Source organism: Maribacter sp. R86514, from assembly GCF_044597005.1.
In the GTDB taxonomy this organism is placed as follows: domain Bacteria; phylum Bacteroidota; class Bacteroidia; order Flavobacteriales; family Flavobacteriaceae; genus Maribacter.
The window spans coordinates 122,843-180,513 of the sequence record NZ_CP138999.1 but is presented as its reverse complement, the minus strand read 5'-3'; the positions used below and the strand labels follow the sequence as shown (position 1 = coordinate 180,513).

Sequence of the window (57,671 nt, the reverse complement as noted above, 5' to 3'; positions counted from 1 at the left end):
TGCTTCTGGTCCTAATGGTAAGTGAACCGCCATTTGATCCCCATCAAAATCCGCATTAAATGCAGTACATGCCAATGGGTGAAGACGAATTGCTTTACCTTCTATTAATTTAGGTTGGAATGCTTGAATACCCAAACGGTGTAATGTAGGAGCCCTGTTTAATAAAACTGGGTGACCTTTCAATACATTCTCTAAAATATCCCAAACTACAGGCTCTTTTTTGTCTATAATTTTCTTAGCGGACTTTACTGTTTTTACAATACCTCTTTCTATCAGTTTTCTGATTACAAAAGGCTTGTATAATTCAGCAGCCATATCTTTTGGAAGACCACATTCATATAAGTTCAATTCAGGTCCAACAACAATTACCGAACGTGCAGAATAATCAACACGCTTTCCAAGTAAGTTTTGACGGAAACGACCTTGCTTACCTTTTAATGAATCTGAAAGTGACTTTAACGGTCTGTTAGATTCTGTTTTTACAGCAGATGCCTTTCTTGTATTATCAAATAAAGAATCGACAGCTTCCTGAAGCATACGTTTCTCATTTCTAAGAATAACTTCTGGTGCTTTTATTTCAACTAATCTTTTTAAACGGTTGTTACGGATAATAACCCTTCTGTAAAGATCATTTAAATCTGAAGTTGCAAAACGACCACCATCTAATGGCACTAATGGACGTAATTCTGGTGGTATAACCGGAATTACTTTCATGATCATCCATTCTGGCTCGTTTTCTCTATTTTCTTGAGATTCTCTTAAAGCTTCAACAACTTGCAAACGTTTTAAAGCTTCCGTTTTACGTTGCTTAGAAGTTTCTGTGTTTGCCTTATGTCTTAGCTCAAAAGAAAGCTCTTTAAGATTAATTCTACCTAACAAATCAATTAGACACTCTGCTCCCATTTTAGCAATAAACTTGTTTGGGTCAGAATCTTCTAAGTATTGATTTTCTTGAGGAATAGTATCAATAATATTTAAATACTCTTCTTCTGTCAAGAAATCCATTTTTTGGATTTCCTCACCCTCAGGACCTTTAGCTATACCTGGCTGAATTACTACGTAACGTTCGTAGTAAATTATCATATCCAATTTCTTGGACGGCAAACCTAATAAGTATCCTATTTTATTTGGTAAAGAACGGAAATACCAGATATGAGCAACCGGTACTACCAAGTTAATATGACCTACACGATCTCTACGAACTTTTTTCTCTGTAACCTCTACACCACAACGGTCACATACGATCCCACGGTAACGAATACGCTTGTATTTACCACAAGCACATTCATAATCCTTCACAGGACCAAAAATACGCTCACAGAATAAACCATCACGTTCTGGTTTGTGAGTTCTATAGTTAATTGTTTCAGGCTTTAAAACTTCACCTCTAGACTCTGCCAAAATAGATTCTGGCGAAGCTAATCCTATTGAAATTTTATCGAACCTTTTTACTGGGTTATTATCTTTTATTCTAGCCATAATAGCGTGCTGATAATGTTTTAATTTGTTTTACTTAATAGTTCTTCAATATAAAATATTGAACTATTCCTCAAGTCTAATATCCAAACCTAATCCTTTAAGTTCGTGCATTAAAACGTTGAAAGATTCTGGTAAACCAGGTTCTGGCATTGTCTCTCCTTTAACGATAGACTCATAGGTTTTAGCTCTTCCGATAACATCATCAGATTTAACCGTTAAAATCTCACGTAAAGTTGCAGATGCACCATATGCCTCAAGTGCCCAAACTTCCATTTCTCCAAAACGTTGACCACCAAATTGAGCTTTACCACCCAATGGTTGTTGTGTAATTAAAGAGTATGGTCCTATTGAACGAGCATGCATCTTATCATCTACCATGTGTCCAAGTTTCAACATATAAATCACACCTACCGTTGCAGGTTGATCAAAACGTTGTCCAGTTCCACCATCATATAAGTATGTATGACCAAATCTTGGAATACCTGCTTCGTCAGTATAAGCATTAATTTGATCTAAAGTAGCACCATCAAAAATTGGAGTCGCGTACTTTCTACCAAGTTTAAGCCCAGCCCAACCTAATACAGTTTCATAAATCTGTCCAATGTTCATACGAGAAGGTACACCCAGTGGATTAAGAACGATATCAACAGGAGTTCCATCTTCCAAGAACGGCATATCTTCATGACGCACTATTCTAGATACAATACCTTTATTACCGTGTCTACCTGCCATCTTATCACCAACTTTAAGCTTACGCTTTTTAGCAATATAGACTTTAGCCAACTTCATAATACCGGCCGGCAATTCATCACCAACAGATATTGTAAACTTATCTCTTCTCAAGTTACCTTGTAAATCGTTAAGCTTGATTTTATAGTTATGAAGTAAATCAGCTACTAATGAATTTGTATCGCTATCCGTTGTCCAGCTTCCACCAACTAAGTGAGCGAAATCATCAACAGAGTTCAACATTTTCATCGTATACTTCTTACCCTTAGGCAATACTTCTTCACCTAAATCATTTAGAACACCTTGAGAAGTTTTACCATTAACAATAGTAAATAATTTCTCAACAAGAATATCTTTCAATTCTTGGAATTTTACTTCATATTCTAATTCCAGTTTAGATAACTCTTCTTTATCTTCAGAACGCTTTCTCTTATCTTTTACAGATCTAGAGAATAATTTCTTATCGATTACCACACCTCTTAATGAAGGTGAAGCTTTTAACGAAGCATCTTTTACATCACCAGCCTTGTCACCAAAAATAGCACGTAATAATTTTTCTTCTGGAGTTGGATCCGACTCTCCTTTAGGAGTAATCTTACCAATTAAAATATCACCAGGCTTAACCTCTGCTCCAATTCTAATCATACCATTTTCATCAAGGTCTTTTGTAGCCTCTTCTGAAACGTTAGGTATGTCATGCGTTAGCTCTTCTGCTCCTAATTTAGTATCTCTAACATCTAAAGAATACTCATCAACGTGAATAGACGTGAAAATATCATCACGAACAACTTTTTCAGAAATTACAATTGCATCCTCAAAGTTATATCCTTTCCATGGCATAAACGCCACTGTTAAGTTTCTACCTAATGCTAATTCACCTTTTTCAGTTGCATAACCTTCACAAAGAACTTGACCTTTTTTAACTCTATCACCAACTTGTACAATTGGTTTTAGGTTAATGTTTGTTCCTTGGTTGGTCTTTCTAAACTTCACCAAGAAATAAGTCTTACTATCTTCTTCGAAACTGATTAATCTTTCTTCATCAGTTCTATCATACTTGATAGTAACTTTCTGTGCATCTACGTATTCAATTACACCATCACCTTCAGCATTGATCAATACTCTTGAATCTGAAGCTACTTGACGCTCCAAACCTGTACCAACAATTGGTGATTGTGGTTTTAATAATGGAACTGCCTGACGCATCATGTTAGATCCCATCAAAGCCCTGTTCGCATCATCATGTTCCAAGAAAGGAATTAAAGATGCAGAAATAGATGCAATTTGATTAGGAGCAACATCGGTATATTGAATTTCTGATGGATCTACAACAGGGAAATCACCTTCTTCTCTTGCAATAACCTTTTCAGCATCGATTGTACCGTCTTCTTTCATAGGAATATTCGCTTGCGCGATTTTCATTCCCTCTTCCTCCTCAGCACTTAAATATGCGAAATTCTTATAGTCTACTACAGAATCTGTAACTTTTCTATATGGTGTCTCTAAGAAGCCCATCGGATTTACTTTCGCAAATACAGATAAAGAAGATATCAAACCAATGTTCGGACCTTCTGGAGTTTCAATAGGACATAAACGACCGTAGTGTGTATAGTGAACATCACGTACTTCGAAACCTGCGCGCTCTCTAGATAAACCACCTGGACCTAATGCAGATAATCTTCTTTTGTGCGTAATCTCTGCTAACGGATTTGTTTGATCCATAAACTGAGATAACTGGTTTGTACCAAAGAAAGAATTAATAACTGAAGACAATGTCTTAGCATTAATTAAATCTATAGGTGTAAATACCTCATTATCACGAACGTTCATACGTTCACGGATTGTTCTTGCCATACGCGCAAGACCAACACCGAATTGAGAAGACAATTGCTCACCTACTGTTCTAACACGACGGTTAGACAAGTGATCAATATCATCAATCTCTGCTTTTGAGTTAATTAACTCAATTAAATATTTAATAATAGTTATGATATCTTCCTTAGTCAAGACTTGCTTGTCCATTCCAATATCCAACTGTAATTTTTTGTTCATTCTATAACGACCAACTTCACCTAAGTTGTAACGTTGATCAGAGAAGAATAATTTATCTATAATACCACGTGCTGTTTCCTCATCTGGCGGCTCAGCATTACGTAATTGACGATAGATATGCTCAACTGCTTCTTTTTCAGAGTTCGTTGGATCTTTCTGTAGTGTATTATGAATTATAGCATAATCAGATTGCGCATTATTCTCTTTATGTAAAAGAATAGTTTTTACATCTGCATCAATAATTTCAGCAATATGCTCTTTTTCAAGGATGGTATCTCTATCAAGTACAATCTCATTACGCTCGATCGATACAACCTCACCAGTATCCTCATCAACAAAATCCTCGTGCCAAGTGTTCAAAACTCTTGCCGCTAATTTACGACCAAGTACTTTTTTAAGTCCGGCATTAGAAACCTTAACTTCTTCCGATAGGTCGAAAATCTCTAATATATCCTTATCACGCTCAAAACCAATAGCCCTGAACAATGTAGTAACCGGTAATTTTTTCTTTCTATCGATATAAGCATACATAACGCCATTAATATCGGTAGCGAATTCTATCCAAGAACCTTTAAAAGGAATTACCCTAGCAGAATATAATTTTGTTCCATTTGCATGGAAAGACTGCCCAAAGAATACACCAGGAGAACGGTGTAACTGAGAAACAACAACCCTTTCTGCACCATTGATAACAAAGGTACCACTTGGAGTCATGTAAGGAATCGTACCTAAATAAACATCTTGTACAATTGTTTCGAAATCCTCATGCTCAGGATCCGTACAATATAATTTAAGTCGTGCTTTTAAAGGAACGCTGTAAGTAAGACCACGCTCGATACATTCTTGAATAGAATATCTTGGTGGATCTATGAAATAATCTAAAAATTCCAATACGAACTGATTTCTTGTATCAGTAATTGGAAAATTTTCCATGAAGGTGTTATAAAGACCTTCGTTACCTCTTTCATCTGATTTAGTCTCTAGTTGAAAAAAGTCTTGGAAAGATTTAATCTGAATATCTAAGAAATCCGGGTAATCCGGTGTGTTTCTTGCGGAAGCGAAGCTTATTCTTTCAGTATTATTTGTGAACATCTACGGACAGTGTTTTGATCGTGAGTACTAAATGAGTAGTATACCTCTTAATATACCTAATTCTATAAAATGGCTTAGGTCTAAACGCAAAAAGCGCAAAGACCTAAACCAAAAGTAATATGGTTGTTGCTATTATTTAAGCTCAACTTCTGCTCCAGCTTCTTCCAATGATTTTTTGATACCTTCAGCCTCATCTTTAGTAACTGCTTCTTTAACAGCTTTTGGCGCGCTATCAACGATATCTTTCGCATCTTTCAAACCTAAACCAGTTAATTCCTTAACCAATTTAACTACTGCTAATTTAGAAGCACCTGCTGCTTTCAATATTACATCGAATTCAGTTTTCTCATCTGCTGCTTCACCAGCTTCACCACCACCACCGGCAGCTACTGCTACTGCTGCTGCTGCAGGCTCAATACCATACTCATCTTTTAATATATCAGCTAACTCGTTTACTTCTTTAACTGTTAAGTTAACTAATTGTTCTGCGAAATCTTTTAAATCTGCCATTTTCTATCGTTTAATAAAATTTTTAAAATATACTTAGTTTATTGTGCGTACTTATCTTTCAGATAATGTTTTAAGGATACCAGCGATTTTTCCACCACCAGATTTAAGTCCAGAAATAACATTCTTAGCTGGAGATTGTAATAATCCAATGATTTCTCCAATCATTTCTTCCTTAGACTTAATGCTAACTAAAGCATCCAAGTTTTCATCACCTATGTAAATTGCTTCTTCTACAAAAGCTCCTTTCAACAAAGGCTTATCAGATTTCTTTCTGAAATTCTTTATTAATTTTGCTGGAGCATTGGCAACCTCTGAAAACATAAGAGAAGTATTCCCTTTTAATGTTTCAGGTAATTCGCCAAATTCTTTATCAGAAGCTTCCATTGCCTTTGCAAGCAATGTATTTTTAACTACAGCTAGTCTAATATCAGCTTTAAAACAAGCTCTTCTTAAATCAGAAGTCGTACCTGCATCTAAACCTGAGATATCAGCTACATATATAGTGCTGCTATCTGCCAACTGCGTAGTCAAATCTTTTATAACCGTTGCTTTTTCTTCTCTTGTCATACTATTAATTTTTAACTACCAGCTGTTAAACTGACTTTGGATCTAATTGCAAACTAGGACTCATTGTGCTAGACATGAAAATTGATTTCATATAAACACCCTTTGCCGCAGTTGGCTTCATCTTATTCAAAGTATCCAACAACTCTTTAGCATTATCTGCCAATTTATCGGCAGTAAAAGAAGCCTTACCTATCGCAGCATGTACGATACCGGTTTTATCAACTTTAAAATCTATTTTACCTGCTTTAACCTCAGATACAGCTTTCGCTACATCCATAGTAACAGTTCCGGTTTTTGGATTAGGCATTAAACCTCTTGGCCCTAATACACGACCTAAAGGTCCTAATTTACCCATAACACTTGGCATAGTGATGATAACATCAACATCTGTCCAACCGCCTTTAATTTTCTCCAAATACTCATCTAAACCAACATAGTCAGCACCTGCTTCTTGAGCCTCTGCCTCTTTGTCTGGTGTTACCAAAGCCAAAACCTTAACATCTTTACCAGTTCCATGAGGTAATGTTACCACACCACGAACCATTTGATTTGCTTTTCTTGGATCTACACCCAAACGAACAGCTAAATCTACAGATGCATCGAATTTTGTATTGGTTATCTCTTTAATTAAAGCTGAAGCTTCCATCACAGAGTATAATTTATCTTTCTCTATTTTGGAGTGCGCTTCCCTTTGCTTCTTAGTTAACTTTGCCATTTAATTACTTTTAAGATTTTAAAAAGGTTTTTTTCCTGCTACCTTCATACCCATAGAACGCGCAGTACCAGCTATCATACTCATAGCGGATTCTACCGTAAATGCATTAAGGTCAACCATTTTATCTTCGGCTATTGCCTTGATTTGGTCCCAGGTAACACTACCTAATTTTACTCTGTTAGGTTCGCCAGATCCTTTTTTAATCTTAGCCGCTTCCAATAGCTGAATTGCCGCCGGTGGAGTTTTTACAACGAAGTCGAAAGACTTATCCTTGTAAACGGTGATAACAACTGGTAATACCTTACCTGGTTTATCCTGCGTACGAGCATTAAACTGCTTACAGAATTCCATTATGTTAACACCAGCAGCTCCTAAGGCAGGTCCAACCGGTGGCGATGGATTCGCTGCACCTCCCTTAACTTGTAGTTTAACTACTTTACCTATTTCTTTTGCCATTGTTTAAAATTAAATTGAAAGTGTGTTTACGGAAGCAACACTACTTTAATTATATGTATGTAACACTTATTCTAATACTTATACTTTCTCTACTTGCATGTAACTCAACTCTAATGGCGTTTTTCTTCCGAAAATCTTCACCATAACCTCAAGCTTACGTTTTTCCTCATTTATTTTCTCAACAGTACCATTGAAGCCATTGAAAGGACCATCAATTACTTTTACAGTTTCACCAAATACAAATGGAATTGCAACGCTATCCGTATTTACAGCTAGCTCATCTACTTTACCAAGCATTCTGTTCACTTCATTCTTTCTCAAAGGAACAGGATCCCCTCCTTTAGTTTCACCCAAAAAACCTATCACATTTGTAATAGACCTAATAATATGAACCATTTCACCACCAAGGTTCGCCTTAATCATAATGTAACCAGGAAAATAAACCCTTTCTTTGTTTATTTTCTTACCATTTCTGATTTGAACAACCTTTTCGGTAGGAACAAGAACATCTTCTAAATAGTCAGAGAAACCATGACGTTCTACTTCGCTCTCAATGTATCCTTTGATTTTATTCTCTTGACCACTAACAGCTCTTACAACGTACCATTTTTTATCCAATACTTCTGACATAATCCTATTAGTTTAATACGAAGTTGAAATAAGATTTAATCACTTTACTAAAGACCGTATCCACTCCCCAAGTCGCCAAAGCAAAAAGGATAGAAAACACAGCTACAACAACCATCAAGTTAGATGATTCTGCACGTGATGGAAGAGTAACATTATTCCTCAACTCTTCAACGGATTCTTTTATATATGTGAACATTTAAATGCTTTTTTTACAATTTCAACAAATAGGATACCTATATTCCAAATTCTATTGTGGCACGGGAGGAGAGACTCGAACTCCCGACACCTGGTTTTGGAGACCAGTGCTCTACCAACTGAGCTACACCCGTATGAATAGCGATAATTAAATCACGTATTCTATTATTTGCATGTAAAGGTGTCCCGCTTGAGCAGGACACCCTTATACACAATACTTATTTTAGATTAAAATTAATCTATAATCTTAGTTACTTGACCAGCACCTACTGTTCTACCACCTTCACGGATAGCGAAACGAAGACCTACGCTCAATGCGATTGGCTGAATCAATTCAACTGTAATTGTTAAGTTATCACCAGGCATAACCATTTCAACTCCTGAAGGAAGTGCAATATTACCTGTTACATCCGTTGTTCTTACGTAGAACTGTGGACGATAGTTATTATGGAATGGCGTATGACGACCACCTTCTTCTTTTTTCAATACGTAAACCTCAGCTTCAAATTTAGCATGTGGCTTAACAGAACCTGGCTTACAGATTACCATACCACGGCTAATTTGAGACTTTTCAATACCTCTTAACAAGATACCTACGTTATCACCAGCCTCACCTCTATCTAATATCTTACGAAACATTTCAACCCCAGTAATAGTAGAGTTCAATTTCTCAGCACCCATACCAATAATCTCAACAGGATCACCAGTGTTAGCAATACCAGTTTCTATACGACCAGTTGCAACAGTACCACGACCAGTAATAGTAAATACATCTTCAACAGGCATTAAGAAATCCTTATCAACATCTCTTTTAGGAAGCTCGATCCAATCATCAACAGCAGCCATCAATTCCATCACAGTATCAACCCACTTTTGCTCACCGTTCAATGCACCTAATGCAGAACCAGCGATTACAGGTCCATTATCACCATCATACTCGTAAAAAGAAAGCAATTCTCTTACCTCCATTTCAACAAGCTCAATCAACTCCTCATCATCAACCATATCCACTTTGTTCATGAATACAACGATTCTTGGAATACCAACCTGACGACCTAATAAGATATGCTCACGTGTTTGTGGCATAGGACCATCTGTAGCAGCAACAACTAATATAGCACCATCCATTTGAGCAGCACCAGTAACCATGTTCTTTACGTAATCCGCGTGACCAGGACAGTCAACGTGTGCATAGTGACGGTTAGCTGTAGAATACTCTACGTGTGAAGTGTTAATTGTAATACCTCTTTCTTTTTCCTCAGGAGCGTTATCGATAGAATCGAAACTTCTCAATTCAGAAAGACCTGCATTTGCCAAAACAGTAGTAATAGCAGCAGTCAATGTAGTTTTACCGTGATCCACGTGTCCAATAGTACCTATATTTAAGTGCGGTTTGGAACGATCGAAAGTTTCCTTTGCCATGTTTAATGTATTTTATTCTTAGTTTATATTAGTGTACAAATTTATACCTTAATTGAGCCAATGACGAGAATTGAACTCGTGACCTCTTCCTTACCAAGGAAACGCTCTACCCCTGAGCTACACCGGCGTAAAGTGTTGAACCCACCTAAAAGATAGATTCCTGCCTTCGCAGGGATGACATTACTGTCAAATTTATAGAGCGGGAGACCGGGTTCGAACCGGCGACATTCAGCTTGGAAGGCTGACGCTCTACCAACTGAGCTACTCCCGCTTATAATATTACAATATTTCAATAAAATTCCTTAGAAAATAGTTTAGTGGGGAGAGCAGGATTCGAACCTGCGAAGACGTAGTCAGCAGATTTACAGTCTGCCCTCGTCTGGCCGCTTGAGTATCTCCCCTCAAACTAATATTTTAAAGAACTTAAGAGCCGATGGAGGGACTCGAACCCACGACCTGCTGATTACAAATCAGCTGCTCTAGCCAGCTGAGCTACATCGGCTTATTTCACGACTTTTTCTGTCATAAAAAAGCCCGCTATTTCTAACGGACTGCAAATGTATAGTATTTTTTGTTTATTCAAAACAAATTTTGAAAAATTTTTATCAAGCATGTAATCTTATTTTTTCTTTTTGCTTTATCAGCCTACGTTCCAGCGAACTACAAGCAGAGTCTACAGCCTCTTCAAATGATTTACATTGTTTTTTTACCACAAATTTATCTTTAGGAACAGAAATTTTAATCTCTACTATTTTATTCTCTTTGGCACTTGTGTTCTCCACTTTCATATAAACATCTGAGCTAATCACCTTAGAATAAAAGGTTTCCACTTTGTCAAGTCTATTTTGAAGGAAATCAATCAACTTATCGTCTGCATTAAAATTTACCGATTGCGTATTTACTTTCATAGTCAGAAAATTTATGGCTTTAAGAATTTAGCCTGATTTAACAATAATTATTTGTTACCCCTAGGATGAGCTTTTGCATGGACTTTTTTCAACTCTGCAATGCTATTATGTGTGTAAACCTGAGTTGAAGCCAAACTAGAATGACCCAACAACTCTTTAACAGCATTTAAATCTGCGCCTTTATTTAAAAGATGCGTGGCAAAGGTATGCCTTAGAATATGCGGACTCGTCTTCACCTTTGAGGAAACCTCTCTAAAGTACTTTTTTATTAATCTATAAACAAGTGTTTCATACAATTTATTGCCTGACTTCGTTAAGAACATAATTTCTTCGTCAACCACATCACTCAACCTTTCACGCCCTTTTAAATAATCTATAAATTTCTCTTTAGTCTCTAAAAGCATGGGTATAATTCTCTCTTTGTTGCGTTTACCCAAGACCTTAATTGTCATTGCTTCAAAATTAACATCTGACACTTTTAGAGCAATAACCTCTGCCCTACGCATGCCTGTCACATACAATACATGTATTAACAACTCATCTCTTTTACCCTCAAAATCTTCTTTATACTCTATTTGCGATAACACCTTCTCCATCTCTAATTCAGAAAAAGGAATCTCAACTTTCTTAGCAGTCTTTAATGCCTTATGCTTATTCAAAGGATTAACATCTGTCACTTCTATTTTTTGAAGAAACTTAAAATAAGCTTTCAGCGATGCTATTTTCCTATTGATCGATCTGTTATTGTTTTTACTTTCAGACAGTTCAACTATCCAAAACCGAACAACATTATATTCTATAATATCAATATCATGGATATCATAACTTGATAAGCAAAAATCACTAAATTCAAGTAAATCATTCTCATACGCCTTAATCGTATGATTAGAATAATTTTTCTCCAAAGAGAGATAAGAAATAAATTCACTTAAAAACATTACCTAAAGGTATTAAAGTTTTGAGTTTGGTAAAATTTGAGCAAAAAAAATCCCGCAATTTGCGGGATTTTATATTTTCTACGACAAAGTCTAAACTTCTTCTTGATCTCTTAGACCTTGAATATATTCTGCTTTTTGTATCTGTGCTCTACGAACTACTGACGGCTTATTGAACTGTTGACGCTTACGTAACTGTCTCATTGTACCTGTCTTATCGAACTTACGCTTGAAACGCTTTAAAGCTCTATCGATGTTTTCTCCTTCTTTTACTGGTATTATTAACATGGGCTAAACCTCCTCTCTTTTGTGATTAAGGCTGCAAATATAGTAACTATATTTAAATCAACAACCTTTAAACTAATATTTAAAAATTTAATTTAACCAACTATACCGTAGCTGGTTTGTATTCTTTCTTATCAATAATGATCTTAGAAATAATTTCTCGCAATATTTCTGATGTACCACCGCCTATTGGTCCTAGCCTACTATCTCTAAAGTTACGTGCCATTGGGTAATCTTCAATATATCCGTAACCTCCTAAAAACTGCAAACATTCATAAGCTACTTCATCAGAGACTTTTGTAGATTTTAATTTAGATATCGTCGCCTCTTTAACAACATACTGTCCTTTATCTAAACGATATGCTACGGAATAATTATATTCTTTACACATATCTATATCTGCATGCAAATCAACTATACGATGCCTAAGTGCCTGAAATTTATCTATAGACCTACCAAAGGCTTCCCTTTCCGACATATATTTTAAAGCGTAGTCTAAAACATGTTCTGCTCTTGCATGGGCATTAACACCCATTATCAATCTTTCTAAAGAGAAATGCTCCATTATATATGAAAAGCCCATGTTTTCTTCACCCATTAGGTTTTCTACGGGAATCTTAACATTGTCGAAAGCCAATTCTGCAGTGTCCGAAGCTCGCCAACCTAATTTATTCAATTTGTTAGCTGTAACCCCTTCACTATTTCTATCAACAGCAAAAATGCTAATTCCCTTATTACCCAGCTCAGGACTTGTTTTTGCCGCCACGATCATATAATCGGCATATACCCCGTTTGTGATGAATGTTTTGGAACCATTTAATATGTAATGATCACCTTGCTTTACAGCACTGGTTCTCATCGCAGCAACATCGCTACCACCAAAAGGCTCTGAAATACAAAGACAGCCAATTTTATCACCATTTACACTTGGTCGTAAATACTTTTCCTTTAAAAAAGAATCTGCTTCTTTATTCAAATGGGTCATTGCCAAATAGGCATGTGCCCAAATTGCCGCCGCAAACCCTCCAGAATTGATTTTTTGCAACTCTTCCAACAAAATAATAGTATAGAAAAGGTCAAGACCAAGACCACCATCTTCTTCGGGCGTTGCAAGGCCAAAATAACCCATATCGCCAAATTTCTTCCAAATGAACCTTTCTATAGTTCCTGTTTCTTCCCATTTATCTATGTGAGGGACTACTTCTTTCTGTAAAAAATCTTTTAGGCTGTTCCTAAATAATTCATGTTCTTCTGTGAAGTACATACTTTGCATAGCGTTTTTTTTATAATGACAAATATAAAGCAATTCTATTAATACGCTCTGACGGAAATTCCTCAATTTTTACTAATTCGTTCAAAGAATTGATACTTCCGTTGAGATTACGATAATTTACAATGCTCTTAGCGACGTGTTTTTGCAGATATATCAATTTAGACAATTCTTCAGCAGTCGCAGTATTTACATTTATTTTTAAAATATTAGGCTTCGTAACTACCTTAAACTTCTTTAAAGTTCTTTCAATGACATCTGGTTTTAGACCATACACATCTTGTAGTTGATCTTCTACTAAAAATCCGCCGAGACGATCTCTGAATTTTATTATTCTCGCTGACAACTTCTCCCCTATTCCACTAATCATTCTTAAATCTTCTGCCGTTGCAGTATTCAAATCTTTCCAAACTACTACTTCCTTTACTTCGCTATCTTGGGTAAATGTGTTTGATTTAGATGCAGATTTCTTTTTTCTATTCTGAGTCCATTCAGGAAATTTAAAATATGGAGAGAAAGTACTGAGCAATGAATCTGAAACTTTTGTTACGTTTTGAAATTCCTTAGCCGAGTTCACAAATCTTTTCTCACTTCTAAATTCATGTAACCTATCTATTTCAGCAACCGACATACCCAGTATATATCCTTTAAAATCAGTAATAAAGTTAGGATTAAAAGGATACATTCGAACAGTATCCTTGGTTGACGCTAAAATTTTTAGTGAATCTATTTCTGCCTGTACGGCACTGTCAACTTTTAAAGGCAAAGTTTGACCTATTGCCTTTGTCTTATACAGATAATAACCTACTTGCACAGTTATCAAAAACAACAATAAAAAGAAAATCCCACTTCGTTCTTGTTTGTTGAACTTGAAGTGGGATTTAAAGATATTCATGACAATTCTTAATCTTCTATAGCGTCATACTTTAATTTGATCGCATCTAAATATCTGTTCAATTGCTTTTTCACAACCGGGAACAAGAAGAACAGACCTACCATATTTGGGAATACCATAGCAAATATCATTGCATCTGAAAAAGCCCAAATTGATTTCATACTTGCCGCAGCTCCTATTACTATAAAGGTACAGAACAATAATTTATAAACCATATCAGCTGTTTTCCCTCTACCGAATAAATATTTCCAAGACTGTAGTCCGTAATAAGACCACGATATCATAGTAGAAACCGCAAATAACACTACCGCTATAGTCAAGAATATATTAGAATAAGGAATATATTCTGCAAACGCAACAGCAGTAATACCGGCACCCTCATAAGGCATACCATCTATTAATACAGCCCCAGAGCCATCGCCACCATAATTGAATGCACCACCAAAATTAAAGATGATAATCACTATTGCCGTCATTGTACAAATTACAACAGTATCGATAAAAGGTTCTAACAAAGCTACTAAACCTTCGGAAGCTGAATATTTGGTTCTCACCGCAGAGTGCGCAATAGATGCTGAACCAGCACCCGCCTCATTTGAAAATGCCGCTCTTTTGAAACCAACCAACAATACACCTATTAAACTACCCACACCAATTGCTGTTGGGTTAAAGGCTTCTTGAACTATTAATGAAATAGCGTCATCCACTAAAGAAAAATTACTTAAAATAATATATAAACAAGCAACAATATACATTACTGCCATAAAAGGCACTACTTTTTCAGTTACTTGGGCTATACGTTTAATACCACCTATAATTATAACCCCAACAAGTATAGCCAAAACAAGACCCACAATAGCACCTGCCGCTGTACTTTGCCAATTAAACAATTCTTTAATTACAATTGTAGCCTGGTTTGACTGAGCTGCATTACCACCACCAAAAGAGCCGCCGATACAAAAAATCGCAAAAATGGCCGCAGCCACTTTACCTATGGTCTCAAAACCTCTTTCTTTTAAACCTTTACTTATATAGTACATTGGCCCTCCATAAACAGTACCATCTTCACCAACATCCCTATATTGAACACCAAGTGTACATTCCACGAATTTTGAAGACATACCTAAAAGTCCACATACGATCATCCAAAAGGTAGCTCCAGGTCCGCCCAAAGCAATAGCTAAAGCTACACCTGCGATATTACCGTTACCAACAGTACCGGAAACTGCAGTTGCCAATGCCTGAAAATGGCTAACTTCTCCTTCAGAACTTTCATCTCTAATAGTATCAATGATATCACCATCTATAGCCAAATCATTTTCCATACTAACTAGATGGTCTTCAATATCTACATTGGTCAAATCTTGACCTTGAGCAATACCATCTTCACCATAAAGATTTTGCGCTCCATGTTTTTCAATATCCTCATACTTACCACGAACAGTATTAATGGCTTTACCAAAAAATCTAATGTTAGGAAATCCAAAATATATCGTAAAAAATAATGCACTACCTACCAATAGCACTAATACAAATGGAATGTCTGGATCATGCCAAACATTAAAGAAAATTACCGCTGAAAAGAAGTCGGAAATAGGTTGAAAAGCTTGATCAATTTGTTGATCCAATCCTTGTTCTTGAGAAAATATTAAAAAGGGAAATAAAAAGGTAAACAGGTTTAGAAGTTTATACTTCATAAGTTTAGAATTTATTTTTGAGTTAGTTTGTCTAGCAATATCCTAAAAATAATGGATGCAATCAAATATATATGGTAGAAAGATGATTATTCTATATTAAACATTTCGTTCAATTTCTTAATTTGTTCTGGTCTGCCCAATACTATAACCTTACTTTTAGGCTGTAATTCCATATCCGCTTCTGGATTTATAGTATACTCACCATCAGGTGAAATATAACCAATAATAGTACATCCTGTTTTTCTTCGTAAATCTAAATCCCGTAAAGAATTACATTCTATCTGATCCGCAAAATCCTCTATAGCAACCTCTTCTAAATTAGTAGTATGTTCACCTTCCATAGAGAGCTTGTCCATAAATGTAATAAGATCTGGCATTACCACTAGAGATGCCATATGGTCTCCACCTATTTTATCTGGCATAATTACCTTATTAGCTCCTGCCAAGAATAATTTCTTTTGTGAATTAACCAAAGAGGCCCTACTGATAATAAAAAGATTCTTTTTCATTTGCCTTGCGGACAATACTACAAAAAGATTGGCTGCATCATCTGGCAAAGTAGCTATTAAATACTGAGCTCTTTCTATACCCGCCTCTAACAATATGTCATCATCGTTGGCATCGCCTTCAATAAATAAAACATCATCTTCATAACGTTCTATCACCTCTTTATCTTTCTCTATAACCACAAAAGGTCTTTTGTATGCTTTTAGCCTTTCAGCAGCTTGCATACCATTTCTACCAAAACCACATACGATAACATGCTGATTTAAATTTGCTATAGCATTTTTCATTTTTTTCTTTTTAAGCAGTTCTACAGAATTTCTAGAGAGGAGGTAATCGGTAACTATCGAAATAGCAAAACCAACTATAAATACACTTGTAATTATAAGAATAATAGTAAAAATTTTTCCTTCGGGACCCATTGGCCTAACCTCTGAAAAACCAACAGTGGTTACCGTTATTATGGTCATATAAAATGCATCGACCCAAGAATAGTCTGCCACAAAACGATACCCTAAAACCCCAAAAGCCAAAACCATCAGCATTAAAGTCAATGCTAAATATATTTTAGACTTAAATAATTTCATCATATGCTAAAGATCAAAAACTGAATTTCGTTTTGTATAAATCAAATCTTTTATTCTAAGCCAAAAAGCCAAGAACAGATAAAGTGCAAACCCAAAGCCTACGGTAACAAAGGTGAGATAAATGAATGATGTCCTTACCACTCTAGCCCTTATACCTAATCTTTCCGCTATTCTACCGCATACCTCATACCCCCTTTTTTGAAAATAATGTAGTAATTTATAAAATACGTTCATGGGCTATAAAATTAGACTTTTATATTCATTAATGAAGCCCCTACCGCACAATCTAAACATTTGTCTTTTACACAATAGTTAGTATATAACTGAAGGTATGCCTGAGAATCCTTAGCGCTTTCAAGCCTTTCGCCTACCTTACCAAAGTTAGTTATAATACTGTTTTCTTCCTTTTTAATTTCTGACATCATTTTTAGAAACCTTTCATTATCTAAACCACCTTTATACCTACTAAAAGCAAACTTTAAAGGAATTATAGTATTTATAAGCAGTAGATTCAAAAACGAAGTTGAAATTCTTTTTTTACTTTTTTTCGAAACCTTGCCAAAATTAAAATGGGTTTCCCAATATTCAGATGTTCCTGTATTTAAGATTTCAGAAACGTTAGATTGTTCATTTTCAATCAACAAATGAAATAGGTTATTGTTTTTGGAATATAGGGCGCTCAATTGAGCTAGTCTAATAGTTGGGAAATTTGATGGTCTTAAACGAAAAAACTCTGGAGACTTAAAAACAGGACTTAAACCGAACTTATGTTTTAAGAATTCATACTCCTTTTTTAGTTCCGCCAAATAGGTGTCATTGCTATTTTTTACATCCAGTAAATTTGCTTGACCAAAAAACAAGCTTTCCATTTGTATGGGTTTGCCATACAACTTACGGATAATTGAAAAATCAATTGACTTTCCAATCTCAATAAACGATTCTCTATTGATTTTAGAGCCAAAGGTTTTTAAAAGCATTAAAAACAACACCTGCTCCCAGTCATTGTTTGTTTCCTTTAATAGTTGATTAATAAAAATTGATTTCTGTTCTAATCGCTCCACGAATAAACGATCAAGCCAATTGTTCTTTAAAAATTCATCAACATTATTAAACTCGTTTTCACAATTAATGAATTTATAATTTTTACTATTAAAAAGTCCTTGATAGGTATGCAGTAACTTTAAGGGTATAATTTCTTTTAAAGATAAAGTGGATATTTCTGTTCCATCTTTTCTAAAAACAGCTACATCATCATCCCATACCACATGTAAAATAACATTATTGTAGTTATCATCTTCTTGATGATTATGTGCATACCAATCTGATGATTTTATATGAATTTCAACATTACCTGCCCATAATTGCCCGTTTAATTCTATTTGAGCATTAAAAAAATCTGGGCCACTTAAATGATTATGCAGACCTGCAGATACTACATGTACTACTTCGCCAGACGTAGTCACAAGTTCTTTTAAGGGGTACTTTTTGTACTTCCAAATAAAATGAAGCAAGTCTTCCTTCATTCTATAAAAATAAAAAACCCGCCGTTAAGCGGGTCATTTTTTTAAAGAAATAAAATTAAGCTGTTTCGCCTTCCCAATTCATGAACCCTCCTTGAAGGTTAAATGTCTTGTCAAAACCTAAGTTATTCATAATTGCACATGCTTGACCACTTCTTGCGCCAGACCTACAATACACATAATAATTTTTAGTTTTATCTAACTTCTCTATTTCGGCTACAAACTCTGGTCCTTTGTAAATATCAATGTTTATTGCATTAGGTATAATCCCATCCTCTATTTCTTCTTCTGTTCTAACATCTAGTATTACTGCATTAGAATCTTTCTCTAATTGCTCTTCCCAATCTTGTTGTGATAAATCTGCCATAGTATATATTATAAGTAGTAAAAATAATCGATTTTTATTTATTAGAATACTACACACGAATTTAACAAATTTTTAATCTACGCATAAACAGGAACACTAAAAATAATCATACATTTGTATATACAATTATTGTATCGACATGAATGTAGAAGAAATCATTAAAACCAACCAACAGATGCCGTTAGAAAAACGGACGCTTATTCATATAGCATTGGTTGCCAATAAAATTGACGAAGAAATAGCATCGGTACTTAAACCTTTTGATGTATCTATTCAACAATTTAATGTTTTAAGAATTCTTAGAGGTCAAAATGGTAAACCAGCCAATCTTTCTACCATTAACGAAAGAATGGTTACAAAAATGAGCAACACCACTCGCCTTGTCGATAAATTAATCTTAAAAGGTTTAGTCAATAGAACCATCTGCCTAAAAAACAGGCGTAAGGTAGAAATCGTAATCACAGAAGGTGGCTTACATATGCTAAGTAATATTGATGGAATACTTTTTGAAGCAGAGAAGAAAATGCTTAAAAACTTTGACGATACAGAATTACAAGAACTCAATGAACTATTAAATAAATTTTAAGAACTAAAATGAAAACAATATTAGATAAATTAAACTGGCGCTATGCCACTAAAAAATTCGATAACTCTAAGAAAGTAAGCTCAAAAAACTTAAACACCTTATTAGAAGGCGGTAGGCTAACAGCTTCATCATACGGTCTACAGCCCTACCATATATTTGTTATCGAGAATGCAGACGTAAGAAAAGAGCTAAGAAAAGTCTCTTATGATCAACCACAAATAACAGATGCCTCACACCTCATCGTTTTAGCGAACAAACCTACCTTTGACCACGCTATGATTGATGATTATATTGAAAATATTATGGCAGTAAGAGGTCTAGACAAAGATGATCTTAAAGATTTTTCGGAAACAATGAAATCAACATTATTAGATTTACCAGACGCACAAAAAAACACATGGACTTCTAACCAGGCTTATATCGTCTTAGGAAATTTAATGACCATTGCAGCAGAAATGGAAATCGATGCTTGCCCAATGGAAGGTTTTGAAAATGCAAAGTATAACGAAATTTTAGGTCTTACCGAAAAAGGTTTGAATGCTGCCGTAGTTTTAGCTGTCGGCTATAGATCTGCTGAAGATGAGACTCAAAATCATACCAAAGTGAGATATTCTCAAGAACAAATTGTTACACACATATAAATTACACAATCATTTTAAAATTAGAAACATGAAAAAATCATTATTAAGTTTAGTATTCGTTGCCGTTTTTGGATTTACCGCTACAGCATCTACCCCTATTGAGTCAGAAAAAAAAGAGGTAAAAGTTAGCGAAAGTACAGTGACCTGGAAAGGTTATAAGGTTACCGGTTCTCATGAAGGAACCATCAACCTAAAATCTGGTCATTTAGAAATGAAAGGTAAAAAATTAGTTGGAGGTGAATTTACCATTGATATGACCTCTATTTCTTGTTCCGATTTACAAGCTGGTCAAGGTAAAGAAAAATTGGAAGGGCACTTACAGTCTGAAGATTTCTTTGGTGTAGAAAACAATCCTACTTCTAAATTAGTGTTCACTAGTGTAAAAGCTATGAACGATAATTCATATACCGTAACCGGAGACTTAACCATTAAAGGTATTACAAAACCAGTAACTCTTGTAGTTTCTATGTTTGAGAACAAAGCCACAGCTACCGTAAAAATAGACAGAACAAAATACGATATCAAATATGGTTCAGGAAGCTTTTTCGATAACTTAGGTGATAAAGCTATCTATGATGATTTTGATTTAGTGGTAGATTTAGCACTATAAGGTTTTTTCAAAAGAATCAAATTACAACAATTTAAAATCCCTTTGAGATATATTCAAAGGGATTTTTATTTTTGATGATCTAAAGTTTGAAAGTTTAAATTTCCTTTTTATATTTGATGCTCAATGAAAAAATTAATCGCAAATACTTGGTGGTGGAACAACTTACGAAAAACATCGTGAGCAAAGCATCATTGTAGTAAAACTATATAAAGGCTTGTCTTCACGACAAGCCTTCTTTATTTTATAAAAGTACCTATGACCTATCAATTTAAGACATATCACAAAAAAATTCTTGCCGACACCATGACGCCGGTAAGCGTTTATCTAAAAATAAGAGACCGTTTTCCAAATAGTATTTTATTAGAAAGCAGCGATTATCATGCTAACAATAATAGTTTCTCTTATATATGTTGCAACCCAATCGCTTCTATTAAAGTGGAGAATGAAATCATTGTCAAACAATTTCCTGATGGGGCTACTGAAGAAATTCAGATTACAGCAGATACTAATGTTGTAGAGATTATAGATACTTTCAGTAAAACTTTCAAAGCAGATAACAACGACTATAAATTCATTAATAACGGCTTGTTCGGTTATATGGCTTACGATGCCGTTCGGTATTTTGAAGATGTAGATATATCGGTTAAAGATGACTCTGTTCATATACCAGATATTTACTATGCCGTGTATCAAAATATCATTGCTATAAATCATTATAAGAATGAAGCCTACTTATTTGCGCACTGTTATAACACAGAGAATAATATTCCAGAATTGGAACAGCTTTTAAGTATTAGAAACTTTGCCACGTATAATTTTAAAATAGAAGGTGATAGAGAATCTAACCTAGAAGATGCAGAATATAGAGAGCATGTAGAACTAGCTAAAAAACACTGTCAACGTGGCGATGTTTTTCAGCTGGTTTTAAGCCGTCGTTTTTCCCAAGGTTTTAAAGGTGATGAGTTTAATGTGTATAGAGCTTTACGTTCTGTAAATCCGTCTCCATATTTGTTCTATTTTGATTATGGTGATTTTAAAATATTTGGCAGTTCACCAGAAGCTCAGCTGATCGTTAGTGAGGGCAAAGCTGAAATTCACCCCATTGCAGGTACTTTTAAAAGAACCGGAAACGATGAACAAGATGCTGAACTTGCCAAAGAACTAAAGACCGATGATAAAGAAAACAGTGAGCATGTCATGTTAGTAGATCTTGCCCGTAACGACCTTAGTAGAAACGGTAGTGTTGTAAAGGTAGAAAACTATAGAGAAGTGCAATTCTTCTCTCATGTAATTCACTTAGTCTCAAAGGTTACAGGAATGAAGAAAAGTGACATTCCTACCATGAAAGTGGTAGCTGACACTTTTCCTGCCGGTACATTAAGTGGCGCTCCAAAACACATGGCCATGCAACTTATAGAAAAATATGAAAAAACCAGTCGTGGGTATTATGGTGGCGCTATAGGTTTTATGGATTTTTATGGAAATTTCAACCATGCCATCATGATTAGAACTTTTTTAAGTAAAAATCATAAACTACATTATCAGGCTGGTGCCGGATTGGTCGCTGCATCAAACCCAGAAAGCGAACTACAAGAAACATATAACAAACTAGGCGCTTTGACCAAGGCATTAGAAATAGCTGAAGACATATAAAAGCCTCCCCAACCCCTCCAAAGGAGGGGCTTTAAAATGATATTATGAGTAAAAATATAAAAATTGAAGAGCAACAAAATTCCTCCCCATTGAGGAGGTTAGGTGGGGCTACTGTTTTAGTTATAGATAATTACGATAGTTTCACTTATAACCTAGTGCATTATTTAGAGGAATTAGGTTGCGAGGTTATTGTAAAACGCAATGACCAACTTACCCTAGAAGAGGTTGATGTTTTTGATAAAATTGTACTTTCTCCAGGTCCTGGTATTCCTGATGAAGCTGGATTATTAAAACAAATCATCAAAAAATATGCACCTACCAAAAGTATTTTTGGAGTTTGTTTAGGGCAACAGGCAATTGCCGAAGTATTTGGTGGTTCCCTAATAAATTTGGATGAAGTGTATCACGGTATTGCAACTAAAATAAAAATCACAAAAGATGACACTATTTTTGAAGGGCTTCCAAAAGAAATCGAAGTTGGCCGATACCATTCTTGGGTGGTAAATACTGATTTACCAGAAGTTTTAGAAACAACTTCGGTTGATGAAAACGGACAAATTATGTCGCTTCGTCATAAAACCTATGATGTGCGTGCTGTACAATTTCATCCCGAATCGGTGCTTACGCTACAGGGTAAAAAAATGTTAGAAAATTGGTTACGTTCCTAGCTAATCAAGCGAGAACTAAATAAAAAGATAAAGACTAACACGAATAAAAAAAAATAAGGAGACCTTTATCCCTCCCCTTTGGGGAGGTTAGGTGGGGCCTATGAAAGAGACACTTAATAAACTTATTAATCACGAAATACTTTCTAAAGAAGATGCGAAACGCATATTGGTAAATATTGCTAAAGGTGATTACAACACAAGTCAGATTGCTGCTTTTTTAACAGTATATATGATGCGTAGTATTACTATTGAAGAACTTGAAGGATTTAGAGATGCATTGCTAGATTTATGTTTAGCGGTAGATTTATCTGCTTACAACCCTATTGACCTTTGTGGTACTGGAGGTGATGGTAAAGACACATTTAATATCTCTACACTTTCTTCTTTTGTTACTGCTGGCGCTGGCATCAAAGTTACTAAACATGGTAATTACGGTGTATCTTCTAAATGCGGTAGTAGTAATGTAATGGAATTTTTAGGGATAAAATTCAGCAATGACGCTGGCTTTCTTGAAAAATGTATTGATGAAGCTGGTATTTGTGTATTACACGCTCCCCTATTTCATCCTGCTATGAAAAATGTGGCTCCTATTCGTAAAGATCTAGCAGTGAAAACATTCTTTAATATGTTAGGCCCAATGGTAAACCCTGCATTTCCAAAAAACCAAATGGTGGGTGTTTTTAACCTTGAGCTAGCTCGTATGTATGGCTATCTTTATCAGAAAACAGATAAGAATTTTACAGTACTCCATGCTTTAGACGGTTATGACGAAATATCATTGACAGGTAGCACCAAGACCATTTCAAATACTACCGAGGCGATGCTAAAACCATCTGATTTTGGTGTGGCAGAAATTAAACAATCGGAAATTGTTGGTGGTGATGGCATAGAATCATCCGCTCAAATTTTCATGAACGTTTTACAAGGCAAAGGTACTGAGCCGCAAAACAATGTGGTATGTGCCAATGCAGGTATTGCCATTGCTACGGTAGAAAACCTAACTCCTCTTGAGGGTTTTGAAAAAGCTAAAGAATCTTTATTGGGAGGACACGGACTAGCGGCTTTGAAGAAAATACAAGAACTAAGCAGAAATTAAGCATATTACTTCATACCTTGGAATGACGAGGTAATAAAGAACATATATTTCATGAATATTCTAGATAAAATAGTAGCCGATAAACGCAAAGAGGTTGAATTGAAAAAATCGATCATTCCGGTGTCTCAATATGAAGCATCTGTACTTTTTAATCGAAAAACCAACTCTTTAGCACAAGCACTTAAAAATAGTGATACGGGTATTATTGCCGAATTTAAACGCAGATCGCCATCTAAAGAAAGTATTAACCAGAACGCAAATGTTGGGCAGGTAGCAATGGGTTATGAAAAAGCAGCAGTTTGTGGAATGAGTGTTCTAACAGATATTAAATATTTTGGTGGGTCAATTGAAGACCTTGTCTTAGCACGTGCATCGGCTCAACTTCCATTATTGCGGAAAGAGTTTATTATTAGCGAATATCAAATAATTGAAGCTAAATCATATGGCGCAGATGTTATTTTACTTATCGCAGCAATTCTAACAAAACAAGAAATAAAAACATATTCTGAACTAGCTAAAAGCTTAGGCTTAGATGTTTTATTAGAGGTACATAATGAAGAAGAACTTCATAAATCTATAATGCCAAGCTTAGATATGTTAGGAGTTAACAACAGAAACCTAAAAACTTTCGAGGTTAGTTTAGATACTAGCAAATCTTTATCGAAATTGATACCAGATGATTTTGTAAAAGTCTCTGAAAGCGGAATAAGTTCTGTCGATGCCATCAAAGAATTAAAACCCTATGGTTATGAAGGTTTTTTAATTGGCGAGAATTTTATGAAGACAGAGAACCCAGGCAAAAGCGCCATTGAATTCATCAAAAACTTGAAAAACTAATGAAACTGAAAATTTGTGGAATGAAACTGAATACGACTGAAGTTGCTCAATTGCGACCAGACTATTTGGGCTTTATTTTCTGGGAACCTTCTTCTAGATTTTTTGAAGGTAAAATCCCCGAACTTCCACATACGATTAGTAAAGTGGGAGTTTTTGTTGATGCTGAGTTAGATTATATCATTAATACAGTTCAGAAACATCAGTTACAAGGACTGCAATTGCACGGTCATGAAACTCCAGATTATTGTACTAAAATTGCAGCTGAATTAAAGAAATTGAATCATAAAGTCGACATTATAAAAGTATTCTCTATTAAAGAGGAATTCGACTTTGATGTTTTGACGCCATATGAAAATGTGTGCGACTATTTTCTTTTTGACACCAAAGGAAAGTTACCAGGTGGTAATGGTTACACATTTAATTGGTCTGTCTTAAAAGATTACCCTTCTACCAAACCTTTCTTTTTAAGTGGTGGAATTGGGCTGAACAATCTTGATAAGATTAATGAATTTATAAAAAGCCCCGAGTCTATGTATTGCTATGCCATTGATGTAAATAGCAGATTTGAAATAGAACCGGGTTTAAAAAATATTGAAGAATTACAAAAGTTTAAAGAAGCGCTATGAATTATAATGCTGACGAAAAAGGATACTACGGTGAATTTGGCGGTGCCTTTATACCCGAAATGTTGTACCCAAACGTTGAAGAACTACGACAAAATTATTTAAAACTGATGTATGAAGATTCTTTTCAGAAAGAATTCAATCAGCTTTTAAAAGACTATGTTGGTAGACCTTCTCCCCTATATTTTGCTAAACGTCTTTCTGAAAAGCACGGCTGTAAAATATATTTAAAAAGAGAGGATTTAAACCACACTGGTGCGCACAAAGTAAATAATACCATTGGTCAGATTCTAATGGCTCAAAAGCTAGGTAAGACCAGAATTATCGCTGAAACTGGTGCTGGGCAACATGGTGTTGCCACTGCTACCGTTTGTGCTTTAATGGGCATGGAATGTATTGTATATATGGGCGAAATTGACATTGCCCGTCAAGCACCTAACGTGGCTCGTATGAAAATGTTAGGCGCAGAAGTAAGACCTGCAAAATCCGGAAGTAGAACCCTAAAAGATGCCACGAACGAAGCTATTAGAGATTGGATCAACAATCCGGTAGATACCCATTATATTATTGGGTCAGCTATTGGCCCGCATCCATACCCAGATATGGTGACACGTTTTCAATCTGTAATTTCAGAGGAAATAAAATGGCAATTAAAAGAAAAAGAAGGGCGTGAAAATCCTGATTATGTAGTGGCATGTATTGGTGGTGGTAGTAACGCCGCCGGCACGTACTACCATTTTTTACATGAACCTGAGGTTGGTATTATTGCCGTTGAAGCTGCCGGTAAAGGAGTAAATTCTGGCGAAAGTGCCGCAACTTCCGCACTTGGTAAAGTAGGTATTATTCATGGTTGTAAAACCATGTTGATGCAAACAACAGATGGTCAAATTACGGAGCCCTACTCTATTTCCGCAGGATTAGATTATCCTGGTGTTGGTCCAATGCATTCGCATCTTTACAAATCTTCTCGCGCAGAATTTTATTCGGCAACAGATGATGAAGCTATGGCTGCCGGATTGGAACTTTCACAATTAGAAGGTATTATTCCTGCTATTGAAACGGGACATGCGTTTGCAATTTTTGAACATAAAAAATTCAAAAAAGATGATGTTGTCGTTATTAGCCTTTCTGGTCGTGGAGATAAAGATTTGAATACATATATAGATTATTTTAAGCTAGCATAATACTATTATGAACAATAGAATTACAACAAAATTACAAGAAGACAAAAAGCTTCTTTCCATATATTTTACGGCTGGTTACCCTGCACTCAACGATACCGTTAAAATCATTGAAGATTTAGAAAAGAACGGGGTTGATATGATTGAAATAGGATTACCATTTAGTGATCCTTTAGCAGACGGACCAACAATTCAAGAAAGCTCTACTGCTGCATTGAAAAACGGAATGACTACCGAAATACTTTTCAATCAATTGAAAGATATTCGTAAAACGGTTTCAATTCCGTTAATTATCATGGGTTATTTCAACCCGATGTTACAATATGGTGTGGAGGCATTCTGTAAAAAATGTCAGGAAATTGGAATAGACGGACTTATTTTACCTGATCTTCCGTTAGATGTCTATCAAGAAGATTATGAAGAAACGTTTAAAAAATACGGACTTTTAAATGTTTTTCTAATTACACCACAAACTAGTAACGAACGTATTGATCAGATCGACAAGGCTTCAGACGGCTTTATCTATATGGTAAGTTCAGCTAGTGTAACAGGTTCTAAATCTGGCTTTGGTCAAGAACAAGAAAGTTATTTTCAGCGCATTGCCAATATGAATTTAAAGAACCCTCAAATAGTAGGTTTCGGCATTAAAGACGAAGAAACTTTTAAGCAGGCAACTAAAACTGCGAAAGGTGCTATTATCGGTTCTGCTTTTATTAAGCATTTGACTGCTAATGGAACCGAAAATACTGCTGAGTTCACCAATTTAATACGCTAATTTGAAGGAGTTTTTAAATAATTGGAAATTAATTATTCTACTCTGCCTTACCTTGGGTTTAGCACCATTTTTTCCTGAACCCCATATTTGGGGTAAACTGAAATGGATTTTTGGTGGAGCAAAAGGAATGGTCTTTATGGATTGGTTTGATGTAGTTTTACACGGCTTTTTTTTTATACTTTTAATTCGTTTAATTATCATGAAGATAATCAACTCAAAAACTTCGGATTAAATTGACAATTTTTTAGTCATTTAAATAATTGTTAGCTCATTCTATATTTAGAAAATAAAAAAGGTTGTCTTAATTGGGCAACCTTTTTTATTTTCTACCCTACTTCTAAAAACAGCCTTAACAAGTTTATTCTTTTTTTATATAGAAAACCTTAACACATGCTACCTTATAATTAGAGTACAGTTCCCTTCAATTTGCTTACATTTAAAAAATATATCTACGAGAACTAACATGAAAAAAATACTTGCCCTTCTATTAACTATAACTCTTTATTCCGGCTACTCACAAGACTCCATTTTAATAAAATCTAAAGTAGCAAATGCTATTACAGAATTACGAGAATTTGTAGCCATACCTAATGATGCTTTAAACGCAGATGATATAGATACTAACCTTTTTTGGCTTAGAAAGAAATTTACACAACGAGGTTTTAACAGTACTATTTTAGAGACAGAAGGTCTACCGCTTTTTTTTGCAGCTTTACCAATGGATGACAATAAACCTACCATCTTGTTTTATATGCATTTAGATGGGCAATCTGTTGATGCTACTAAATGGGACCAACCAGACCCTTACAAAGTAGTTTTAAAATCTAAATCTGATGATGGTTGGAAAAAAGAATCATTTTCAGAATTAGATGATGATATTAATTATGATTGGCGACTTTTTGGTAGATCTACTTCTGATGATAAAGGACCTATTATTATGTTCTTAAATGCTATTGATGCGCTTAAAAAAGATGGTATCGACATACCGTATAACGTAAAAGTCATTTTAGATAGTGAAGAAGAAAAAAGTAGTGCCCCATTACCGCAAGCTGTGCGCACCTATAAAGACTTACTTAAAGCAGATTATTTAGTTATCAATGATGGTCCGGTTCATGTTTCTGGCAAACCAACTGTAGTTTACGGTTGCAGAGGAATTACAACATTATCCATTACCACGCACGGACCTATTAAACCTCAGCATAGTGGCCATTACGGAAATTACGCTCCAAACCCCGGTTTTCAATTAGCGCAACTTCTAGCCACTATGAAAGATGTTGATGGTAAGGTTTTAATAAAAGGTTATTATGACGGAATCACCTTAGATGAAACTACATTAGAAGTTTTAAAGAGTGTGCCAGATAATATTGAAGAAATCAATAAAAACTTAGCAATTTTAACTCCTGAAAAAGTAGGTAGTTTTTATCAAGAATCTCTACAATATCCTTCTTTAAACATAAGAGGTTTGGGCTCTGGATGGATCGGTGATCAGGCAAGAACAATTTTACCTGCTACAGCAACAGCAGAATTAGATTTAAGATTAGTACCAGAATCTGATGGCAACAGACTTAAAAAATTAGTGACAGAGCATATTAAAAATCAAGGCTTTCATGTTATGAGTACAGAACCAACTATGGAAGACCGACTTAAATATGATAAAATTGTTACCATAAAAGAAGGTACGGTTACAGATGCGTTTCGTACAGATTTGAATAATCCGTTTGGGAATAGTATTGTAAAAACTATGGAAACAAAATTTGGAGAAAAGCCTGTTCAAATAAGAATAATGGGTGGTACTGTTCCTATTTCCCCTTTTATAAACGAACTGAAGATTCCGGCGTTTATTGTACCAATGGTTAACGCAGATAACAATCAACACAGCCCCAATGAGAATTTAAAAATAGGTCAGATTGCTTATGGTATCGAAACATTTTATGCCCTCTTGAGCACTAAAATGTAATATTCTGCCACAATATAAACTTTTCACGGTCTTTTTATAAATGCCGATTCTTTTGCCTACCAACAGCAAAATTATCGGCATAATATTTGAAACTAAGTTTTTATGATATTTAAATTAAACATTTTCCTTCTTTCTATCTTTATACTAACAAGTAGCTTTTCATTAAGTGATTCTAAAGCTATCGAAGAACACAAATATTCAGTAGAACGATTTCCAACCATGGTAGAATCATTACAAAATGGAGATCATTTTACCATTCAAATTAAATCTATTGGCTGTTTTCATAACGAACGCCAGACGATTACAATCATAAATAATGAAGGTATTTTAACTGCACACTTTAATAATAAAAGAAAACTTTTGTCTCCATCAGACATAAAAGAACTTATTAATTTTGAGCTTCAATTAAGAGATTTACAATTAGGCGGCTGCACAACCGTAGACACTTATGTTCTTACTAACAACTACGAATCTTTTAAATATAGCGACAGTACATGCCGATGGTCTGGTTACAAAAAACTTATGGCCATGTTTTAAACATAAAACATAGCCATCCATAATCAGAAGATTACCTATTTACTTTCAAAATAACCTGCCTTACAGCTTGTTTATTTTAAATAATACAATCTTTAAGCAAACCTCTTAAATATTTAATGTCTTATAGAGCTATATTCTTTAAAGATCTCAAATTCAATAAGCTACCACCACACTAAGTATCTTCAGAAAATTTCATCAATTATCACAAAAACATCACAGAAGTTATCACAACATGTTGATATTCTTGTGATTACCCTGTTATACCATTTTCATTCATTTGTCTGTAACCAAAAAAAACAGAACATATGAAAAATTTCAACTTTTTATCCATTTTAATGCTATTGCTAATTATGGCAAGTTGTTCAGATGACGACAATGCCGTTGCCGATGTTATTATACCCGCATCTGGTGATATTGCCGGTGGTCCCTTTACATTTTGTGTAGATGGAATACCAGATATGGTTAACGGTATTGCCCTAAATAGCGAAAGCTCTGCAGGCAGTTTAAGCACTTGGGTTATTACCGATGACCAAAATAACATTCTTGGCCTTCCCCCTACTTTAGATGCGGTCTACGGTGTTGACTTTGACGCTGCTGGAGCAGGCACTTGCTTCATTTGGTATCTGCGCTATGAAGAAGGATTGGCAGGACTGGAAATGGGCTTGAACACCAATAATTTTGAAGGCTCGTTTGATTTATCCAATTTTATAGAAGTTCAAAGAAACGAAACCATTGCAGGTGTTCTTTCTGGCGGACCATATGAATTTACCGTTGACGGCAATGCAGATTTCGTTACTGATATTACATTAAATTCCGAAGATGCACTAGGTACGAATAGCACTTTTGTAATTACCGATGACGAACTTAACATTCTTGGATTACCGCCTACTCTAGATGCAGTCAAAGAAGTTGATTTTGATATGGCCGGAGCTGGAGTTTGCCTCATCTGGCACCTTCGTTTTGAAGATGGTCTTGTAGGTGCAGAAGCAGGTATGAACGCAGGCGAACTTGAAGGATGTTTTAATTTATCGAACTCTATTCAAGTTACAAGATTAGATGCAGCAAATGCCGGTACTATCTCTGGCGGACCATTTAATTTTTGTGTTGATGGGGAAGTAGATAATGTATACGGTATCACTTTAGATAGTTCTAACGCCAAAGGAAGCAATAGTAGTTGGGTAATTACAGATGAGCAAGGTAAAATATTAGGATTGCCACCAACATTAGATGCAGTTGAGGGAGTTAATTTTGATGGAGCAGGCGCAGGCACTTGTCTAATTTGGTATTTACGTTATGAAGGTGAATTAAACGGCCTAGCGGTAGACATGAATGCAAACGACCTACAGGGTAATTTTAATCTATCAAACTCGATAGAAGTTGTGCGTAGCAAAACAGAAGCCGGTCAATTAATAGGCGGTCCATACAAATTCTATGTGGATGGTGAAGCTGATTTTGTCACCGATATTATGTTAGATGGTTCTGAAGTTTCGGGCACTAATAGTACATGGGTAATTACTGATGAAGATTTAAATATTCTTGGACTACCACCAACTTTAGATGCTGTAAAGGGGGTGAATTTTGATGCTGCAGGTGCTGGTACTTGTCTTATATGGTATTTAAGATATGAAGATGGTTTAGAAGGTGCTACCATGGGTAGTAATGCGGCAGACTTAACAGGGTGCTTTGATCTTTCTAACGCCATTGAAGTAGAAAGAATACAGGGGGTAAGTGCGGGTACACTAGAAGGTGGTCCATTTAGCTTTTGTGTTGATGGTGAAGTAGACAATGTTTACGGTATATCTCTAGATAATTCTAATGCTACAGGTTCACAGAGTACTTGGGTAATTACTGATGACCAAGGGAAAATCTTAGGATTACCGCCTACTATTGCAGCTGTTGAAGGAGTTAATTTTGATGGAGCAGGTGCCGGAACTTGTCTTATATGGTACGCTAGTTACGAAGGTGAAATTACAGGACTAGAGGTTGACATGAATGCAAACAATGTTTCTGGAAATTTTGCTTTATCCAACCCATTAACAGTGGTAAGAACAGCACCACACGCCGGAACGATTACTGGAGGTCCTTTTGAGTTTATAGTCGATGAAACTTCTGATTTTGTAACCGGTATCGCTATAAACAATGAAAATGCTTCTGGCGCCAATAGCTCTTGGATCATTACCGATGAAACTGGTAAAATACTTGGTCTTCCGCCAACTATTGCAGATCTTAAGTCTGTAGACTTTAATGCTGCTGGCGTAGGAACATGTTTTATTTATTACATTAAATATGAAGACGGACTAACAGGTATGGAACCTGGCTGGACATTTGATGAATTCAATGGTTGCTTTGATATTTCTAATTCCATAGAAGTTGTACGTAAAGTTCATTAAAAATAAATACATGTAATGAAAAAGGCTCTGTAATTATAATTACAGAGCCTTTTTACCTTTGTGATATTAATTATTATGCCGAGTTTCTACTGGCATTAATATTTCCGTAAAGGGATCTTGTAACAATTTTCTCGTACAGCTCCTTAAACTCTGTACCCTCGCCTATTCTCTGTAGCGCATATTGCTGTATGACCAATAATGGCAGAACAATATTCTCACGTATTTTAATGGACTCTCTAGATATTGCTTCTTTCTTCATTAGTATCTCCATACCTGAAAGTTTTAAAAGCATTGATTTTGATAATTCATATTCCGCATGAAGAATTTCCCAAAATGCGCCATACTCCTTATTCTCTTTCATATAACTGGTCAATTCAAAATAACATTTTGTAAGACTCATCATACTATTCATCATCAAAGCTTGAAAGAACGGTACGTCTTTATATAATCTTTTAGCTTCTTCTAATCTACCATCATCTTCCAAAGTTTTTAAAGCGGTACCTATACCGTAATACCCAGGAACATTTTGTTTTAACTGGCTCCATGAACCTACAAAAGAAATAGCTCTTAAATCTGATAGTTCTAATTTAGCTTTGTTCCCTCTTTTTCCAGGTCTACTTCCAATATTTGCCTTTGTGTAGTATTTAAGGGTGCTCATATTTTCTAAATATGGCATGAACTTGTCATGATGTTTTAAGTCATCATATTTCTTGAAGCTCAGTTCAGATAATTCTTCGATCAAATCTCTATCGGCATCAGAAATAACAATTTCTTTTTCTAAAATAGTATTAGAAAGACCAGCGGTCAATAACTGCTCACTGTTGTAAATGAACTGTTCTTTTGTACCATAGGTACTGGTAATGGTTTGCCCTTGAATAGTAAGTTGAATTTCGTTGTTCGCTACCTTATTTGTTTGTGCTGCATAAAAACGATGTGTTTTACCGCCACCTCTTGCCGGTGGTCCTCCTCTACCATCAAAGAAGACTGCTGCTATACCGTGCTGATCACACACTTCTGAAAGTTCTTCTTTTGTCTTTAATATAGACCAGTTTGCCTTTAAATAACCACCATCTTTAGTACCATCAGAAAAACCAAGCATTATGGTTTGCTTTTTATTTCTATTTTCTAAATGTGCTTTATATTCAGGTAAACCGAATAAAAATCTCATGGTATCTTGTGCAGTGTCCATGCCATTCATAGTTTCAAACAATGGCACAATGTCAAAAGTAATTTTCTTATCCGCCCAACCACACCATCTAAACAATGCATAAACAAAAAGTATAGAGAACTTATCTTCAGAATTACTAATGATGTACCTATTACATCCTTCTTCACCGTTCTTCTCTTGTATTGTTTGTAACTGTAGTATGTTCTTAATAGTATCTTTTACAATATCTTCCTTGTAATCATCTGGAACTAACTGTAAATTCTCATGTACTAAAATATCTATTAATCTCTCTTCAGATAATTCACTAAGCTCTTCTTTTATTAATCCGTTCTTTTTCAAAACCTCAACCATAACCTTGGTATGCATACTATGGTCTTGACGAATATCTATTGTTGCAAAGTGTACTTTGAAGATTTTTACTTTATCAATAAAGTTCTCTAAATCTTTTAAATAAAGGCTTTGATATTTTTCAATAAGAATTAATCTAATTTCTTCTAAAGGGATAATTAAATCTTCATAACCAATGTCCTTAGAACTATCAAACATTGCGGTATACAAATTAGACCTCAATTTCTGAATGGGTTCTTGGACATCTTTAAATGTAAGTTTATGAACTAAGCCTTTTAAATCATTGTAATAACACTTCATTAAGGTTAAACGAAGCTCGTTCATGACATCTCTTGTAATATCCGCTGTTACAAATGGGTTACCATCCCTATCACCACCTGGCCAGAAACCTAATTTTACTATATCATGATTTTCAAATTTTTGAGAACCTGTGCTACCTTTTATATACGCGTACATATCACCAATAGCATCATAATACACATGTCTTAGTGTATAAATAATATTTTTTGCCTCGTCTAAAGGGGTAGGTTTTTTAGCATTAATCAAAGAAGTTAATCCTAATTGCTGCAAGCCAACATCTATCTCATCAATTTTATCTTCTAAAATTAATGTTCTAAGGTTCGTAATAATATCTAAAACCGCTGGAGTATAAAATTGAGTTGGGTGTGCCGTAAGAACAATACGCGCACTGAAAGTGCTCAACTTATCCCAAATGGTATCCCATGAATTATTTTTTTCGACTAATTGAAAATAATCTTTCAATGATAACGAGCTAGAATGCTTCTGCAGTTTTGGGAAAGCAGCATCTTCTACACTATCATAAAGTACCACCTGACGTTCTACATATTGTATAATGCGGAACATGAAATCTATCTGTTCTTTTTCAGATTTAATATCTACAAAATTTTCGAAAAAATTCTCTAATATTTCCTTCGGGTTAAGACCATCACTCAATCCCTTTTCAGATTGACTGAGTAATAACGGTATTAACATACCCACATTCTCAATATTCTCGTAAGGTAGGTTTAAGAATAGACTATTATAAACATTAAATTTATTTTGGACAGACTTCTTAAATTCTGCCAACCTTTCTTGTTGTTGCATATATCAAAAACTTTACGCCGTACCATTACGGCAAACTTTCTAAAATTCGAACATAAATATCGCTATTCCAAGAGAATTTAGAGAATCATTTTTGTGAAATATCATATTCCTAGCAGTATACCACAAAATTGTGTGTATTGACAACAAATAATTCAAAATACTGTATAAGCTATCTACCTTTACAGTGTTAATAAGAAATAAAAATTTTCATTTTCATATAGTGTTCTCGTAAAAGAGTCTTGTTTTAAAAACAGGACTCTTTTTAGTTTTAAGAAGTTTTAAAACTACACACCTCTTAGAAGTAATTCTTATATTGAAGTATCCTAAAATCCAATGTATTGAACTTAGGGTTTTCTTTTTTCATCGTCTTATAGCTTTCAAGACTACCTACTGCCCTATTTGCAGCTCCAGAAGGAGCAATTAAAGAAACTGTTCTAATTGTTGTTTTTGTGGTAGGATGTTTAAACTCATGTATTCGTGGCACGTTGTTAGAAATTAAATGCAATACTACATTATGCTCCTTTAAAAGTTTTCTAAAAAAATACTCTGGTCCATTTTTACTGTTGCCTCCTGTAAATAATAAGGTGGTTACTTTAGTATATTTTTCTAGATACCCTAATACATTTCTTAATTGAATATTCTCCATACCAATATCAGAGGCATCTATTTTTTCCCTTTCTGCAGAAGCAACAATATCGCAAACTCCTATTTTTCTTTTCCTTAAAAATGTTTTGCGTTGTTCTTTGGCTTCTAATGTAGTTTCAAACTTTAGATTTAAATTGAATATTTTATCTAAAATAGGCCACAGCTGACCATCGCGACTTCCATAACAAAAATTGACATCACCCGCTTTTAAATCTCCAGTGGTAAAACGGGGCGGCGGTAATGTTCCTACAATTAACTTTTCAGTAAATTCATCTATAAAAGGTTCATATGGGTGAGTATGTTGAAATTTCTTTTGCATTAGTGTTTTATTCTCATGAGCCTATTTTACAGATAAATCTTCTCTAATTTACTAACTTAAACAGAAATCAAAGAAAACGAGATATGGGAAAAGGAGATAAGAAATCTAGAAAAGGAAAAATATCGAATAATTCTTATGGTACTAGAAGACCACGTAAAATTAAAAAGAGACCTACAATTGAAGAAAAAATAAAAATCAATAAAAAGAAGTAGCCCTAATCGTCTATTCTAAAGGTTAAGTCTACTTGATTCTCTTCATCTAAAGATATCTCGTACGTATAAAAACCTATTGGCAAAGTGTCTGTTGACATCTCTACAGGCACATAATTTAAGCTAGTAGAATCTGTAAGAATTGATATTGCCGTAAACGCATACGCCCTTTCAAATTCCATATATTCTGAAAATTCACCTGCTTCAATATTCTCATAAACAGTGTCATTTTCAACTATACGCACTTCGCTAAAAAAAAGTTCTGTACTGTTTTGAACGCGAATATTGACTAAGTTAACCTCATCATCTCTATCTGTACAAGAGAACAATACAACAACACAAATAACAGCAAGCAAAACAACCCTTTTCATAGACGTATTTTATATATACTTACAGAACGAAAAAGAGAAGATTATATTTTATCTAATAAAGACAGGTTGGTTTTCCTTTAAAGTATGTTCTTGACTAAATTGATAATCATCTAAATTGAACCCTTTAATATCTTCTAATGTTTTGGCATCGGCATCTATAATATATCTAACCATTGCCCCTCTAGCTTTTTTTGCGAAGAAACTTATGATCTTTAACTTATCATTCTTCCAATCTTTAAAAACCGGAGTAATAATTTCTGCTTTTATTTTTTTAGGTTTTAAAGCACTGTAATACTCATTACTTGCTAGGTTCACCAACAACTCATCTTCTACCATCTCATTGTTTAAATGATCAGTAAGTCTTTCTCCCCAGTATTCGTACAAGTTTTTCTTTCTCCCCATTTTTAAAGAAGTACCCATTTCTAGACGATATGGTTGCATTAAATCCAATGGTTTCAAAATACCGTACTGTCCTGATAAAATTCTAAGGGTTTGTTGCAACTTCTCAATTTTTTCTTCGGATAACGTGTACGCATCTAAACCTTGGTATACATCTCCGCTAAAGGCATAAACCGCAGGCCTTGCGTTATCTGGTGTAAACGGTACCGTAAAATCTTGATTGCGTTGCCAGTTTAATTGCGCTAAATTATCTGAAATAGACATTAGTTCAGAAAGCGCTTTTGGTTTCTTTTTCTTTAAAACCTTATTCAGCTTTTCAGCATCTTCTATAAATTCTGGAGAAGTATATTTAGTTGTTGGCAACTCACTTTCGTAATTCAATGACTTAGCCGGAGAAATAACAATTTTCATAGTGCAATTTTAATACTCCAAAAATAAACAGGATAAACAGGAAGACCTAAAAAAGACAAAAAAGAGTTTAAATAGTGGTATTGAAGAATCTTATTCTGTACTATTTTTACTGTAACCCCTCCATTTTTCTATAGCACTGGTCATATCTTCTGGTACTTCAGAATCAAAGCTCATATGCTCTCCCGTGACGGGATGTATAAAGCCTAATGTCTTGGCATGCAATGCTTGTCTTGGCAGTAATTTAAAAGTATTCTCTACAAATTGCTTGTACTTTGTAAAGGTTGTTCCTTTTAAAATCTTCTCTCCACCGTAACGTTCATCATTAAACAAGGTATGCCCTATGTATTTCATATGCACACGAATTTGATGTGTTCTGCCGGTCTCTAATTTACAAGATACCAAGGTGACGTAACCTAATCTCTCCAATACCTTAAAATGGGTTACCGCTTCCTTACCTTCTTCCCCTTCTGGAAAAACATGCATTTGTAGGCGATTTTTAGGATTTCTACCCACATTACCAACTACCGTACCTTCATCTTCTTCAATATTACCCCAAACCAAAGCAACATATTCACGCTCAGAAGTCTTATCAAAAAATTGTTTTGCTAAATGTGTCATAGCTGCTTCTGTCTTTGCAACTACCAACAGACCAGAGGTATCTTTATCTATACGATGCACCAAGCCGGGTCTTTCATTGCTGTTTGATGGTAAATTATCTGTATGATAAATTAATGCATTGATCAACGTACCAGAATAATTACCGTGCCCTGGGTGCACTACCATGCCCGCAGGTTTATTCACTAATATTAAAACATCGTCTTCGTAAACAATATCTAAAGGGATATCTTCTGGCACCAACAAAAATTCGTGTGGCGGATGCTCAAATAACACCTTAACCTCATCACCTGCCTTAACCTTATAATTGGATTTTACGATTTTGTCATTGACCCAAACGTGACCATCTTTAGCCGATTGCTGTATTTTATTTCGTGTTGCATTTTCAATGAAATTCATTAAAAATTTGTCTACACGCAAAGGAACTTGACCTTTAGAAGCTACAACCTTATGATGCTCAAAAAGTTCTCCATCTTCATTTTCCGGTCGCTCAATATTATCCTCCATCTAATCTTCAGATTCCGCTTTAATTATTGCTCTTTCTGTAATACTACCATTACCACATACCAATTCTATCTTAGATGTTTTAGGTAGTTTGTCACCTGGCTTAATATCTTTTCCTTTATACTTTATACGATAAACCATATCCTTACCCAATTCATCCACATAAGTTACACGTTGTACATCTAAACCTACGGCTTTCAACATTGAAGATGCATTACGCTTGGTAACCTGAATAATTTTAGGAACGGTTACTTTTTTATATCCCGATGGATTTACTGTGAAATATATTTTTCTATTCTCCTTGACTTTTGATCCCGCTGTAGGGTTTTGTTCTATAATAGAGAACCTAGGGTAATCTGGATTGTAGTTTGCAGAGTCTAAAACTTCATATCGTAAGCCAGCTTCTTCAATTGATTTTCTCATATCCATAACAGATTTTTTAGAAAAATCCGGTACTTCTACAAACTCACCATGATTGGTGGTACTGTTCAGGTATCTTAATGTGACAAAAATCACTATAATCAATACCAACAACGCAAGACCAAGCTGAATTAAAAAAGTCTTACTTTTTAAAAAATTGAAAAAATTCCTCATACGTATTATTTGACCCGACAAATATAGTAAATGCCCTCATACCATTTTACAGCATTGGTTTATAGTTATGAGTATCATAAAAATTAATTCTTAATTAGTGAATGCTGTATGTTTTCTTTTTTATTTTATTTCAAAACTCCATCTTTGCTTTAACATTCTTAATAGACCATACACATGAAAAAAAATATTGCAATTATAATGGGCGGTTATTCTAGTGAATATAAAATATCGCTTAAGAGTGGAAATGTGGTTTATGATTACCTAAACAAAGAAAAATTCAATTTATATAGAATACATATTTTCAAGAACAAATGGGTCTATGTAGATGATGCAGGTAACGAAACGCCAATTGATCGTAATGATTTCTCTATCCCTTTAAACGGCAATTCTATAACATTTGATTGTGTTTTTAATGCTATTCATGGTTCTCCCGGGGAAGACGGACTCATGCAAGCTTATTTTGAATTATTAGGAATAAAACATACTTCTTGTGATTTCTACCAAGCTGCTTTAACCTTTAATAAAAGAGATCTGCTGAGCGTTTTAAAACCTTACGGAATTAAAGCAGCACCATCTTACTATCTTAACTTAGGCGACGAAATAAATGAAACCGAAATTATAGATAAAGTCAAATTGCCCTGTTTTGTAAAGGCTAATAAGTCTGGTAGTAGTTTTGGCATTACTAAGGTCTATAAATTAGAAGAACTTAAAGCCGCTATTGAAACAGCGTATAAAGAAGATGATGAAATTATTATTGAAGGTTTTCTTGACGGCACAGAGGTTTCAGTCGGTGTATTGAAATTAAATGGAAAAACCACGGTATTTCCTATAACAGAGATTGTATCTGAAAATGATTTCTTTGACTACCAAGCAAAATACGAAGGTAAATCTCAAGAAATAACTCCAGCAAGAATAAACGCTGAACAATTAGAAAAAGTAACCATAGCATCAAAAAGAATTTATGATGTGCTAAAAATGACGGGGTTTTCTAGAAGTGAGTTTATATTTATAGATAATCAACCTTTTTTGTTAGAAATGAACACTACACCAGGTTTAACTACTGAGAGCATTTTACCTCAACAAGCAAAAGAAGCTGGTATTGAACTAGGTATGTTATTCGAGTACGCCATTGATGAGGCATTGTCATAAATTGCCTATATTTAAAAAGAAAAATACACTTATGAGACGCGCAATTTTCCCCGGTTCTTTTGATCCTTTGACTTTAGGACATCATGATATAATTATGCGTGGCATAACTTTATTTGACGAGGTCATTATAGCTATAGGAAAAAATGCCGATAAAAAGTACATGTTCAGCTTAGAACAACGTATTCAATTTATTGAAGAAGCTTTTAAAGATGTACCTTCTATAACCGTGAAATCATATGTAGGACTAACAGTGGATTTTTGTAAGAAAGTCGATGCAAATTTTATTTTAAGAGGATTACGAAATCCTGGAGATTTTGAATTTGAGAAAGCAATTGCACATACCAACAGAAAACTATCTGAGATTGAAACCGTGTTTCTATTGACCTCATCTGGTAAATCATACATTAGCTCATCTATAGTAAGAGATGTTATACGTAATGGAGGCGATTATACAGGTTTAGTACCCCATTCTGTAAGAAAATAGAGGTATTTCGTCGGCCACACAACAGAAAAGGCACTTTCGACCACAACTTTTCGTAAAAACACAACAATCTACGCTGGTAAACTGTATTTTTCCTATAAATTCGTAAGAAAATTCTTTCCACCAATGATTAGATCAAAAAATAGTTCATCGTTTTCTTTAGACTGGATCAAGCAAATTCCTTCATTGATAGTCATTATTGATACCGATTTTAGACTAATTAGCGCATCGCCAAGATGGGAAGCTAATTTTCAATTAAGTCTAGAACAAGTACAGGATAAATATTTTATCGACTTGTTTCCAGAATTAGCACAAGAGTTAAAAACTAGATTAAAGTATAGTTTAGATGGTCTTCGTGATATTAAGTTTAAATATAATGCCAGTGATTGCCAATATTCATCAGAAGACTCTATTTGGCACTTGAACCCTTGGAAAGATGGCTACGGGAATATTATCGGCGTAATAATAAAGATAGAACCCGTGACCAAAACCCAAGAATTACAGCTAGAACTTAATAAAACCAAACTACTGCTCAACAATAAAACATCTGTTGCCAAAATCGGTAGTTTTGAGCTAGACACTAAAAATAAATCTTTACTATGGACACCTATAGTAAACAAAATTCATGGTCTTTCTACAGATTTCGTACCTACTTTAGAAAATACGCTAGACTTTTATGTAGACGAATACAAAGTACTGATAAAAAATGTTGTAGATGAGGCTATCAAAGCAGGCAAACCTTGGAACGTAAAGGCAAAATTAAAGCAAAAAGACGGTACCATTATCTGGGTGAATACTATAGGACGACCTAAATTTAAAGATGGCATCTGCACTAGAATTATAGGCACTATACAACAAGTAAAAGAAGAAAATAAAATTGAAGTTAAAAAAACCGTTCTAGAGGCTGAATTAAGTGAGTATCCTTTATTCGAAAAAATTCCTTTAGGTCTAGCTATTATAGATTTTGAAAATGGCAACTTTTTAAATGTCAACCAACAGTTTATAAAACTATCCGGTTTTGAAAAAGAACATTATATCAATAGAAATTTTAACGAATTTATTGATAAATCTTTTGTGACCAAAGAAGCTAGCTTAGTAGAACAATTGAAAACTAAAGAATCATTTGATCCCGTAAAATTTAGTTTTGTAAATAAATTGGGTCACATGCTAAACCTAAAGGTTACCGGCAATCTGGTCAAGGGACTTAACAATAAGACAAGCATACTTTGTACTATTGAAAATATTACCACCCAAACTAAACTAGAAAAGAGATTAAAAAATACGATCATTGAATCTAGGGAGAAAAATGATCAACTTCTCAATTTTGCACATATGGTTTCCCACAACCTTAAAACACACGCAACCAATTTTTCATTGTTATTGAATTTCTTAAACGACGAAAAAGGATTAATACAGCGCAATAAGTACATGACAATGCTTTTCAATGCATCTGACAACTTATCTGAAACCATTAAGGGTTTAAGAGAAATTGTAGCGGTAAAATCGAATTTGAACAACGAAAAAAAGTTACTTTCTTTAAATGAAAGTGTTTTTACAGTTGAGCAAAATGTAGCAGGCCTATTAAAACAGACCAATGGTAAAATCATCAATGAAATATCAGATGATACAAAGGTCAAAGCCCTACCAGCTTACTTAAACAGTATTCTTACAAACTGTATTACAAACTCTATAAAATACAGATGCGATAACAAACCACCTATTATTATATTAAGTACAGAAGAAAACAAGCACTATACTGTATTAAGCATTGAAGACAACGGTCTTGGTATCGATTTAGAAAAATATGGCGATCAATTGTTCGGGCTTTATAAAACCTTTCATAGAAATAATGAATCTCGTGGTATCGGTCTTTATATCACTAAAAATCAAATGGAGGCTATGAAGGGAAAAATAACCGTTGACAGTGCTCCAGGACAAGGCACAACTTTTAAATTTTATTTCAATAAAAAATAAAAAAGTGATAGATAATGTAATTTATCTTGCCATTTACCACCAAAATGTTGGTATTGACAACAAAAATATAGACCAATACGGTAATTCCACTAGATTTGTAAGAAATTATATATTTAAATGGTAAAAGTTCCCCTAACCACCGATGCCTCTTACATAATTAGACAATTACCAGCACCAACAGCTTTTATTGATACTAATTATAACATTGTTCAGACTTCTGATAAATGGACGAGTATTTTTAATGAAAATGAAGATTATGCTTCATCGAAAAGCTTATTTGCGGTTTTCCCGAATTTAAGTAATAAATGGAAGTTAGTATTAAATAATTGTTTTAAAGGTAACCCACAACCAATGGGCATTCACCAAACAATAGATAGCAACGGTAAGGAGATTTGGTTTGAATGGGTAAATACACCATGGTACGATACCCATGAGAATATTATAGGGGCTATCATCCAATTAAGTAATATTACCGAAGCAGTAAATAATGAGCTAGAACTTAATAAAAAGAACCTATTCTTACAGCAACAGGCAGAAATCACCAAGATTGGAAGATGGGAATTTAATATCGCGGATAATCAGTTATATTGGTGTTCGACCACGAAAGCCATTCATGGTGTATCGAAAGATTTTGAACCAAATATTGAATCTGCAATTTTTTATTATAAAGAGGGCCATAGTAGAAATACGATATCCATGGCGCTTTACGAAGCGCAAAATAACGGCAAATCTTGGAGTAATTTAAAATTACAAATTGTTACCGCCAATGGAAAAACCAAATGGGTTATGGCTGGCGGAAAGCCTATATTCAACAAAGGTGTAATAGTAGGTCTAATAGGTACTTTTCAAGATATTCACGAACAAGTGATAGCGGATATCAAAACTATAGACAATGAAAAATTATTAAGAACCTTGATCGATAATTTACCGGTAAACGTATATGTAAAAGATACGGAATCTAAAAAGGTTCTTGCCAATAAAGCAGAGTGTGAATATTTGGGTGTGAACGACCCAAAAGATATTCTAGGCAAAACTGATTTTGAACTTTATGCTTACGAGGCTGCGGTAAAGTCTAGAAAAGAAGATGTAATGGTAATGAAAACCTTACAGCCCGTAATCGGAAAAGAGACTGTCAAAAAAACTTTAGACGGTAAAGAAACTTCTTTTTTAAGTTCTAAAATACCATTATTGAACAGTAAGGGCATTGCATATGGCATTGTCGGTATCAGTTTAGATATTACAACATTAAAAGAAAAAGAAAAAGAGCTTAGAAATATCATAAATATCGCATCGGTACAAAATAAAAAACTTTTAAACTTTGCCCATATAGTATCACACAATCTACGATCCCATTCTGCAAATTTTTCCATGCTATTAAGTTTTTTAGAAAGTGAAAAAGATGAAGATGAAAAGAAGAATATAGTTGACATGCTTTCAAAGGCATCAAATAATCTACTAGAAACGTTGGGAAATCTAAACCAGGTAGTTTCGATAAACACAAATACCAATATAGCTGTTAAAAAAATTAATCTATACGATAAGGTGACTGAGGCATGTCAAAATCTATCAGCTTTAATTTCTATTAGCAGTTGCGAAATTGAAAACAATATACCGGTCAATTTTATTTTAAAATCAGTACCAGCATATTTAGATAGTATCTTAACGAATTTTATTTCTAACGCAGTAAAATACAGACATCCAGATAGAAAAAGCCATATCATATTAGATGTTGAGAAAAAAGGAGGATATTCCATTCTTACCATAAAGGACAACGGTCTTGGTATTGATCTTGAAAAATACGGCGATAAATTATTTGGCATGTACAAAACATTTCATAATCACAAAGATGCCAGAGGTATTGGTTTATACTTGACCAAAAATCAAATTGATGCCATGAGCGGTAAAGTAGAAGTTAGCAGTGTAGTAGAACAAGGAACAGAATTTAAAATTTTCTTTAATGAAAAAAATTAGTGATATCACTATAATTGACGACGACGCCATTACGGTGTTCGGATTACGAAAACTAATATCATCAAGTGTTGACTGCACCTCAATAGAATCTTATGACAATGGAAAAATAGCATTGGATGCAATGACCGATTTCCACGATAATGGAAAACAAATTCCACAGATCATCTTTTTAGATATCAATATGCCCATAATGGATGGATGGGAATTTTTAGAGGCATTTATTAAAATTCCTATTCAAGATAAAATTAGAATCAATATCGTCACTTCATCTATAGACCCCTTTGATTTAAATCAATACGAAAAATATAAAAATAAAAGCCATCATCTAATAACTTTCAATCAAAAACCGATTGACAGGAATAAAATAACAGAAATTACCAAAGTAGCTTAAGGCAATAGAAGTATTGATTATTTTTACATTCAATGAATGGTATCTTTACCATTACAATGATCTGTAAATGAAAAATATATCAATCTTAATTTTAGCGCTTTTAATTTTTTCTTGCGAAAGTAAAGTTGAAAATACCAAGACAGATTTTCCTACTCCTTTTGAAGTATCGAACAAAAAAGAAACCGCTACTTATGATGAGGTCATAGATTTTTACCTAAAACTATCTAAAGAGTTTTCAACCATCAATATACAAACTATAGGAACTACAGATAGCGGCAAACCGCTACATGTGGTTACGTATAGCCACAAGGGTGATTTTGACTTTAAAAAGTTAAGTGAAAGCAATACCATGATGTTAATTAACAATGGTATTCACCCTGGTGAAAGTGATGGCATTGACGCAACCATGTTATTATTCCGCGATCTGGCAAGCAATGAAATTGAAACTCCAAAAGAAACTATAATTGCCACTATACCAATTTACAATGTTGGTGGTGCTCTAAACAGAAATAGCACCACACGTGCAAACCAAAACGGACCTTTGGAATACGGATTTAGAGGCAATGCCAAAAACTACGATTTAAATAGAGATTTCATAAAAGCGGACACCAAGAATGCAGAAACTTTTGCAGAAATCTTTCATCTCATAAATCCTGATGTTTTTATAGACAACCATGTTAGCAACGGTGCAGATTACCAATATACCCTTACACATTTATTTACACAACACAATAAATTGGGCGGTGATTTAGGTGAATACATACATGGGTCATTAATGCCCCAATTACATGATTCTTTATCTAAATCTAATTGGGATATTACACCTTATGTAAATGTCTTCAATAGTCCGCCAGAAAAAGGTTTTAAACAGTTCATGGATCACCCTAGGTATTCTACAGGTTACACTACACTATTCAACACAGTTGGCATGATGGTAGAAACTCATATGCTAAAGCCGTACGACATGCGTGTAGAAGGCACTTATGAACTTATGCAAAAAATGATTGCCATTGCCGAAAAAGACGGTAGTAAAATAAAATCTTTAAGAGAAGCTGCATTCTTAAAAAACAACGCAAAAGAGTATTACCCCATTGCCTGGCAAGTTGATACTACTAAAGTTAGTAAGTATATATTTAAAGGCTATAAGGCAGATACCATAACCAGTGAAGTTACAGGTCTTAAAAGACTGAAATATAATCGAGAAATACCAGTAGAAACCGAAGTAGCCTATCAAGATTACTTCAGAGCCTCAGATTCTATTAAAATTCCTAAAGCATACGTGATAGGGAGACAATGGGAAAACATCATTGAAAAACTTGATTTAAACAAAATAGCATATACCACTCTTCAAAAAGATTCAACCATATCAGTAGAGGGTTATAAAATTAATGAGTACGAAACATATTCATCACCTTATGAAGGCCACTATCCACACTATAACACTACTGTGACTACATCATATGAAACAAAAGAATTTCATGCAGGCGACATCATAGTACCTACAAATCAGCCAGGGTTTAGATATATTTTAGAAACATTAGAGCCATCTGCAATAGATTCATTTTTCAACTGGAATTTCTTTGATATCATTCTTCAACAAAAAGAGGGCTTCTCCCCTTATGTGTTCGAAGATACCGCCCTTAAAATGTTAGAAAACGACACTATTCTTAAGGCAAATTTTGAAGATAAAAAAATGCTTGATTCAGATTTCAACGAAAACTGGTACAAGCAGTTAGATTGGCTTTTTAAACAAAGTGATCTTTACGAAAAAGCACATTTACAATACCCGGTGTATAGGATAAACAAGTAACTTTTAATCTTCTCCGAATAGTATTTTGATATTTACGTATGAATTTTCTAGCGCCTTTTTAATTTTCTCTGGTCCTTTCCAGCGTACTTTAAAAATACCTTCTTTTTTCTCTGGCTTTAATTTCCCATCATAATCGGTACTCATATCATACCAATAAACCTGTTTAAGTTTATTGATTCCGTTACGCTTAAAAATATGATATGTTGTTCTAATATAATTATCTATAACAAGACCTCTAACACCAGTTTCTTCTTCTACCTCACGCATGGCACATTCTTCTATAGACTCACCCTTGTCCAATTTACCTTTGGGTAAATCCCATTTATCGTTTCTGTAGATAAAAAGTACTTTTCCCTCTTTGTTTCTAACTACACCGCCACCGGCAATTACTAAGGGAATAACTTGAGTAAACTTTTTTAAAATTTCATCGTAATTAGGATGATAAATAAACGCTTCCCTCAACTTCCCTTTCCTCAATGAACTTATTACCTCTTCTATTGATTCTTGATTTAATGAAAAATACTCCCCATTTGTTGTATCAGAGAGTTTATTTGTCAAAATCAAAGGCAATTCATTAACAAAAACTTTATACATTTGCGTCATGGTTTTAGACAAAAACACTGCAAAAAAAACAGCAGAGCTTCTATTGCAAATTAATGCAATTAAATTGACACCCGAAAATCCTTTTACATGGGCTTCTGGCTGGAAATCTCCAATATATTGCGATAATAGAATTTTACTATCCTATCCGATCATCAGAAACTATGTTCGCGATGAAATGGCAAAGCAAGTAGAACAACTTTATGGCAAGCCAGATTGTATTGTAGGTGTAGCTACAGGCGCAATAGGAATTGGAGCTTTAGTTGCCGATAAACTAAATTTACCTTTCGTATACGTAAGGCCTGAGCCTAAATCTCATGGTCGTCAAAATCAGATAGAAGGTCATTTAGAAGCGCACCAAACGGTTGTTGTTATAGAAGATTTGATCAGCACAGGTAAGAGTAGCTTAAATGCCGTAGATGCACTAAGAGCTATTGATGCGAAAGTAAAGGGCATGTTGGCAGTCTTTACTTACGGATTTGAAACCGCTACCAAAAATTTTGAAGAAAAAAATACAGAGCTACACACTTTAAGTAGCTACGAATATTTAATTGAACAAGCATCTGATACGGGCTACGTAAAAGAAGAGCAGTTAATTACATTAATGGAATGGAGGAAAGACCCTTCTAAATGGACAAATAAATAATATATGTTTATAGAAACACCAAAGGCAGAAATATCTAAAAATACAGAAGACACTTTTAACTTCTTAAATGACCTGCCTAATTTTAGATTGTTAATGCCTGAAAATATTGACAAATTTGAGGTTTTAAATGAGAATAGATTTCTTTTTGCTTTAAAAGGAATGCCAGAAATTGTTTTGGAAAAAAAAGAACAAACACCTTTCAGTCAAATTGTTTTGGGTGCCGCTAGTGAAAAATTACCTTTTACTTTAACAGCAGATATTATAGAAATAGATGCTAATAAGAGTGAAGTTGTTTTAAGTTTTAAAGGTGAATTCAATGCTATGATGGCAATGATGATCAAAAAACCTATTACCAATTTCATTAATACGTTATCAACGAATTTGGCAAAGGTCTAATACATTAGCTGTATTTCTTTTAACCCATATTCTTGAAGATCACCATCTTCATGTCTCACAATAAGTTTACCGCCAATAGAAACTTTTTCTATTGTGCCGGTAAATAGTGAACTGTCTTGATTTTTAAAACTACTCCTATCTCCTATTTTAAATAAGTAAGAATGATATTGTGCGTACAATTCTTGCTCTAAAGAATCTATTGGTTTGTTTAAATACAAATGCAACTGTTCTATTAGGGAATAAAAAACCGAATCCAGATCAAAATCTGCATCCATAATATTTTTCAATGAAGATGCATTTGGTGCGTTTTTGAACACTTCTTGATTCACATTTAAGCCAATTCCTATAATAGTTCGTTTAATTTTAGATCCAGATAAAATATTTTCTATCAATATACCCCCTATTTTAGAATTACCTGACAGAATGTCGTTAGGCCATTTAATGCTTAAATCAGGTATACCCAATCGTTTTAAAGTATCTACAATGGCAAGAGATACACAAACACTTACCAAAAAAATACGCTGTATCGGTATGTTAATATTATTTTTCAACACACTGAATGCTAAGTTTTTACCCGGTTCAGACTCCCATTTAGCACTCATTTGCCCCCTACCCGAAGTTTGATCTCTTGTGGTAATTACGGTAAAATCATCAAGTTCTTTTTTAAATGACAGGTGTTTTAAATAGGTGTTTGTAGATTGCGTGGCATCAAGTTTGATTATTTGCATTTACTGTTCTTATTGTGAATCTTTAATGTATTGTTAAAAACTAGTCCTAAAAGAACAAAAAAATAATAACTTTGTAAAAACTAAAATTTTTGAATGCAGGAAAGTAAAACTAGCAAAGATGAGTTAATTGCATTAATAATTCAGGGAATTGACGAAGTAAAAGGTCACAATATCAACCTATTAGATTTAAGAGAAATTGAGAATACCGTTTGTGATTACTTCATAGTTTGTAACGGTACTTCAAATACGCATGTAAATGCTATAGTAGGTTCTATCCAAAAAACAGTAAGTAAAGCGATTCAAGATAAACCTTGGCACGTAGAAGGCGAAGATAATGCCGAATGGGTATTAATGGACTACGTAAATGTAGTTGTTCATATATTCCAAAAGCAAGTTCGAGAATTTTATGATATTGAAGGTTTATGGGGAGATGCAAAATTCACAACCATAGAAAGTAGCGTAAATTAATAAAAAATTAAAATGGCAAAAGAAAACAAAACAAATCCGAAAAAACCAAAATTCAGTTCTTGGTGGATTTATGGATTAGTAGCAGTATTACTAATTGGATTCCAATTATTCAATAGTGATGATCTCGCTAGCTCCCAAAAAACGACTACTTCAGAATTACAGCAGTACTTACGTAATGGTGATGTAAGTAAAATTTTAATTATAACGAACACCAATCAAGCTAAAGTATTTTTAACCGATGAGGCTATTGCTAAAGAGGTTCATAAAGATGTGAACGAGAAATCTTTTCTTCCTTCATCGGGTAATGTACCCCAGTATACCTTAGACTACGGTGATCTTCAAATATTTCAGAATGAAATAGCTGATATTAAAAAAGAAAACAATCTTGATACCATTATAGAATTCGGTAAAGAATCTACAGCCATTTTAGATTTCTTGTTATCTCTGTTACCATTTGTATTGATTATTGGTATTTGGATTTATTTAATGCGCAGAATGTCCGGCGGTGGCGGCGGTGGCGCAGGAGGTCAAATTTTCAATATCGGTAAGTCTAAAGCAAAATTATTTGACGAAAAGACAGATACTAGAACTTCTTTTAAAGATGTAGCCGGTCTAGAAGGTGCGAAAGAAGAGGTTGAAGAAATTGTTGAGTTTTTAAGAAACCCGGATAAGTATACTTCATTAGGTGGTAAAATACCTAAAGGAGCATTGCTAGTAGGACCTCCAGGAACAGGTAAGACCCTTTTGGCCAAAGCCGTTGCAGGTGAAGCTAAAGTGCCTTTCTTCTCGTTATCAGGTTCAGATTTCGTTGAAATGTTCGTAGGTGTTGGCGCATCTAGAGTACGTGACTTGTTCAAGCAAGCAAAAGACAAATCTCCTGCCATTATTTTTATTGATGAAATTGATGCAATCGGTAGAGCTAGAGGTAAAAATAATTTTACAGGTTCTAACGACGAACGTGAAAATACATTGAACCAATTATTAACTGAAATGGACGGTTTCGGTACAAATACAAATGTTATTGTACTTGCAGCAACCAACCGTGCAGACGTACTGGATAAAGCATTAATGCGTGCAGGTAGATTCGATAGACAAATCTATGTTGACCTACCGGATATTCGCGAGCGTAAAGAAATTTTTGAAGTTCACCTAAGACCTATTAAAACGGCAGAGACTCTTGATCTTGATTTCTTGGCTAGACAAACTCCTGGTTTCTCTGGTGCAGATATTGCGAATGTTTGTAACGAAGCTGCATTGATCGCAGCTAGAAATGAGAAAAAAGCGGTAACCAAGCAAGATTTCTTAGATGCTGTAGATAGAATCGTAGGTGGTCTTGAAAAGAAAAATAAAATTATTACTCCGGGTGAGAAAGAGACTATCGCCTATCACGAAGCTGGTCATGCAACCACTAGTTGGATGCTAGAACACGCTGCTCCTTTAGTAAAGGTTACTATTGTACCAAGAGGGCAATCATTAGGTGCCGCATGGTATTTACCTGAAGAGCGTTTAATTGTTAGACCTGAACAAATGTTGGACGAAATGTGTGCAACTATGGGTGGTAGAGCTGCAGAGAAAGTTATTTTCAATAAAATTTCTACCGGTGCTTTAAGTGATTTGGAAAAGGTTACCAAGCAAGCAAGGGCAATGGTAACTATTTACGGTCTTAATGATGAAATAGGTAATATTACTTATTATGATTCTTCTGGTCAAGATTCTTATGGTTTCTCAAAACCTTACAGTGAAGACACCGCTCGTAAGATAGATGCTGAAATTTCTAAGATAATTGAAGAGCAGTATCAACGCGCTATCAAGGTTTTAACAGACAATAAGGATAAACTTACAACTTTAGCTGAAAGATTGTTAGAGAAAGAAGTTATCTTTAAGGAAGATTTAGAAAAAATCTTCGGTAAACGCAATTTCGAAAAGGATATTTTAGCCTTGGAAAACGAAAAGAAACTGAAAGAGGAAGAGGACAACAAATCTACAGACGAGCAAGAAATTACAGAGAACAAGTAATATTGCAATACTTTAGATAAGCAATTATTTCAACAACATAAATGGGATTTTTAGATATTTTATTTGGTGGTGGCAAGAAGAAGGTTTCGAAAGAAACCGCGGAAACGCGCGGCGATCATATGCCTGATTTAAATATTCCTGTTGATGAAAAATTTACAATTCATTTTAAGAAAAATGGTGGTAAGTTCATTTATTGCGATTCTGATGCAGAAGTTTCAAAAGCAATTAGAAATATTGTTACAGAAAATAATTGGGAAAGCGAGCCTTTCTTTGTTCTCAATGAAAGGCTAGCCCAAAAATTTTCAAAAGAATCGATTACATTTACTGATAATGCTCGCGACAGCGAAGTATTTTTTACCACTTGCGAACATCTTATAGCCCAAAACGGCAGCATTCTTGTTTGCTCAAACCAGCTCTTAGAAAAAAAGGTAAACGAACTACCTAGCAATCTTGTAGTCTTTGCCACTACAAGTCAACTAATAGAATCTATAGGAGAAGGTTTAAAGACCATAAAGAAAAAATACGGTCAAAAAATACCGGCCAATATAACTACATTAAAACACTTTAAGGCTACCGCAGAAAATTCAGATGATTTTCTAACTTATGGTAGTAGTACTAAAAATCTTTATCTTTTACTTCTGGAAGATTTATAGTATGAAAGAAATTCTAAGAAGGTCACTAACAGGGGCTGTGTACATAATCCTATTATTGTCAGCAGTCTTTTTAAGTTCTGATGCCTTTGATTTTTTATTTATGACCTTCGGGCTAGCTTGCTTATACGAGTATAAAAAATTAGTGCAATTAAGAGGCTACCATATTTTTGCGGCCTATTTAGCACTGTGGTGGGCTTATATTTATCTGGTTAAAGACCAACAGATTATAAATATATTAATGCTAATCACCATTGTTGTTGACATCTATCTGTTATATAATCTATTTGCCAAAAAACCTTTAAAACTTAATACGACATTAAAATTCTTAATCGGTCTATTTTACATAGGCGGAGGCTGTATTTTTCTAACAATGATACCTTACAAGAATGATGCATTTGCAAAACTTTTGATCATGGGTATTTTTATATTAATATGGGTAAACGACTCATTTGCATACCTAGTAGGTAAAAGTATTGGCAGAACTAAACTTTTTCCTTCAGTTTCTCCTAAAAAAACCATTGAAGGTACTTTAGGAGGTTTTATATTTGCACTAGCGGCAGCTTATTTAATGGCCACATTCGAAGCTCTTATAAGTCCTGTTCAATGGATGATCCTTGCAACGGTTATTGTAGTAGCCGGTAGCCTAGGTGATTTAATAGAATCTAAATTTAAAAGAGCTGCAGGTGTAAAAGATAGCGGAGCCATATTACCTGGCCACGGTGGTATGTTAGATCGTTTGGACAGCTTGGTCTTTGCCGCACCATTTGCTTATTTAACTTTAAATATATTCAGTTATGTTTCATAGAGAGGGACAAAAAATAATATTGTTTTCTTTTTTGATTATAGGCTCAAGTATACTCTTGGCTCATTACTTTATTGACATAGCATGGCTAAAATTAGCTGTACAAATTCTAGGTCTAGTTTTACTAATTATAATTTTGCAATTCTTTAGAAACCCAAAGAGATTGGCAAGAAAGGATTTCAATGAAATTCTTTCTCCTGTAGATGGCAAAGTTGTAGTTATAGAAGAAGTTTTAGAGAAAGAATATTTTAATGAAAAAAGAAGACAGGTTTCTATTTTTATGTCTCCGGTAAATGTGCACGTAACAAGATACCCTGCAAGTGGTTTAATTACTTTTTCTAAATACCACCCTGGTAAATTCTTAGTTGCCTGGCATCCAAAATCAAGTGAAGAAAACGAAAGAACCACTGTAGTTATAAAAACCCCTAAGTTTGGCGAAATCCTTTACAGACAAATAGCCGGCGCACTTGCTAGACGAATTGTAAATTATGCAGAAAAAGGTGAAAGCGTACAACAGGGAGACGATGCCGGATTTATAAAATTTGGTTCTAGAGTCGATTTGTTTTTACCTTTAGATTGCCAAATCAATGTCAAGCTAAACCAGAAAGTTAAAGGTAATGAGACTTGTATAGCTACATTTGTTGACCCAAACGAAAATGAAGAAATTACGTATTGAATTTGAGGAAAACGTGGCTTTGGTCAATAACTTTACCGAACCAATACCGGCAGATATACTTTTAAAATTGTATGCCTATTATAAAATTGCGAATGCAAATTTTGACAATCCAGGTAGTAAAACCCCTTTAATAAATGCCTTTAAAGCAAATGCTTTGATACAAGCCAAAAACATGAGTAAGAAAAAGGCAATGCAATCTTATATAGACCTCGTAACAAAAGAGCTAAAAAAATAATTACATCTACTATAATATAATAAGGTAAGTCTAGGTAAAACAACAAAAATCAGTACCGTAGTTTTTTTATCAATAGTAAATTTACTATTGCTTATTGCGACTACCGCAATTTACACCTAGTAAAACTATGTTCATCGCAAATATTGAATCTATTATTATTTGCATGCAATAAGTGATAATACATCATATTCGTCTTACTTGCTAAACAATGGATTAAAATTATAAAAGAATTATTTTCGACGATAACATTATTGATATAAATCTTCCAAATCAGCGTCGCAAAGTGAGCAAAATAAATCATCTAACTTTGCACACACATCATTAAAAAAACGCTCTCCTTTTTCTTTGGTAGCAAACTCAGGATTGCCAATACCCGTATCACTACTAACCTTTGACCACTGCCTTTCTGCCCAAGCCCAACCTTCATTATAAGCCTTTATCCTAAATTTTTTAGCACTACCACTACCCCATTTATCTTTCGGCAATACCAAATCAGGTCTTAAATAAAGCATTAAACTTGTTTCCATTTCATCGGCATGATCGCCCATTTCCTTAAAATATTTAGATTTATCGAACATGGGAGGAAAGAAACAAAAACTGATAAACATGTCTGGGAACAATAAACCCAACTCTCTTATAATAGGTTTAAAATTATTACCTCCGTGACCATTGAATAGCAATAATTTCTTTATGCCTTGTCTATTTAGTACGGTTACCAAATCTTTTAAAATAGCCAATTGAGTAGACGGATTCAAATTCATATCTAAATAGATGTCACTCTGACCTGTATTTACACCAAAAGGTATAGTAGGCAAAACCATTATCTTTCTTCCTTTCTCCCAAGAGACACCAGCAGCAGACTCAGCCATACTTTGTACTTGATAATTATCCGTACCATAGGGTAAATGATAATTATGAGCTTCTGTGGCTCCCCACGGCAAAATTGCCAATTCTATTTTTTCATCTTTTAAATGTTCCCAATTGGTTTCAGCAAGTACATAAGGTCTAATCATAGTATTAAAGATACTATTTAAGCACAAAAAAACCCTTGACATTAATCAAGGGTTCATATATTTTTTGATAAAATTGGTTTGTAAAATTGATTTTACAAGACCTTTTTACCTGAAATGATATTGTAAAGAATAACGATAACCGCTATTACTAATAAAATGTGAACTAAACTACCGGTTGCAAGACCAGGTACTATACCTAACATTCCCAATAACCATATAATTATACAAATAACTGCTACTAACCATAATAGACTTCTCATAATGTGTGTGTTTTTAGATTGTTTATACTACAAAACTAAAGGGATTAGCCGTGTTAGCTTAACTCAAACAAATTGATTACTAACTCTATATCAGAAACTTCAATAGTAAAATCACACCCAAAAGCCCTTAAAACCAGTGCTTTATACTAATTTTTTATTGAAAAAATCCATAGTACGTGACCAAGCTAATTCTGCTGCTGGTTCATCATACCTAGGTGTAGACGTATTATGAAAGCCATGATTTACATTGTCATAGAAATAAGCAACATTCTCTTTACCTAATTCATTCAATGCTTTTTCATATGCTGGCCAACCCGCATTCACGCGTTCATCCATTCCAGCATACTGTAACATTAATGGTGCATTAATGTTTTCAATACCCTCTGTTGGTTGTCCTCCATAAAAAGGTACTGCAGCAGATAAATCCGATACTTTTACTGCCATCATATTAGAAATCCATCCACCGAAACAAAAACCTACTACACCGATTTTACCATTGCAATCTTCGTGATTTTTCAAATACTCGAATGCCGCTATAAAATCTTCAAGCATTTCATTTCTATCTCTTTTACGTTGCATAGCGCGACCATCATCGTCATTACCCGGGTAACCACCTAACGGACTCAAGGCGTCTGGTGCAATAGTTACGAAACCTGCCAAAGCTGCTCTTCTTGCTGTATCTTCAACATACGGATTCAATCCTCTATTTTCATGAACCACTACGATACCTGGCAATTTGCCTTCTGCCGATTTCGGCTTAGATAGTAATGCATTGATTTCACCACCTCCTTTATCAGAATTATAAGTAATGAAACCCGAATCCAAATCTGGATTATTTTTATCCACCAAAAAAGTATTCTCATAATCTGGCATTAGAAAACTCATTAGCGATGGCACTGTAAGACCACCTACGGCGTACATGGACAGTTTCTGCACAAAGTCTCTACGTTCTAGTTTATTATGGGCATAGGCATCATACAAATCAAATACCTCTTGCTTAATATCTTCTTTCTTAAGTGGTTTCATTTTCTTAGCTTTTTTGTTCAATTTAAAAATACGAAAACATCATGACTACCTAAATACTTTTAACAATAGAAAAAGCCTCATTCCTAATTGTTTAGGAATGAGGCTTTCGTAATTTATGGAATGAAATGTTAGCCTAAACTCGCTAAACTTTTTTCCAATGTTTCTATTTTAGCTTCGGCATCAGCTAGTTTTTTGCGTTCTATGGCTATTACCTTTTCAGGAGCATTATTTACAAATCGTTCATTAGAAAGTTTCTTTTGAACTGATGTCAAGAAGCCTTTAGTATATTTTAGCTCTTCATTGATCTTAATGATTTCTGCCTTTATATCAATAGCATCTTCCATAGGCACAAAATACTCATTACTCTTTACCCTAAAAGTCAATGCACCTTCTATCTGTTCATCTAAATAACTGATTTCAGATACATTGGTTAGTTTGGAAATTACCACATCCCAACGGTTACTTGCGTTTTCAGAATTTAGAACTGACAGCTCCAATGATTCTTTCATTGGAATATTCTTATTCTTTCTTATCGTTCTAACACCGGATATTACCTCAGCAGCAAAATCGAACTGAGCTATTAACTCTTCATCAATTTTACCAACGGTTGGCCATTTTGATATGACCAAAGCTTCTGTTTCATCTCTTTTTGCAATATGTTGCCAAACTTCTTCGGTCAAAAATGGCATAAAAGGATGCAACAATTTAAGGTTCTGCTCAAACAACTCTATTACCTTATTAAAAGTAGTTCTATCAATAGGCTGTTGATATGCAGGCTTAATAATCTCCAATAAAGAAGAACTATAATCATCCCAAACTAACTTATATATTGACATTAAAGCATCTGAAATACGGAACTTGCCAAAATGATCTTCAATCTCTAATAATGTCTTATTCAACTTAGACTCATACCACTCTAAACCAAGTTTTGAAGCCTCTGGTTGAGGAATATCTGCAATCTCCCATCCTTTCACCAATCGGAAACCGTTCCAGATCTTATTGGCAAAGTTTTTTCCTTGCTGACAAAGATCTTCATCGAACATTAAATCATTACCTGCAGCTGAACTTAACAAAAGACCTACACGAACTCCGTCAGCTCCATAATCCTCTATTAATTTTAAAGCATCTGGTGAATTACCCAATGACTTTGACATTTTTCTTCGTTGCTTATCTCTTACCAATCCGGTGAAATAAACATTTTCAAAAGGCTTCTCTCCTCTAAACTCATAGCCGGCAACTATCATTCTAGCTACCCAGAAAAATAAAATATCCGGCCCGGTTACTAAATCGTTTGTTGGGTAGTAATAGTTTATCTCTTCA

Annotated in this window: 60 protein-coding genes and 5 tRNA genes (2 of these 65 running past the window's edge); 29 read left to right on the top strand and 36 right to left on the bottom strand. The window is 34.5% G+C overall.

Annotated elements, in window-relative coordinates:
* From rpoC to SJY30_RS00680, 24 genes are all read right to left on the bottom strand, one after another.
* Positions 1-1,479, bottom strand: the 5' end (the start) of a protein-coding gene (rpoC, locus tag SJY30_RS00795) for a DNA-directed RNA polymerase subunit beta' (protein ID WP_396633731.1). It extends 2,820 nt beyond the left edge of the window; only the first 1,479 of its 4,299 coding nucleotides appear in the window; its start codon is at positions 1,477-1,479; its stop codon lies beyond the left edge, outside the window.
* A 63-nt stretch (positions 1,480-1,542) separates the two neighbouring features.
* A complete protein-coding gene (gene rpoB, locus SJY30_RS00790; protein WP_396633730.1) occupies positions 1,543-5,352 on the bottom strand; it encodes a DNA-directed RNA polymerase subunit beta in 3,810 nt (1,269 codons plus the stop codon).
* A 132-nt stretch (positions 5,353-5,484) separates the two neighbouring features.
* Positions 5,485-5,862, bottom strand: coding sequence for a 50S ribosomal protein L7/L12 (gene rplL, locus SJY30_RS00785; protein WP_276473580.1), 378 nt, complete (start codon positions 5,860-5,862; stop codon positions 5,485-5,487).
* Between the two features lie 51 nt (positions 5,863-5,913).
* Positions 5,914-6,429, bottom strand: coding sequence for a 50S ribosomal protein L10 (rplJ, locus tag SJY30_RS00780; RefSeq protein ID WP_396633729.1), 516 nt, complete (start codon positions 6,427-6,429; stop codon positions 5,914-5,916).
* Between the two features lie 25 nt (positions 6,430-6,454).
* The gene (gene rplA / locus SJY30_RS00775) at positions 6,455-7,144 is read right to left on the bottom strand and encodes a 50S ribosomal protein L1 (RefSeq protein ID WP_396633728.1); all 690 of its coding nucleotides are present in this window, start codon (positions 7,142-7,144) and stop codon (positions 6,455-6,457) included.
* Between the two features lie 18 nt (positions 7,145-7,162).
* A complete protein-coding gene (gene rplK / locus SJY30_RS00770; RefSeq protein WP_133688828.1) occupies positions 7,163-7,600 on the bottom strand; it encodes a 50S ribosomal protein L11 in 438 nt (145 codons plus the stop codon).
* Between the two features lie 78 nt (positions 7,601-7,678).
* Positions 7,679-8,230 carry a transcription termination/antitermination protein NusG gene (gene nusG, locus SJY30_RS00765; RefSeq protein WP_036155943.1) on the bottom strand — a complete coding sequence of 184 codons (552 nt, stop codon included), beginning with the start codon at positions 8,228-8,230 and terminating at the stop codon, positions 7,679-7,681.
* A 7-nt stretch (positions 8,231-8,237) separates the two neighbouring features.
* Complete coding sequence (gene secE, locus SJY30_RS00760) at positions 8,238-8,426, bottom strand: preprotein translocase subunit SecE (RefSeq protein ID WP_276473584.1); 189 nt, start codon at positions 8,424-8,426, stop codon at positions 8,238-8,240.
* A 57-nt stretch (positions 8,427-8,483) separates the two neighbouring features.
* A tRNA-Trp gene (locus SJY30_RS00755) sits at positions 8,484-8,559 on the bottom strand.
* Between the two features lie 100 nt (positions 8,560-8,659).
* On the bottom strand, positions 8,660-9,847 hold the full coding sequence (gene tuf, locus SJY30_RS00750) for an elongation factor Tu (RefSeq protein WP_276473585.1): 1,188 nt from the start codon (positions 9,845-9,847) through the stop codon (positions 8,660-8,662).
* A 55-nt stretch (positions 9,848-9,902) separates the two neighbouring features.
* Positions 9,903-9,974 (bottom strand) — tRNA-Thr (locus SJY30_RS00745).
* A gap of 71 nt (positions 9,975-10,045) precedes the next feature.
* Positions 10,046-10,118, bottom strand: a tRNA-Gly gene (locus SJY30_RS00740).
* Positions 10,119-10,165: 47 nt separating this feature from the next.
* Positions 10,166-10,248 (bottom strand) — tRNA-Tyr (locus SJY30_RS00735).
* A 27-nt stretch (positions 10,249-10,275) separates the two neighbouring features.
* Positions 10,276-10,349: transfer RNA gene (locus tag SJY30_RS00730), tRNA-Thr, on the bottom strand.
* Positions 10,350-10,452: 103 nt separating this feature from the next.
* A complete protein-coding gene (gene hpf / locus SJY30_RS00725; protein WP_396633727.1) occupies positions 10,453-10,755 on the bottom strand; it encodes a ribosome hibernation-promoting factor, HPF/YfiA family in 303 nt (100 codons plus the stop codon).
* Positions 10,756-10,802: 47 nt separating this feature from the next.
* Positions 10,803-11,693 (bottom strand): tyrosine-type recombinase/integrase, encoded by an 891-nt coding sequence (locus SJY30_RS00720; protein ID WP_396633726.1) that lies wholly within the window; start codon positions 11,691-11,693, stop codon positions 10,803-10,805.
* 90 nt (positions 11,694-11,783) lie between these two features.
* Positions 11,784-11,978: a 30S ribosomal protein S21 gene (gene rpsU, locus SJY30_RS00715; RefSeq protein WP_036155953.1), complete on the bottom strand. Its 195-nt coding sequence runs from the start codon at positions 11,976-11,978 to the stop codon at positions 11,784-11,786.
* Positions 11,979-12,078: 100 nt separating this feature from the next.
* Positions 12,079-13,248 (bottom strand): acyl-CoA dehydrogenase family protein, encoded by a 1,170-nt coding sequence (locus tag SJY30_RS00710; protein WP_396633725.1) that lies wholly within the window; start codon positions 13,246-13,248, stop codon positions 12,079-12,081.
* 10 nt (positions 13,249-13,258) lie between these two features.
* A complete protein-coding gene (locus SJY30_RS00705) occupies positions 13,259-14,140 on the bottom strand; it encodes a ComEA family DNA-binding protein (protein ID WP_396633724.1) in 882 nt (293 codons plus the stop codon).
* Between the two features lie 8 nt (positions 14,141-14,148).
* On the bottom strand, positions 14,149-15,837 hold the full coding sequence (locus tag SJY30_RS00700; protein ID WP_396633723.1) for an amino acid carrier protein: 1,689 nt from the start codon (positions 15,835-15,837) through the stop codon (positions 14,149-14,151).
* A gap of 86 nt (positions 15,838-15,923) precedes the next feature.
* The gene (locus SJY30_RS00695; RefSeq protein WP_396633722.1) at positions 15,924-16,931 is read right to left on the bottom strand and encodes a potassium channel family protein; all 1,008 of its coding nucleotides are present in this window, start codon (positions 16,929-16,931) and stop codon (positions 15,924-15,926) included.
* A gap of 3 nt (positions 16,932-16,934) precedes the next feature.
* Positions 16,935-17,162, bottom strand: a complete 228-nt coding sequence (locus SJY30_RS00690) for a PspC domain-containing protein (protein WP_073247339.1) — start codon at positions 17,160-17,162, stop codon at positions 16,935-16,937.
* An 11-nt stretch (positions 17,163-17,173) separates the two neighbouring features.
* Entirely contained in the window at positions 17,174-18,451 is a 1,278-nt protein-coding gene (locus SJY30_RS00685) for a DUF2851 family protein (RefSeq protein WP_396633721.1), read from the bottom strand.
* A 55-nt stretch (positions 18,452-18,506) separates the two neighbouring features.
* The gene (locus SJY30_RS00680; RefSeq protein WP_396633720.1) at positions 18,507-18,815 is read right to left on the bottom strand and encodes a rhodanese-like domain-containing protein; all 309 of its coding nucleotides are present in this window, start codon (positions 18,813-18,815) and stop codon (positions 18,507-18,509) included.
* 139 nt (positions 18,816-18,954) lie between these two features.
* On the opposite strand from SJY30_RS00680, the gene SJY30_RS00675 reads away from it, so the two are divergent.
* The 14 genes from SJY30_RS00675 to SJY30_RS00610 all read left to right on the top strand — a co-directional run bounded on the left by SJY30_RS00675 (position 18,955) and on the right by SJY30_RS00610 (position 32,369).
* Positions 18,955-19,401, top strand: coding sequence for a MarR family winged helix-turn-helix transcriptional regulator (locus SJY30_RS00675; protein ID WP_396633719.1), 447 nt, complete (start codon positions 18,955-18,957; stop codon positions 19,399-19,401).
* Positions 19,402-19,409: 8 nt separating this feature from the next.
* Positions 19,410-20,042 (top strand): NAD(P)H-dependent oxidoreductase, encoded by a 633-nt coding sequence (locus SJY30_RS00670; RefSeq protein ID WP_396633718.1) that lies wholly within the window; start codon positions 19,410-19,412, stop codon positions 20,040-20,042.
* 28 nt (positions 20,043-20,070) lie between these two features.
* Positions 20,071-20,652 carry a YceI family protein gene (locus SJY30_RS00665; protein WP_396633717.1) on the top strand — a complete coding sequence of 194 codons (582 nt, stop codon included), beginning with the start codon at positions 20,071-20,073 and terminating at the stop codon, positions 20,650-20,652.
* 255 nt (positions 20,653-20,907) lie between these two features.
* Positions 20,908-22,305 (top strand): anthranilate synthase component I family protein, encoded by a 1,398-nt coding sequence (locus SJY30_RS00660; RefSeq protein WP_396633716.1) that lies wholly within the window; start codon positions 20,908-20,910, stop codon positions 22,303-22,305.
* Between the two features lie 44 nt (positions 22,306-22,349).
* Complete coding sequence (locus tag SJY30_RS00655) at positions 22,350-22,973, top strand: anthranilate synthase component II (protein ID WP_396633715.1); 624 nt, start codon at positions 22,350-22,352, stop codon at positions 22,971-22,973.
* Between the two features lie 100 nt (positions 22,974-23,073).
* Entirely contained in the window at positions 23,074-24,069 is a 996-nt protein-coding gene (trpD, locus tag SJY30_RS00650; RefSeq protein ID WP_396633714.1) for an anthranilate phosphoribosyltransferase, read from the top strand.
* A 51-nt stretch (positions 24,070-24,120) separates the two neighbouring features.
* On the top strand, positions 24,121-24,906 hold the full coding sequence (trpC, locus tag SJY30_RS00645) for an indole-3-glycerol phosphate synthase TrpC (RefSeq protein WP_396633713.1): 786 nt from the start codon (positions 24,121-24,123) through the stop codon (positions 24,904-24,906).
* A complete protein-coding gene (locus SJY30_RS00640; protein ID WP_396633712.1) occupies positions 24,906-25,532 on the top strand; it encodes a phosphoribosylanthranilate isomerase in 627 nt (208 codons plus the stop codon). The genes trpC and SJY30_RS00640 overlap by 1 nt, the downstream gene beginning before the upstream one ends.
* Positions 25,529-26,713, top strand: coding sequence for a tryptophan synthase subunit beta (gene trpB, locus SJY30_RS00635; protein ID WP_396633711.1), 1,185 nt, complete (start codon positions 25,529-25,531; stop codon positions 26,711-26,713). Before SJY30_RS00640 ends, trpB begins: the two co-directional genes overlap by 4 nt.
* A gap of 7 nt (positions 26,714-26,720) precedes the next feature.
* Positions 26,721-27,485 carry a tryptophan synthase subunit alpha gene (gene trpA, locus SJY30_RS00630; protein ID WP_396633710.1) on the top strand — a complete coding sequence of 255 codons (765 nt, stop codon included), beginning with the start codon at positions 26,721-26,723 and terminating at the stop codon, positions 27,483-27,485.
* A 1-nt stretch (position 27,486) separates the two neighbouring features.
* Entirely contained in the window at positions 27,487-27,717 is a 231-nt protein-coding gene (locus SJY30_RS00625; RefSeq protein WP_396633709.1) for a hypothetical protein, read from the top strand.
* Between the two features lie 231 nt (positions 27,718-27,948).
* Positions 27,949-29,442, top strand: a complete 1,494-nt coding sequence (locus SJY30_RS00620) for a M20/M25/M40 family metallo-hydrolase (RefSeq protein ID WP_396633708.1) — start codon at positions 27,949-27,951, stop codon at positions 29,440-29,442.
* Between the two features lie 219 nt (positions 29,443-29,661).
* Positions 29,662-29,979 carry a hypothetical protein gene (locus SJY30_RS00615; protein ID WP_396633707.1) on the top strand — a complete coding sequence of 106 codons (318 nt, stop codon included), beginning with the start codon at positions 29,662-29,664 and terminating at the stop codon, positions 29,977-29,979.
* Between the two features lie 305 nt (positions 29,980-30,284).
* Positions 30,285-32,369 carry a hypothetical protein gene (locus tag SJY30_RS00610; RefSeq protein WP_396633706.1) on the top strand — a complete coding sequence of 695 codons (2,085 nt, stop codon included), beginning with the start codon at positions 30,285-30,287 and terminating at the stop codon, positions 32,367-32,369.
* Between the two features lie 73 nt (positions 32,370-32,442).
* On the opposite strand, the gene SJY30_RS00605 is transcribed toward SJY30_RS00610, so the two are convergent.
* Both SJY30_RS00605 and SJY30_RS00600 read right to left on the bottom strand, forming a co-directional pair.
* A complete protein-coding gene (locus SJY30_RS00605) occupies positions 32,443-34,989 on the bottom strand; it encodes a phosphoenolpyruvate carboxylase (RefSeq protein WP_396633705.1) in 2,547 nt (848 codons plus the stop codon).
* A gap of 295 nt (positions 34,990-35,284) precedes the next feature.
* A complete protein-coding gene (locus SJY30_RS00600; protein ID WP_396633704.1) occupies positions 35,285-35,953 on the bottom strand; it encodes a uracil-DNA glycosylase family protein in 669 nt (222 codons plus the stop codon).
* Positions 35,954-36,036: 83 nt separating this feature from the next.
* Between SJY30_RS00600 and SJY30_RS00595 the strand changes: the two genes are divergently transcribed.
* The gene (locus tag SJY30_RS00595; RefSeq protein ID WP_276494392.1) at positions 36,037-36,165 is read left to right on the top strand and encodes a 30S ribosomal protein THX; all 129 of its coding nucleotides are present in this window, start codon (positions 36,037-36,039) and stop codon (positions 36,163-36,165) included.
* A gap of 2 nt (positions 36,166-36,167) precedes the next feature.
* Here SJY30_RS00595 and SJY30_RS00590 read toward each other — a convergent pair whose 3' ends face one another.
* The 4 genes from SJY30_RS00590 to SJY30_RS00575 all read right to left on the bottom strand — a co-directional run bounded on the left by SJY30_RS00590 (position 36,168) and on the right by SJY30_RS00575 (position 39,056).
* Positions 36,168-36,533 (bottom strand): hypothetical protein, encoded by a 366-nt coding sequence (locus tag SJY30_RS00590; protein ID WP_396633703.1) that lies wholly within the window; start codon positions 36,531-36,533, stop codon positions 36,168-36,170.
* A gap of 48 nt (positions 36,534-36,581) precedes the next feature.
* Positions 36,582-37,343, bottom strand: coding sequence for a peroxide stress protein YaaA (yaaA, locus tag SJY30_RS00585; RefSeq protein WP_396633702.1), 762 nt, complete (start codon positions 37,341-37,343; stop codon positions 36,582-36,584).
* A 90-nt stretch (positions 37,344-37,433) separates the two neighbouring features.
* Positions 37,434-38,465, bottom strand: coding sequence for an RluA family pseudouridine synthase (locus tag SJY30_RS00580; RefSeq protein WP_396633701.1), 1,032 nt, complete (start codon positions 38,463-38,465; stop codon positions 37,434-37,436).
* Positions 38,466-39,056: a PASTA domain-containing protein gene (locus tag SJY30_RS00575; RefSeq protein WP_396633700.1), complete on the bottom strand. Its 591-nt coding sequence runs from the start codon at positions 39,054-39,056 to the stop codon at positions 38,466-38,468. It lies immediately after the preceding gene.
* A 174-nt stretch (positions 39,057-39,230) separates the two neighbouring features.
* On the opposite strand from SJY30_RS00575, the gene SJY30_RS00570 reads away from it, so the two are divergent.
* The 6 genes from SJY30_RS00570 to SJY30_RS00545 all read left to right on the top strand — a co-directional run bounded on the left by SJY30_RS00570 (position 39,231) and on the right by SJY30_RS00545 (position 46,832).
* Positions 39,231-40,205, top strand: coding sequence for a D-alanine--D-alanine ligase (locus SJY30_RS00570; RefSeq protein ID WP_396633699.1), 975 nt, complete (start codon positions 39,231-39,233; stop codon positions 40,203-40,205).
* 31 nt (positions 40,206-40,236) lie between these two features.
* Positions 40,237-40,689, top strand: coding sequence for a pantetheine-phosphate adenylyltransferase (coaD, locus tag SJY30_RS00565; protein ID WP_396633698.1), 453 nt, complete (start codon positions 40,237-40,239; stop codon positions 40,687-40,689).
* A 123-nt stretch (positions 40,690-40,812) separates the two neighbouring features.
* Positions 40,813-42,660, top strand: coding sequence for a PAS domain S-box protein (locus tag SJY30_RS00560; protein WP_396633697.1), 1,848 nt, complete (start codon positions 40,813-40,815; stop codon positions 42,658-42,660).
* Positions 42,661-42,777: 117 nt separating this feature from the next.
* On the top strand, positions 42,778-44,631 hold the full coding sequence (locus SJY30_RS00555) for a PAS domain S-box protein (protein WP_396633696.1): 1,854 nt from the start codon (positions 42,778-42,780) through the stop codon (positions 44,629-44,631).
* On the top strand, positions 44,618-45,022 hold the full coding sequence (locus SJY30_RS00550; RefSeq protein WP_396633695.1) for a response regulator: 405 nt from the start codon (positions 44,618-44,620) through the stop codon (positions 45,020-45,022). The genes SJY30_RS00555 and SJY30_RS00550 overlap by 14 nt, the downstream gene beginning before the upstream one ends.
* Positions 45,023-45,089: 67 nt before the next feature.
* A complete protein-coding gene (locus tag SJY30_RS00545) occupies positions 45,090-46,832 on the top strand; it encodes a M14 family metallopeptidase (RefSeq protein WP_396633694.1) in 1,743 nt (580 codons plus the stop codon).
* A gap of 3 nt (positions 46,833-46,835) precedes the next feature.
* Here SJY30_RS00545 and SJY30_RS00540 read toward each other — a convergent pair whose 3' ends face one another.
* Positions 46,836-47,426 (bottom strand): NUDIX hydrolase, encoded by a 591-nt coding sequence (locus SJY30_RS00540; RefSeq protein WP_396633693.1) that lies wholly within the window; start codon positions 47,424-47,426, stop codon positions 46,836-46,838.
* 7 nt (positions 47,427-47,433) lie between these two features.
* Between SJY30_RS00540 and pyrE the strand changes: the two genes are divergently transcribed.
* Together pyrE and SJY30_RS00530 are read left to right on the top strand one after the other, a co-directional pair.
* Entirely contained in the window at positions 47,434-48,078 is a 645-nt protein-coding gene (gene pyrE, locus SJY30_RS00535; protein WP_396633692.1) for an orotate phosphoribosyltransferase, read from the top strand.
* Positions 48,079-48,081: 3 nt separating this feature from the next.
* Entirely contained in the window at positions 48,082-48,474 is a 393-nt protein-coding gene (locus tag SJY30_RS00530) for a hypothetical protein (RefSeq protein WP_036156005.1), read from the top strand.
* Here SJY30_RS00530 and SJY30_RS00525 read toward each other — a convergent pair.
* Positions 48,471-49,202: a biotin--[acetyl-CoA-carboxylase] ligase gene (locus SJY30_RS00525; protein ID WP_396633691.1), complete on the bottom strand. Its 732-nt coding sequence runs from the start codon at positions 49,200-49,202 to the stop codon at positions 48,471-48,473. The two genes, SJY30_RS00530 and SJY30_RS00525, sit on opposite strands and share 4 nt — an antisense overlap.
* A gap of 93 nt (positions 49,203-49,295) precedes the next feature.
* On the opposite strand from SJY30_RS00525, the gene rsfS reads away from it, so the two are divergent.
* From rsfS to SJY30_RS00495, 6 genes are read left to right on the top strand one after another with little or no spacing between them, the layout of a single operon-like run.
* Positions 49,296-49,670: a ribosome silencing factor gene (gene rsfS, locus SJY30_RS00520; RefSeq protein WP_036156009.1), complete on the top strand. Its 375-nt coding sequence runs from the start codon at positions 49,296-49,298 to the stop codon at positions 49,668-49,670.
* A 12-nt stretch (positions 49,671-49,682) separates the two neighbouring features.
* Complete coding sequence (gene ftsH / locus SJY30_RS00515; protein WP_396633690.1) at positions 49,683-51,686, top strand: ATP-dependent zinc metalloprotease FtsH; 2,004 nt, start codon at positions 49,683-49,685, stop codon at positions 51,684-51,686.
* A 41-nt stretch (positions 51,687-51,727) separates the two neighbouring features.
* Positions 51,728-52,339, top strand: a complete 612-nt coding sequence (locus SJY30_RS00510) for an LUD domain-containing protein (RefSeq protein WP_396633689.1) — start codon at positions 51,728-51,730, stop codon at positions 52,337-52,339.
* 1 nt (position 52,340) lies between these two features.
* Entirely contained in the window at positions 52,341-53,144 is an 804-nt protein-coding gene (locus tag SJY30_RS00505) for a phosphatidate cytidylyltransferase (protein WP_396633688.1), read from the top strand.
* Positions 53,134-53,817: a phosphatidylserine decarboxylase family protein gene (locus SJY30_RS00500; protein ID WP_396633687.1), complete on the top strand. Its 684-nt coding sequence runs from the start codon at positions 53,134-53,136 to the stop codon at positions 53,815-53,817. The genes SJY30_RS00505 and SJY30_RS00500 overlap by 11 nt, the downstream gene beginning before the upstream one ends.
* Positions 53,798-54,052, top strand: coding sequence for an acyl-CoA-binding protein (locus SJY30_RS00495; RefSeq protein WP_396633686.1), 255 nt, complete (start codon positions 53,798-53,800; stop codon positions 54,050-54,052). Before SJY30_RS00500 ends, SJY30_RS00495 begins: the two co-directional genes overlap by 20 nt.
* Positions 54,053-54,300: 248 nt before the next feature.
* Here SJY30_RS00495 and SJY30_RS00490 read toward each other — a convergent pair whose 3' ends face one another.
* The 4 genes from SJY30_RS00490 to SJY30_RS00475 form a co-directional block, all read right to left on the bottom strand.
* On the bottom strand, positions 54,301-55,065 hold the full coding sequence (locus SJY30_RS00490; RefSeq protein ID WP_396633685.1) for a creatininase family protein: 765 nt from the start codon (positions 55,063-55,065) through the stop codon (positions 54,301-54,303).
* Positions 55,066-55,157: 92 nt separating this feature from the next.
* Entirely contained in the window at positions 55,158-55,325 is a 168-nt protein-coding gene (locus SJY30_RS00485; RefSeq protein ID WP_027067903.1) for a lmo0937 family membrane protein, read from the bottom strand.
* A gap of 141 nt (positions 55,326-55,466) precedes the next feature.
* On the bottom strand, positions 55,467-56,351 hold the full coding sequence (locus SJY30_RS00480) for a dienelactone hydrolase family protein (protein WP_396633684.1): 885 nt from the start codon (positions 56,349-56,351) through the stop codon (positions 55,467-55,469).
* A 128-nt stretch (positions 56,352-56,479) separates the two neighbouring features.
* On the bottom strand, positions 56,480-57,671 hold the 3' portion of the coding sequence (locus tag SJY30_RS00475) for a valine--tRNA ligase (RefSeq protein WP_396633683.1). Its footprint extends 1,439 nt past the window's final position; the window shows 1,192 of its 2,631 coding nt (coding positions 1,440-2,631); its start codon lies off the right edge, out of view; its stop codon occupies positions 56,480-56,482.

Bases quoted from the DNA above. Each gene is read 5' to 3' on its own strand.
- rpoB (WP_396633730.1), bottom strand. From the start codon at position 5,352: ATGTTCACAAATAATACTGAAAGAATAAGCTTCGCTTCCGCAAGAAAC.
- rplL (WP_276473580.1), bottom strand. From the start codon at position 5,862: ATGGCAGATTTAAAAGATTTCGCAGAACAATTAGTTAACTTAACAGTT.
- rplJ (WP_396633729.1), bottom strand. From the start codon at position 6,429: ATGACAAGAGAAGAAAAAGCAACGGTTATAAAAGATTTGACTACGCAG.
- rplA (WP_396633728.1), bottom strand. From the start codon at position 7,144: ATGGCAAAGTTAACTAAGAAGCAAAGGGAAGCGCACTCCAAAATAGAG.
- rplK (WP_133688828.1), bottom strand. From the start codon at position 7,600: ATGGCAAAAGAAATAGGTAAAGTAGTTAAACTACAAGTTAAGGGAGGT.
- nusG (WP_036155943.1), bottom strand. From the start codon at position 8,230: ATGTCAGAAGTATTGGATAAAAAATGGTACGTTGTAAGAGCTGTTAGT.
- secE (WP_276473584.1), bottom strand. From the start codon at position 8,426: ATGTTCACATATATAAAAGAATCCGTTGAAGAGTTGAGGAATAATGTT.
- tuf (WP_276473585.1), bottom strand. From the start codon at position 9,847: ATGGCAAAGGAAACTTTCGATCGTTCCAAACCGCACTTAAATATAGGT.
- hpf (WP_396633727.1), bottom strand. From the start codon at position 10,755: ATGAAAGTAAATACGCAATCGGTAAATTTTAATGCAGACGATAAGTTG.
- SJY30_RS00720 (WP_396633726.1), bottom strand. From the start codon at position 11,693: ATGTTTTTAAGTGAATTTATTTCTTATCTCTCTTTGGAGAAAAATTAT.
- rpsU (WP_036155953.1), bottom strand. From the start codon at position 11,978: ATGTTAATAATACCAGTAAAAGAAGGAGAAAACATCGATAGAGCTTTA.
- SJY30_RS00710 (WP_396633725.1), bottom strand. From the start codon at position 13,248: ATGCAAAGTATGTACTTCACAGAAGAACATGAATTATTTAGGAACAGC.
- SJY30_RS00705 (WP_396633724.1), bottom strand. From the start codon at position 14,140: ATGAATATCTTTAAATCCCACTTCAAGTTCAACAAACAAGAACGAAGT.
- SJY30_RS00700 (WP_396633723.1), bottom strand. From the start codon at position 15,837: ATGAAGTATAAACTTCTAAACCTGTTTACCTTTTTATTTCCCTTTTTA.
- SJY30_RS00695 (WP_396633722.1), bottom strand. From the start codon at position 16,931: ATGATGAAATTATTTAAGTCTAAAATATATTTAGCATTGACTTTAATG.
- SJY30_RS00690 (WP_073247339.1), bottom strand. From the start codon at position 17,162: ATGAACGTATTTTATAAATTACTACATTATTTTCAAAAAAGGGGGTAT.
- SJY30_RS00685 (WP_396633721.1), bottom strand. From the start codon at position 18,451: ATGAAGGAAGACTTGCTTCATTTTATTTGGAAGTACAAAAAGTACCCC.
- SJY30_RS00680 (WP_396633720.1), bottom strand. From the start codon at position 18,815: ATGGCAGATTTATCACAACAAGATTGGGAAGAGCAATTAGAGAAAGAT.
- SJY30_RS00675 (WP_396633719.1), top strand. From the start codon at position 18,955: ATGAATGTAGAAGAAATCATTAAAACCAACCAACAGATGCCGTTAGAA.
- SJY30_RS00670 (WP_396633718.1), top strand. From the start codon at position 19,410: ATGAAAACAATATTAGATAAATTAAACTGGCGCTATGCCACTAAAAAA.
- SJY30_RS00665 (WP_396633717.1), top strand. From the start codon at position 20,071: ATGAAAAAATCATTATTAAGTTTAGTATTCGTTGCCGTTTTTGGATTT.
- SJY30_RS00660 (WP_396633716.1), top strand. From the start codon at position 20,908: ATGACCTATCAATTTAAGACATATCACAAAAAAATTCTTGCCGACACC.
- SJY30_RS00655 (WP_396633715.1), top strand. From the start codon at position 22,350: ATGAGTAAAAATATAAAAATTGAAGAGCAACAAAATTCCTCCCCATTG.
- trpD (WP_396633714.1), top strand. From the start codon at position 23,074: ATGAAAGAGACACTTAATAAACTTATTAATCACGAAATACTTTCTAAA.
- trpC (WP_396633713.1), top strand. From the start codon at position 24,121: ATGAATATTCTAGATAAAATAGTAGCCGATAAACGCAAAGAGGTTGAA.
- SJY30_RS00640 (WP_396633712.1), top strand. From the start codon at position 24,906: ATGAAACTGAAAATTTGTGGAATGAAACTGAATACGACTGAAGTTGCT.
- trpB (WP_396633711.1), top strand. From the start codon at position 25,529: ATGAATTATAATGCTGACGAAAAAGGATACTACGGTGAATTTGGCGGT.
- trpA (WP_396633710.1), top strand. From the start codon at position 26,721: ATGAACAATAGAATTACAACAAAATTACAAGAAGACAAAAAGCTTCTT.
- SJY30_RS00620 (WP_396633708.1), top strand. From the start codon at position 27,949: ATGAAAAAAATACTTGCCCTTCTATTAACTATAACTCTTTATTCCGGC.
- SJY30_RS00615 (WP_396633707.1), top strand. From the start codon at position 29,662: ATGGTAGAATCATTACAAAATGGAGATCATTTTACCATTCAAATTAAA.
- SJY30_RS00610 (WP_396633706.1), top strand. From the start codon at position 30,285: ATGAAAAATTTCAACTTTTTATCCATTTTAATGCTATTGCTAATTATG.
- SJY30_RS00605 (WP_396633705.1), bottom strand. From the start codon at position 34,989: ATGCAACAACAAGAAAGGTTGGCAGAATTTAAGAAGTCTGTCCAAAAT.
- SJY30_RS00600 (WP_396633704.1), bottom strand. From the start codon at position 35,953: ATGCAAAAGAAATTTCAACATACTCACCCATATGAACCTTTTATAGAT.
- SJY30_RS00595 (WP_276494392.1), top strand. From the start codon at position 36,037: ATGGGAAAAGGAGATAAGAAATCTAGAAAAGGAAAAATATCGAATAAT.
- SJY30_RS00590 (WP_396633703.1), bottom strand. From the start codon at position 36,533: ATGAAAAGGGTTGTTTTGCTTGCTGTTATTTGTGTTGTTGTATTGTTC.
- yaaA (WP_396633702.1), bottom strand. From the start codon at position 37,343: ATGAAAATTGTTATTTCTCCGGCTAAGTCATTGAATTACGAAAGTGAG.
- SJY30_RS00580 (WP_396633701.1), bottom strand. From the start codon at position 38,465: ATGGAGGATAATATTGAGCGACCGGAAAATGAAGATGGAGAACTTTTT.
- SJY30_RS00575 (WP_396633700.1), bottom strand. From the start codon at position 39,056: ATGAGGAATTTTTTCAATTTTTTAAAAAGTAAGACTTTTTTAATTCAG.
- SJY30_RS00570 (WP_396633699.1), top strand. From the start codon at position 39,231: ATGAAAAAAAATATTGCAATTATAATGGGCGGTTATTCTAGTGAATAT.
- coaD (WP_396633698.1), top strand. From the start codon at position 40,237: ATGAGACGCGCAATTTTCCCCGGTTCTTTTGATCCTTTGACTTTAGGA.
- SJY30_RS00560 (WP_396633697.1), top strand. From the start codon at position 40,813: ATGATTAGATCAAAAAATAGTTCATCGTTTTCTTTAGACTGGATCAAG.
- SJY30_RS00555 (WP_396633696.1), top strand. From the start codon at position 42,778: ATGGTAAAAGTTCCCCTAACCACCGATGCCTCTTACATAATTAGACAA.
- SJY30_RS00550 (WP_396633695.1), top strand. From the start codon at position 44,618: ATGAAAAAAATTAGTGATATCACTATAATTGACGACGACGCCATTACG.
- SJY30_RS00545 (WP_396633694.1), top strand. From the start codon at position 45,090: ATGAAAAATATATCAATCTTAATTTTAGCGCTTTTAATTTTTTCTTGC.
- SJY30_RS00540 (WP_396633693.1), bottom strand. From the start codon at position 47,426: ATGTATAAAGTTTTTGTTAATGAATTGCCTTTGATTTTGACAAATAAA.
- pyrE (WP_396633692.1), top strand. From the start codon at position 47,434: ATGGTTTTAGACAAAAACACTGCAAAAAAAACAGCAGAGCTTCTATTG.
- SJY30_RS00530 (WP_036156005.1), top strand. From the start codon at position 48,082: ATGTTTATAGAAACACCAAAGGCAGAAATATCTAAAAATACAGAAGAC.
- SJY30_RS00525 (WP_396633691.1), bottom strand. From the start codon at position 49,202: ATGCAAATAATCAAACTTGATGCCACGCAATCTACAAACACCTATTTA.
- rsfS (WP_036156009.1), top strand. From the start codon at position 49,296: ATGCAGGAAAGTAAAACTAGCAAAGATGAGTTAATTGCATTAATAATT.
- ftsH (WP_396633690.1), top strand. From the start codon at position 49,683: ATGGCAAAAGAAAACAAAACAAATCCGAAAAAACCAAAATTCAGTTCT.
- SJY30_RS00510 (WP_396633689.1), top strand. From the start codon at position 51,728: ATGGGATTTTTAGATATTTTATTTGGTGGTGGCAAGAAGAAGGTTTCG.
- SJY30_RS00505 (WP_396633688.1), top strand. From the start codon at position 52,341: ATGAAAGAAATTCTAAGAAGGTCACTAACAGGGGCTGTGTACATAATC.
- SJY30_RS00500 (WP_396633687.1), top strand. From the start codon at position 53,134: ATGTTTCATAGAGAGGGACAAAAAATAATATTGTTTTCTTTTTTGATT.
- SJY30_RS00495 (WP_396633686.1), top strand. From the start codon at position 53,798: ATGAAGAAATTACGTATTGAATTTGAGGAAAACGTGGCTTTGGTCAAT.
- SJY30_RS00490 (WP_396633685.1), bottom strand. From the start codon at position 55,065: ATGATTAGACCTTATGTACTTGCTGAAACCAATTGGGAACATTTAAAA.
- SJY30_RS00485 (WP_027067903.1), bottom strand. From the start codon at position 55,325: ATGAGAAGTCTATTATGGTTAGTAGCAGTTATTTGTATAATTATATGG.
- SJY30_RS00480 (WP_396633684.1), bottom strand. From the start codon at position 56,351: ATGAAACCACTTAAGAAAGAAGATATTAAGCAAGAGGTATTTGATTTG.